Annotated in this window: 47 protein-coding genes, 2 tRNA genes and 1 riboswitch (2 of these 50 cut by a window edge); of the genes, 18 read left to right on the forward strand and 31 right to left on the reverse strand. The window is 64.9% G+C overall.

What is annotated here, in order from left to right:
- The 3 genes from OU999_06565 to OU999_06575 all read left to right on the forward strand — a co-directional run.
- Positions 1 to 1,437, forward strand: the 3' portion of a protein-coding gene (locus OU999_06565; protein ID WAC24843.1) for a sodium-translocating pyrophosphatase. Its footprint begins 696 nt before the window's first position; 1,437 of the gene's 2,133 nt are visible here — the last part of the coding sequence; its start codon lies beyond the left edge, outside the window; it ends in the stop codon at positions 1,435 to 1,437.
- Positions 1,438 to 1,636: 199 nt separating this feature from the next.
- A complete protein-coding gene (locus OU999_06570) occupies positions 1,637 to 2,839 on the forward strand; it encodes a GNAT family N-acetyltransferase (GenBank protein WAC24844.1) in 1,203 nt (400 codons plus the stop codon).
- Positions 2,832 to 3,719, forward strand: a complete 888-nt coding sequence (locus OU999_06575; protein WAC25369.1) for a cupin-like domain-containing protein — start codon at positions 2,832 to 2,834, stop codon at positions 3,717 to 3,719. The genes OU999_06570 and OU999_06575 overlap by 8 nt, the downstream gene beginning before the upstream one ends.
- A 6-nt stretch (positions 3,720 to 3,725) precedes the next feature.
- Here the strand turns inward: OU999_06575 and OU999_06580 are convergent, their stop codons facing one another.
- The 5 genes from OU999_06580 to OU999_06600 all read right to left on the reverse strand — a co-directional run bounded on the left by OU999_06580 (position 3,726) and on the right by OU999_06600 (position 9,939).
- Positions 3,726 to 4,499 (reverse strand): ABC transporter ATP-binding protein, encoded by a 774-nt coding sequence (locus tag OU999_06580; protein WAC24845.1) that lies wholly within the window; start codon positions 4,497 to 4,499, stop codon positions 3,726 to 3,728.
- Positions 4,496 to 5,482: an iron ABC transporter permease gene (locus OU999_06585; GenBank protein ID WAC24846.1), complete on the reverse strand. Its 987-nt coding sequence runs from the start codon at positions 5,480 to 5,482 to the stop codon at positions 4,496 to 4,498. Before OU999_06585 ends, OU999_06580 begins: the two co-directional genes overlap by 4 nt.
- Positions 5,479 to 6,339 (reverse strand): ABC transporter substrate-binding protein, encoded by an 861-nt coding sequence (locus OU999_06590; protein ID WAC24847.1) that lies wholly within the window; start codon positions 6,337 to 6,339, stop codon positions 5,479 to 5,481. The genes OU999_06585 and OU999_06590 overlap by 4 nt, the downstream gene beginning before the upstream one ends.
- Positions 6,340 to 6,434: 95 nt before the next feature.
- On the reverse strand, positions 6,435 to 8,324 hold the full coding sequence (locus OU999_06595) for a TonB-dependent receptor (GenBank protein ID WAC24848.1): 1,890 nt from the start codon (positions 8,322 to 8,324) through the stop codon (positions 6,435 to 6,437).
- A gap of 149 nt (positions 8,325 to 8,473) precedes the next feature.
- A riboswitch (cobalamin riboswitch) is annotated at positions 8,474 to 8,664 on the reverse strand.
- A gap of 78 nt (positions 8,665 to 8,742) precedes the next feature.
- Entirely contained in the window at positions 8,743 to 9,939 is a 1,197-nt protein-coding gene (locus tag OU999_06600) for an acetyl-CoA C-acyltransferase (GenBank protein WAC24849.1), read from the reverse strand.
- A 156-nt stretch (positions 9,940 to 10,095) separates the two neighbouring features.
- On the opposite strand from OU999_06600, the gene OU999_06605 reads away from it, so the two are divergent.
- A complete protein-coding gene (locus OU999_06605; GenBank protein ID WAC24850.1) occupies positions 10,096 to 10,860 on the forward strand; it encodes a prepilin peptidase in 765 nt (254 codons plus the stop codon).
- 3 nt (positions 10,861 to 10,863) lie between these two features.
- Here OU999_06605 and OU999_06610 read toward each other — a convergent pair whose 3' ends face one another.
- Both OU999_06610 and acs read right to left on the reverse strand, forming a co-directional pair.
- Entirely contained in the window at positions 10,864 to 11,088 is a 225-nt protein-coding gene (locus OU999_06610; GenBank protein WAC24851.1) for a hypothetical protein, read from the reverse strand.
- 105 nt (positions 11,089 to 11,193) lie between these two features.
- On the reverse strand, positions 11,194 to 13,152 hold the full coding sequence (acs, locus tag OU999_06615) for an acetate--CoA ligase (protein WAC24852.1): 1,959 nt from the start codon (positions 13,150 to 13,152) through the stop codon (positions 11,194 to 11,196).
- Positions 13,153 to 13,417: 265 nt separating this feature from the next.
- Here acs and OU999_06620 point away from each other — a divergent pair, with 265 nt between their 5' ends.
- Both OU999_06620 and OU999_06625 read left to right on the forward strand, forming a co-directional pair.
- On the forward strand, positions 13,418 to 15,556 hold the full coding sequence (locus OU999_06620) for a TonB-dependent receptor (GenBank protein ID WAC24853.1): 2,139 nt from the start codon (positions 13,418 to 13,420) through the stop codon (positions 15,554 to 15,556).
- A 204-nt stretch (positions 15,557 to 15,760) separates the two neighbouring features.
- A complete protein-coding gene (locus OU999_06625; protein WAC24854.1) occupies positions 15,761 to 16,540 on the forward strand; it encodes an SDR family oxidoreductase in 780 nt (259 codons plus the stop codon).
- 3 nt (positions 16,541 to 16,543) lie between these two features.
- On the opposite strand, the gene OU999_06630 is transcribed toward OU999_06625, so the two are convergent.
- From OU999_06630 to OU999_06655, 6 genes are all read right to left on the reverse strand, one after another.
- Complete coding sequence (locus OU999_06630) at positions 16,544 to 18,151, reverse strand: long-chain fatty acid--CoA ligase (GenBank protein WAC24855.1); 1,608 nt, start codon at positions 18,149 to 18,151, stop codon at positions 16,544 to 16,546.
- A 72-nt stretch (positions 18,152 to 18,223) separates the two neighbouring features.
- Positions 18,224 to 21,709, reverse strand: coding sequence for a DNA polymerase III subunit alpha (dnaE, locus tag OU999_06635; GenBank protein WAC24856.1), 3,486 nt, complete (start codon positions 21,707 to 21,709; stop codon positions 18,224 to 18,226).
- Positions 21,710 to 21,751: 42 nt separating this feature from the next.
- Entirely contained in the window at positions 21,752 to 22,090 is a 339-nt protein-coding gene (locus tag OU999_06640; protein ID WAC24857.1) for a hypothetical protein, read from the reverse strand.
- Between the two features lie 157 nt (positions 22,091 to 22,247).
- On the reverse strand, positions 22,248 to 22,724 hold the full coding sequence (locus OU999_06645; GenBank protein WAC24858.1) for a glutathione peroxidase: 477 nt from the start codon (positions 22,722 to 22,724) through the stop codon (positions 22,248 to 22,250).
- On the reverse strand, positions 22,721 to 23,395 hold the full coding sequence (locus OU999_06650) for an ABC transporter ATP-binding protein (GenBank protein ID WAC24859.1): 675 nt from the start codon (positions 23,393 to 23,395) through the stop codon (positions 22,721 to 22,723). The genes OU999_06645 and OU999_06650 overlap by 4 nt, the downstream gene beginning before the upstream one ends.
- Positions 23,388 to 24,626: a lipoprotein-releasing ABC transporter permease subunit gene (locus tag OU999_06655; protein ID WAC24860.1), complete on the reverse strand. Its 1,239-nt coding sequence runs from the start codon at positions 24,624 to 24,626 to the stop codon at positions 23,388 to 23,390. Before OU999_06655 ends, OU999_06650 begins: the two co-directional genes overlap by 8 nt.
- A gap of 562 nt (positions 24,627 to 25,188) precedes the next feature.
- Here OU999_06655 and OU999_06660 point away from each other — a divergent pair.
- Positions 25,189 to 25,671 (forward strand): Hsp20 family protein, encoded by a 483-nt coding sequence (locus OU999_06660; protein WAC24861.1) that lies wholly within the window; start codon positions 25,189 to 25,191, stop codon positions 25,669 to 25,671.
- A 413-nt stretch (positions 25,672 to 26,084) separates the two neighbouring features.
- On the opposite strand, the gene OU999_06665 is transcribed toward OU999_06660, so the two are convergent.
- The 4 genes from OU999_06665 to tpiA form a co-directional block, all read right to left on the reverse strand.
- Positions 26,085 to 26,768, reverse strand: a complete 684-nt coding sequence (locus OU999_06665) for a Crp/Fnr family transcriptional regulator (protein ID WAC24862.1) — start codon at positions 26,766 to 26,768, stop codon at positions 26,085 to 26,087.
- Positions 26,769 to 27,036: 268 nt separating this feature from the next.
- The gene (locus OU999_06670) at positions 27,037 to 28,674 is read right to left on the reverse strand and encodes a CTP synthase (GenBank protein WAC24863.1); all 1,638 of its coding nucleotides are present in this window, start codon (positions 28,672 to 28,674) and stop codon (positions 27,037 to 27,039) included.
- A gap of 103 nt (positions 28,675 to 28,777) precedes the next feature.
- Positions 28,778 to 29,206, reverse strand: a complete 429-nt coding sequence (gene secG / locus OU999_06675) for a preprotein translocase subunit SecG (protein ID WAC25370.1) — start codon at positions 29,204 to 29,206, stop codon at positions 28,778 to 28,780.
- Between the two features lie 118 nt (positions 29,207 to 29,324).
- Positions 29,325 to 30,071, reverse strand: a complete 747-nt coding sequence (gene tpiA, locus OU999_06680; protein WAC24864.1) for a triose-phosphate isomerase — start codon at positions 30,069 to 30,071, stop codon at positions 29,325 to 29,327.
- Positions 30,072 to 30,272: 201 nt separating this feature from the next.
- Here tpiA and OU999_06685 point away from each other — a divergent pair, with 201 nt between their 5' ends.
- From OU999_06685 to lexA, 8 genes are all read left to right on the forward strand, one after another.
- A complete protein-coding gene (locus OU999_06685) occupies positions 30,273 to 32,216 on the forward strand; it encodes a SurA N-terminal domain-containing protein (GenBank protein WAC24865.1) in 1,944 nt (647 codons plus the stop codon).
- Positions 32,216 to 33,751, forward strand: a complete 1,536-nt coding sequence (gene trpE, locus OU999_06690) for an anthranilate synthase component I (GenBank protein ID WAC24866.1) — start codon at positions 32,216 to 32,218, stop codon at positions 33,749 to 33,751. The genes OU999_06685 and trpE overlap by 1 nt, the downstream gene beginning before the upstream one ends.
- The gene (locus tag OU999_06695; protein WAC24867.1) at positions 33,748 to 34,368 is read left to right on the forward strand and encodes an aminodeoxychorismate/anthranilate synthase component II; all 621 of its coding nucleotides are present in this window, start codon (positions 33,748 to 33,750) and stop codon (positions 34,366 to 34,368) included. The genes trpE and OU999_06695 overlap by 4 nt, the downstream gene beginning before the upstream one ends.
- Entirely contained in the window at positions 34,365 to 35,366 is a 1,002-nt protein-coding gene (trpD, locus tag OU999_06700; GenBank protein ID WAC24868.1) for an anthranilate phosphoribosyltransferase, read from the forward strand. Before OU999_06695 ends, trpD begins: the two co-directional genes overlap by 4 nt.
- A complete protein-coding gene (gene trpC / locus OU999_06705) occupies positions 35,363 to 36,157 on the forward strand; it encodes an indole-3-glycerol phosphate synthase TrpC (protein ID WAC24869.1) in 795 nt (264 codons plus the stop codon). The genes trpD and trpC overlap by 4 nt, the downstream gene beginning before the upstream one ends.
- A complete protein-coding gene (moaC, locus tag OU999_06710; GenBank protein WAC24870.1) occupies positions 36,157 to 36,627 on the forward strand; it encodes a cyclic pyranopterin monophosphate synthase MoaC in 471 nt (156 codons plus the stop codon). The genes trpC and moaC overlap by 1 nt, the downstream gene beginning before the upstream one ends.
- Positions 36,627 to 37,820, forward strand: a complete 1,194-nt coding sequence (locus tag OU999_06715) for a molybdopterin molybdotransferase MoeA (protein WAC24871.1) — start codon at positions 36,627 to 36,629, stop codon at positions 37,818 to 37,820. The genes moaC and OU999_06715 overlap by 1 nt, the downstream gene beginning before the upstream one ends.
- 97 nt (positions 37,821 to 37,917) lie before the next feature.
- Complete coding sequence (lexA, locus tag OU999_06720; GenBank protein WAC24872.1) at positions 37,918 to 38,640, forward strand: transcriptional repressor LexA; 723 nt, start codon at positions 37,918 to 37,920, stop codon at positions 38,638 to 38,640.
- A gap of 24 nt (positions 38,641 to 38,664) precedes the next feature.
- Here lexA and OU999_06725 read toward each other — a convergent pair whose 3' ends face one another.
- From OU999_06725 to OU999_06735, 3 genes are all read right to left on the reverse strand, one after another.
- Positions 38,665 to 39,858 (reverse strand): DNA photolyase FAD-binding protein, encoded by a 1,194-nt coding sequence (locus OU999_06725; GenBank protein WAC24873.1) that lies wholly within the window; start codon positions 39,856 to 39,858, stop codon positions 38,665 to 38,667.
- Positions 39,859 to 39,860: 2 nt separating this feature from the next.
- The gene (locus OU999_06730; GenBank protein ID WAC24874.1) at positions 39,861 to 40,259 is read right to left on the reverse strand and encodes a DUF393 domain-containing protein; all 399 of its coding nucleotides are present in this window, start codon (positions 40,257 to 40,259) and stop codon (positions 39,861 to 39,863) included.
- A 389-nt stretch (positions 40,260 to 40,648) separates the two neighbouring features.
- Complete coding sequence (locus tag OU999_06735) at positions 40,649 to 40,930, reverse strand: hypothetical protein (GenBank protein WAC24875.1); 282 nt, start codon at positions 40,928 to 40,930, stop codon at positions 40,649 to 40,651.
- A 262-nt stretch (positions 40,931 to 41,192) separates the two neighbouring features.
- Between OU999_06735 and OU999_06740 the strand changes: the two genes are divergently transcribed.
- A complete protein-coding gene (locus OU999_06740) occupies positions 41,193 to 43,391 on the forward strand; it encodes a TonB-dependent receptor (GenBank protein WAC24876.1) in 2,199 nt (732 codons plus the stop codon).
- A 59-nt stretch (positions 43,392 to 43,450) separates the two neighbouring features.
- Here OU999_06740 and OU999_06745 read toward each other — a convergent pair whose 3' ends face one another.
- From OU999_06745 to OU999_06755, 3 genes are read right to left on the reverse strand one after another with little or no spacing between them, the layout of a single operon-like run.
- Entirely contained in the window at positions 43,451 to 44,851 is a 1,401-nt protein-coding gene (locus tag OU999_06745) for a mannitol dehydrogenase family protein (protein WAC24877.1), read from the reverse strand.
- Positions 44,848 to 46,269, reverse strand: coding sequence for a glucuronate isomerase (gene uxaC / locus OU999_06750; GenBank protein ID WAC24878.1), 1,422 nt, complete (start codon positions 46,267 to 46,269; stop codon positions 44,848 to 44,850). Before uxaC ends, OU999_06745 begins: the two co-directional genes overlap by 4 nt.
- Position 46,270: 1 nt before the next feature.
- Positions 46,271 to 47,056, reverse strand: a complete 786-nt coding sequence (locus OU999_06755) for a FadR/GntR family transcriptional regulator (GenBank protein ID WAC24879.1) — start codon at positions 47,054 to 47,056, stop codon at positions 46,271 to 46,273.
- Between the two features lie 348 nt (positions 47,057 to 47,404).
- Here OU999_06755 and manD point away from each other — a divergent pair, with 348 nt between their 5' ends.
- Together manD and OU999_06765 are read left to right on the forward strand one after the other, a co-directional pair.
- Complete coding sequence (gene manD / locus OU999_06760; protein ID WAC24880.1) at positions 47,405 to 48,613, forward strand: mannonate dehydratase; 1,209 nt, start codon at positions 47,405 to 47,407, stop codon at positions 48,611 to 48,613.
- Between the two features lie 4 nt (positions 48,614 to 48,617).
- Complete coding sequence (locus OU999_06765) at positions 48,618 to 49,502, forward strand: sugar kinase (GenBank protein WAC24881.1); 885 nt, start codon at positions 48,618 to 48,620, stop codon at positions 49,500 to 49,502.
- Here the strand turns inward: OU999_06765 and OU999_06770 are convergent.
- From OU999_06770 to OU999_06805, 8 genes are all read right to left on the reverse strand, one after another.
- A complete protein-coding gene (locus OU999_06770) occupies positions 49,465 to 50,730 on the reverse strand; it encodes an MFS transporter (protein ID WAC24882.1) in 1,266 nt (421 codons plus the stop codon). The genes OU999_06765 and OU999_06770 overlap by 38 nt on opposite strands.
- Positions 50,731 to 50,791: 61 nt before the next feature.
- Positions 50,792 to 52,690 carry a sulfatase gene (locus tag OU999_06775; protein WAC24883.1) on the reverse strand — a complete coding sequence of 633 codons (1,899 nt, stop codon included), beginning with the start codon at positions 52,688 to 52,690 and terminating at the stop codon, positions 50,792 to 50,794.
- A 16-nt stretch (positions 52,691 to 52,706) separates the two neighbouring features.
- Positions 52,707 to 55,433, reverse strand: a complete 2,727-nt coding sequence (locus OU999_06780) for a malectin domain-containing carbohydrate-binding protein (GenBank protein WAC24884.1) — start codon at positions 55,431 to 55,433, stop codon at positions 52,707 to 52,709.
- 73 nt (positions 55,434 to 55,506) lie between these two features.
- Positions 55,507 to 55,728 (reverse strand): hypothetical protein, encoded by a 222-nt coding sequence (locus OU999_06785; protein WAC24885.1) that lies wholly within the window; start codon positions 55,726 to 55,728, stop codon positions 55,507 to 55,509.
- Positions 55,729 to 55,911: 183 nt separating this feature from the next.
- Positions 55,912 to 55,988: transfer RNA gene (locus OU999_06790), tRNA-Pro, on the reverse strand.
- 51 nt (positions 55,989 to 56,039) lie between these two features.
- A tRNA-Ile gene (locus OU999_06795) sits at positions 56,040 to 56,116 on the reverse strand.
- A gap of 97 nt (positions 56,117 to 56,213) precedes the next feature.
- Entirely contained in the window at positions 56,214 to 57,203 is a 990-nt protein-coding gene (locus OU999_06800; protein WAC24886.1) for a polysaccharide deacetylase family protein, read from the reverse strand.
- Positions 57,204 to 57,278: 75 nt separating this feature from the next.
- On the reverse strand, positions 57,279 to 57,671 hold the 3' end of the coding sequence (locus tag OU999_06805; protein ID WAC24887.1) for a hypothetical protein. It continues 1,548 nt past the right edge of the window; only the last 393 of its 1,941 coding nucleotides appear in the window; the start codon falls outside the window, past its right edge — the gene reads right to left on this strand; it ends in the stop codon at positions 57,279 to 57,281.

A 57,671-nucleotide genomic window follows, 5' to 3' on the forward strand; every position in this document is an offset into this window, starting at 1 on the left:
GGCATGGCCGCCGACCTGTTCGAAACTTATGTCGTCACCATCGGCGTGACCATGGTCGCCATCGCGCTGCTCGTGGCGGGCGATGATGCCGCGCTGCTGCCGCTGGTCGGCCTGCCGCTGGGCATCTGCGGCCTGTGCATCATCACCTCGATCATCGGCACCTATTTCGTCCGGCTGGGATCGTCCAACTCGATCATGGGCGCGATGTACAAGGGCTTTGCGGTCACCGCCGGGCTGTCCGCCATCGGCCTGTATTTCGTCACCGATGCGGTGGTCGGCATGACCACAGCCTATTCGATGAAGACGGCGGATGCTGCTGGCCCTGCGACATTTACCGGCATGGACCTCTATCTCACCATGCTGATCGGGCTTGCGGTCACCGGCCTGATCATCTGGATCACCGAATATTACACTGGCACCAATTATCGCCCGGTCCGCTCGATCGCCAAGGCATCGGAAACCGGGCACGGCACCAACGTCATCCAGGGCCTTGCGATCAGCCTTGAGGCAACCGCGCTGCCCACCTTGCTGATCGTGGTGGCGGTGATCGTTGCCTATCAGCTGGCGGGCGTTGTCGGCATTGCCTTTGCAGCCACCGCGATGCTGGCGCTGGCCGGCATGGTCGTTGCGCTCGATGCCTATGGCCCGGTCACCGACAATGCCGGCGGTATCGCCGAAATGGCGGGGCTGGACGACAGCGTGCGCGAAAAGACCGATGCGCTGGACGCGGTGGGCAACACCACCAAGGCGGTGACCAAGGGCTATGCCATCGGTTCGGCGGGCCTGGCAGCCTTGGTGCTGTTCGGCGCGTACACGACCGACCTCAAGGAGTTCTTCCCTGACGTGCCGGTCGATTTCTCGCTGTCCAATCCGTACGTGATCGTCGGGCTGCTGCTGGGGGCGCTGCTGCCCTATCTGTTCGGCGCGATGGGGATGACCGCGGTCGGCCGCGCGGCAGGGTCGGTGGTGGAAGAGGTGCGCGAGCAGTTCCGCACCAATCCCGGCATCATGGCGGGCACGTCCAAGCCCGATTATGCCCGTACGGTCGATCTCGTCACCAAGGCTGCGATCAAGGAGATGATCATCCCCTCGCTGCTGCCGGTGCTCGCGCCGATCGTGGTCTATTTCGTCATCACCGCCGTGGCGGGCCAGGCCAATGGCTTTGCCGCGCTGGGTGCCTTGCTGCTGGGCGTCATCGTCTCGGGCCTATTTGTTGCCCTGTCGATGACCTCGGGCGGCGGCGCGTGGGACAATGCCAAGAAATATATCGAGGACGGCAACCATGGCGGCAAGGGATCCGAAGCGCACAAGGCGGCGGTGACCGGCGATACCGTGGGTGATCCGTACAAGGATACCGCAGGCCCTGCGGTCAATCCGATGATCAAGATCACCAACATTGTCGCGCTGCTGCTGCTCGCGGCGCTTGCCGCAGGCTAAGCTATGCGATAGCCTGTCAATCTGAACGACAACTCGCCCCGCCGGCCCCGTGCCTGGCGGGGCTTTTTCTGGGCATTAACCTCACCGCCCACGCTTAACGGGTTAACCATTCCACTTAAGCTGTTGTTTCGTATTCATCACCTATACGTTCCGGGGGGGCCGCGAATGTCGCGGACGGGTACAGGAACGCGAATACGGCATGGATCAGAGCCTCGCCTTGGCTGGATCACCCACCGCAGCAGCGGCTGGCGGTGCCGTGCGATTGTCGCTGCTCGACCCGGCGGCGCTGGACCCTGGCTTTGTCGCCGCGTGGCAAAGGCTGGCGGACCATTGCAGCGAACCCAATGTCTTCCACGCGCCTGACTATCTCGCACCCGCCATCGCCCATTGCGATACGCTGCGCCGCGCACGCATTGTCGCCTTGCACGACGAAGGCCAGCTCGTCGGGCTGATGCCGATGGCGCGTGAGACATATTACGGGCGCTGGCCGGTGCCGCACAGCCAGAACTGGCGGCACCCCAATTGCTTTCTGGGCACGCCGCTGATCCGGCCAGGCCATGAACGCAGCTTCTGGCAGGCGCTGCTGCTGCAGCTGGACCGCCAGCTTTCCGCCGGGCTGTTCCTGCACCTCTATGGCATCGCGACCGACGGGCCGGTCTTTGCCGCACTGCGCCAGCTGTGCAGCGATCAGCGCCGCAGCTGCGATGTGGTGCTGGCCGAGGAACGCGCGATGCTGGCCACCGACCAGCCGGGCCAGGCCTATTACGAACAGGTAGTGCGCAAGAAGAAGCGCAAGGAACTGGCGCGGCTGCGCAACCGGCTGGCAGAGATTGGCCAGATCGAGACGGTGCAGGGGCCAGGCGAAGCCGGGCTCGATGCCTGGCTGGCGGAGTTTCTGGCGCTCGAGCAATCGGGCTGGAAGGGCCGCAACGGCTCCGCGCTTGCCGACCTGCCCGGGACGCGTGCCCTCTTCCTCGAGGCGACACACCGGGCGCACGCCTCGGGCAAGCTGCACCTCATCGCCATGCGGCTTGATGGCAAGCCGATCGCGATGCTGGTCAATTTCCTCAGCCCGCCGGGTGGCTTCTCGTTCAAGACCGCGTTCGACGAGGCATTCGCCCGCTACTCGCCGGGCGTGCTGCTGCAGATCGACAATCTCGATATCCTGCGCAACCATGGCCTTGCCTGGATGGACAGCTGCGCAGCGGAAGGCCATCCGATGATCGACAGCCTCTGGGCCGAACGCCGCCATGTCGGCCGCGTTTCGGTCGGGCTCAAGGGCTTTGGCCGCCCCGCGCTGTTTGCCGCCTTCCGTCGGGGCGAACGCTTCATGGACCGCCGCCGCGCGGCGCAAGCCCCCACCCTTCCGCCTTCCGCTCCTTTGGAGACCGATGATGACTGACCAGCCGCACCCCGCAGGATTTGCCCGGACCATGACCGGCGGCGTGTTTACCGACGATGCCAAGGCGCGCTTTGCGCTCTGCTACCCGGAAACCGCGCATATCCTGACGCATGGCCTTTTGCAGCACCCACTGCTCGACTTGGAGGCGCTGGCGCAGCTGGGCGAAGCGCTGCCGGAAAAGTCGCTGGAATATAATCGCGGCGACCTGCCCATCGGCATCCGGCCCGAGGACGTGCCCAAGACCGGGCTCAGCATCGGCGAGACCATCCGCCGTATCGACAGCGCCAACAGCTGGTGCGTGCTCAAGAATATCGAGCAGGTGCCCGCCTATCGCGACCTGCTGATGAGCCTGCTGCACGAGCTGGACGACGTCACCGGCAAGACCACCGGTGCGATGCTGCGGCCCGAGGGGTTCATCTTCGTCTCGTCGCCGGGATCGATGACGCCCTATCATTTCGATCCCGAACACAACATCCTGCTGCAGCTGCGCGGATGGAAGACGATGACGGTGTTTCCGGCAGGCGATCCGCGCTTTGCCGCGCCCGAAGCGCACGAAGCCTATCATTCGGGCGGCGGGCCGCGCAATCTGCCCTGGGACGACGGCTTTGCGCTGCACGGCACCGATTACCGGCTTGAGCCGGGCCAGGCGATCTTCGTGCCGGTGATGGCGCCGCATTATGTCCGCAATGGCGATAAGCCTTCGATCTCGCTGTCGATCACCTGGCGATCGGAATGGAGCTATGCCGAAACCGATGCGCATGCGATGAACAGCGTGTTGCGCAAATACGGCTTCCGCCCCTCGCCGCCGCGCCGCTATCCGGTCAACAACCTGGTGAAATCGTACAGCTACCGCGCGCTGCGCAAGCTGGGGCTCGACTGAGCCGGGTCAACGCCCCACCAGCACGCGGATCGCGCCTTCGTTGTGCATGACGGTGGCGTGCACGCCATAGATCGCCTCGATCCAGTGCGCGGTCATGGTGTCGGCAACGCTGCCTTCGGCGACGGTGCGTCCCCCGGCCATCCAGACCAGCCGGTCGGCATGGAGCGCGGCGAGATCGAGATCGTGCAGCACGACCAGCGCGCCGCCGCCGCGATCGACAAAGCCGCGGATCAGCCGCATCACCTTGTGCTGATGGCGCGGATCGAGCGAGGCGACGGGCTCGTCCGCGACCATCATAGGCGCTTCCGAGGCAAGCGCGCGGGCGATGTGGACGCGCGCCAGCTCCCCGCCCGAAAGCGTATCGGTGGCGCGGTCGGCCAGATCGAGCAGGTCGCAGGCGGCCAGCGCATGCGCGACCGCAAGGCTGTCGGCTTCACCCAGCCGCTCAGGGGCTGCGCCATAGGCGAACCGGCCCAGCGCCACGACATCGCGCACCCGGATCGGCCAGGCCAGATCGCGCATCTGCGGCAGATAGGTCACCGCGCGGGCACGCTGCTGCGGGGTGAGCGCGGCAGGATCGGTGCCCCCCAGCGCCGCATGGCCGCTATCGGGCCGCACTAGCCCCAGCGCGGCGCGCAACAGGCTGGTCTTGCCCGCGCCATTGGGGCCCAGCAGCACGACCAGCTCGCCCGGCTGCAGCGATAGCGACGCACGATCGAGCAGTGTCGTGCCGCGCAGGGCCAGGCTGGCTTCGGTCACCTCAAGATGCGGCGTGCTCATTGCGCCGCTCCCCGCCGGATGGCGATCATCACGAAGACCGGCGCGCCGATCAGCGCAGCGACAACGCCCAGCTTCAGCTCGGTATCGCCGGGGATCACGCGCACGGTGATATCGGCCAGCACCAGGATCAGCCCGGCGAGCAGCGCGCTCGGAACCAGCACGCGTGCCGGATCATGCCCGACCCAGGGGCGCACCAGATGCGGCGCGACAATCCCGACAAAGCCGATTGCTCCCGCCAGTGCCACCGCACCGCCAGTGGCAAGGCCAGCGCCCAGCACCACCAGCATCCGCTGGCGCGCGACATCCAGCCCGACACCGGCGGCGGCTTCCTCGCCCAAGGCCAGCGCCGTCAGCCCGCGCCGTCCGGCGACCAGCAGCGCCGCGCCTGCCACGATGAACGGGCCGCTCAGCGCCAGGTCGCTCAGGCTGCGATTGGCGACCGATCCCATCATCCAGGTGACCATGTCGGCCAGCGTGAAGGGATTGGGGGCCAGGTTCATCAGCAGCGCCATGATCGCGCCGGAAAAGCTCGATATGCCAACGCCGACCAGGATCAGCGTCACCACCGACCGTGTGCGCGGCGCGGCCCAGGCGATGATCGCGGTCGCCATCAGCGCACCGGCAATCGCGGCCAGCGGCAGCGCAAAGGGGATGACCGCAGCCAGGCCGTAGAAGAGCGCGACCGTCGCGAACAGCGCCGACATGGCCGATACGCCCAGCACGCCAGGCTCTGCCAGCGGATTGCGCAGCAGGCCCTGCAGCGCCGCGCCGCTGATCCCCAGAGCAGCGCCCGCAACCAGTGCGGCCAGCGCGCGCGGCAGGCGGACGTGCCATACGACCAGCATATCCCCCGCCTCGCCCTGGCCCAGCAGCGCCGCTGCCATGCGTCCAGGCGGCAGCGGCACCGAGCCGAGCAGGCAGGCCGCAACCAGCGCGATCACGATCCCAGCCATCAGCGACGGTATCAGCAGCCGACCGGTCATGGCAGTTTGGCGCCCCGCGCTCGGGCCATCGCCTCGGCAGCATCCAGCACGAACCAGCCGCCGCATGCGGTCCAGGCGCCTTCCAGCCCGATCGCCGGATGCGCGCTCGCGGTGCGCATCAGCGGATGGCGCGCCGCGCTCCACTGATCGGGATTATAGTCGCGCCGCCCGAACCAGGCCATTGCGACGCGATCGGGCTTTTCATAAGCCAGCCGCTCGAGCGGCAGCGGCTGCCAGCCGGGTTGCTGCTGAAAATTGCGATACCCGGCGAGTTCGATCAGCTCATGGATCAGCGATCCCGGGCCGGACGTGACCCCGCCTGGGGTGGCGTAGAGCAGACTCGGTGCGCCCTCATGCGCGCCGGCGACCTTGGCGCGTGCCAGCATCGCGATGCGCCTGTCCATTTCCCGCGCGACCTGCTCTCCTTTCGCCCGCTCACCCAGTCCGTCAGCCGTCTCCAGCAACACCCGGCGCACACCTGTCAGATCCTCGGCATAGCCCAGCTGCAGCACCGGCACGCCTGCGCGCGCAAAAAATGCGCCCGCGTCCGCGCCACCGCCATAGCTGCGCACCACCAGATCGGGCTTCAGCACAAGCACGTCTTCGGCGCGCGGCGCAACCTTGGGCATGCCCTTTGCGGCAGCGCGCATGTACGAGAAATCGCGCGTGGCATCGGGCGAGAGCGCCAGGATGCGGTCGCGCCCGACCAGCTTGAGCACATATTGGTCGGCACAATAATCCAGGCTGACGATCCGCATCGCCCGCACCGGTGTCTCGACCGGTTGCGGGGTGGCGGCATTGCCTAGCGAGCATGCGGCAAGAGCAAGCGGAAGCACCATCGCGAGCCAGCGCGACATTCCCGTTACCCCGGCAAGGCCAGAGGTCCCGCTGGCCATTCGACCAGGACCGGGCTTCCCGCGCGTACGGGAAGGACGAGAAAAGCTGCCTGCCATCACATCTTCAACCTGACCCCCGCATAGCCGGCGCGTCCCGGCACGCCATAATTGAACGCGGTCTGGTACGCCTCGTCAAACAGGTTTTCGACGCGTCCATAGACTTCCAGATTGTCCGAGATGCTCCAGCTCGCGCGCAGGTCGACGCGGACATAGCTGTCGAGCCGGATGGTGTTGGCGACATCGTCAAACGTGTCGCCGACCATCAGGAAGGTCGCACCCAGCGCCGGACCCCAGGGCGACTGCCAGTCGGCCAGCAACGATGCGCTGTCCCTGGCGCGCCGGGCCAGCCGGTTGCCGAAGTTCGAGCGGCCGAAGAAATCGGGCTCGGTCGAGCGGTTTTCGGTATCGACCAGGCTGTATTGCGCCTGCACGGTGAAATTGGGCACCGGCTGCATCCACAGCCCCAGCTCGACGCCTTGCGCGCGCGCCGCCGCGATATTCTCCAGGCTGAACGTCGCCGAGGAAAAGACGATCAGATCCTTGGTGTTGCGGCGGAACCAGGTCGCCTGCGCCCGCAGCTTGCCGTCGATCAGCGACTGTTCGATGCCCGCGTCATAGCTGCGCGCGGTCTCTGGCCTGAGATCGGGGTTGCCGAACGCGGCCAGCTGCTCGCTGAGCGCCGGTGCACGGAAGCCCTCGGCATAGGTGGCGCGGATCACGGTATCGCCGCCATTGGGGCTATAGGCGATATTGCCGCCCAGGCTGGTCTTGCTGCCGAACACCTGCTGATCGTCGACCCGCACGCCGCCGGTGACGGTCAGGCCGGTGAAGGGACGCACGATCGCCTGGCCGTAATAGCTGGTCATGTGCACATCGCTGACATCGGGCGCGGTGTTGAACGAGGGGAAGAAGGTGCTGGCCTCGCTCTGTTCGTGCTCCACGCCGAACACCAGGGTAAGCGCATCGGCAACATCGGCGACACCCTGATATTCGAACCGGTCGAGCGTGCCCTTGGCGCGCGCCGGGTTGAACGATCCGGGCGTGGGATCGGTGGTGATCCGCTTGATGTCGGTACGGGTATAGGCGAAGCGATTGCGCAGTCGCCCATCGAACAGCGCAACGTTGAGTCCCGCATAGCCCACGAACTGGCGGTTATCGGTTACCGGAAGCGTATCGCCGGGCGGGTTGTCGAATGCGGTCTCGCCATCGGTATAGAAGCCGCGCAGGTCCAGGCTGATCGCATCGCTGAACGCGACCCTGATCTTGCCATTGAGCGTCAGGTTTTCGAACCCGTCCTTTTCGGTTGCGCCTGAACGTTCGTCAGAAGCGCTGATGCCATCGGTGCGGAACCAGCTTCCGCCCAGGCTGCCCGAGACAATGCCCGACTTGACCGAGACGCTGGCGACCAGCTGGCTGGTATCGCGATAGCCATATTCGCCGCGGGCACTGGCCTGCAGCCCCTCGGTCGGTTCGATCGTGGTGATGTTGATGACGCCGCCGATCGCCTGGCTGCCCCAGATGACAGAATTGGGTCCCCGCAGCAGTTCGACCGAGCCGATATTGCCGGTCAGGATCGAGCTGAAATCGAACGCGCCCGAAGGTGCCGAGGGATCGTTGACGCGCACGCCATCGACCAGCACCAGCGTCTGCGAGCTGTCGCCGCCGCGGATGAAGACGCTGGTGGTGCCGCCGGGGCCGCCGTTGCGCGCGACGCTGACGCCGGGCAGCGTCTGCAGCACATCGCTGAGCACCTGGGTCTGGCGGCGGTCGAGTTCGGCCTTGTCAACGACAGTGATCGACTGGCCAGTTTCGCTGCGCTTCTGTTCGATGCGGCTGGCGGAGACGACGATATCATCGCCCTCATCCTGCGCGCTCTGGGCGTATAGCGGGGTCACCGCCGCAAGCGTGGCTGCGGAAACGGTTGCGATTCTGGCAAATTTGGACACGATTTTCCCTCGGCCCTTTCCGCCGCCGAAACGGGAAGGCAGATCAACGACATACAGGCCCGCCCGGATCACTCCGGGCGCGGCTTTGGCCTGTGGCATGTCGTTACGAAGGAAAAAACTTTCCCATCCGAACAGGCTGGACCCGGCCCCCGGATGAACGACGCGATGGCAGGTCTCCTGGCTGGTCGATCATCGCCTCGGGCCGTCTTCCCGGGATGGCTCCCAGTGACATGATTGGCCGTCGGCTCCCGACTGACAGTTGCGGGCACAGCGCCGGATTTGCACCGGCTTCCCTCTTCGCCCCCCGATTAAGGGAGGAACCATCTGGATGGGCAACTGATGGATTTGCCCGGTCTTGTCAATCCGGGCTGACATATTCCCCGGTCCGCCGCGCTGACGGACCGGGGCTGATGATGCGTCAGACGAGTTCGACGGCGACCGCCGTGGCCTCGCCGCCACCGATGCAGAGCGACGCCAGGCCGCGCTTGCCGCCATGCGTCTGCAGCGCGGAGACCAGGGTCGCGATGATCCGCGCGCCGCTCGCGCCGATCGGATGACCCAGAGCGGTCGCACCGCCATGCACGTTGACCTTTTCGTGCGGGATGCCGAGGTCGCGCATCGCGATCATCGAGACGCAGGCAAAGGCCTCGTTGACCTCGAACAGGTCGACGTCGTCGACGCTCCAGCCCGCCTTTTCAAGCGCCTTGCGGCTGGCATCGACGGGCGCGGTGGTGAAGCGCGCGGGCGCATGGGCGTGCGCGGCATGGGCGACGATCCGCGCAACCGGCTTAAGGCCCAGCTTGTCCGCCACGCTCTGCCGGGTCAGCACCAGCGCCGCCGCGCCATCCGAGATGGACGATGCATTGGCGGCGGTGATCGTGCCATCCTTGGCGAACGCCGGCTTCAGGCTCGGGATCTTGGAGGCATCGCCCTTGAGCGGCTGCTCATCCTTGTCGATGGTCTCGGTGCCCTTGCGGCCGGTGATCTCGACCGGAACGATCTCGCGATCGAACCCGCCCGATGCCTGCGCCTTTTGCGCGCGGGTCAACGATGCGATGGCATAATCGTCCTGGGCTTCGCGCGTGAACTGATATTCGCCGGCGGTCTCTTCGGCAAAGCTGCCCATCGCCCGGCCAGGCTCATAGGCATCTTCCAGCCCGTCGAGGAACATGTGATCCATCACCCGGTCATGGCCAATGCGCGCGCCGCCGCGATGCTTGGTCAGCAGATAGGGCGCGTTGGTCATGCTCTCCATGCCGCCGGCCACCAGCAGATCGACCGATCCCGAGGCGAGCGCTTCGGCGGCCATGATGGTCGCCTGCATGCCGCTGCCGCACATCTTGTTGACGGTGGTCGCCTCGACCGATTGCGGCAGGCCCGCCTTCAGCGCTGCCTGGCGCGCCGGGGCCTGGCCCAGGCCCGCCGGCAGCACGCAGCCCATATAGATGCGCTCGATCGCATCGCCCGAAACGCCTGCCCGCTCGACCGCCGCCTTGACCGCCGTAGCGCCCAGATCGGTCGCGCTCGCGCCCGAAAGCGAACCCTGAAAGCTGCCCATCGGCGTGCGCGCATAGGAGACGATAACGATGGGATCGGCGGCGGAAAATGCGGTCATGGCATGAGTCCTTCTCAGCAGTTGTGCGCCCGCCTTCCCCTAGAGCAACCGCGAATGCAAGAGGCTAGGCGACAAAGCGCTTTGCCTGGGCCAGTGCGAACCGCTATGCGGTGGCGCGCTGCCGATCCCCGGCAAGGGGCCTTTTTTCCGCTGTCCATGTTCGCGCCTTTGCTCCAGCATCCGATCATCGGCCCGGTCGCTGCCGCGATGCTGGGCGCGATCTTCGGCAGCTTCATCGGCGCGCTGGTCGTGCGCTGGCCCGCGGGCCGCTCCATCCTGTCGGGGCGCTCGCAATGCGACAGCTGCGGCACGGTGCTGCAGCCCTGGCAGCTCATACCCGTGCTATCGCACCTTATGCTGCGCGGCAGATGTGCAGCATGCGGAGCACGGATCGGCCTGCAAAGCCTGGCAACAGAGCTGGCGGCGGCGCTGATCGGCGCGGGCTCGCTGGCGCTCCATCCGGGGCCTGAGGGGCTTGCGATCGCGGCCTTTGGCTGGCTGCTGCTGCCACTCGCACTACTGGACCTGAAGCATTACTGGCTGCCCCATCCGCTGACCGCAGCGCTGGCGCTGGGCGGGCTGGCGAGCGCAGCGACTGGCCTGCCGCCCGACTGGACGAGCCGCCTGATCGGCGCGGGCGCCGGCTTTGGCGGGCTGTGGCTGATCGCGCTGGCCTATCGCGCCGCGCGCGGGCGCGAGGGATTGGGCGGGGGTGATCCGCTGCTGCTCGGCGCGATCGGGCTCTGGCTCGGCTGGCAGATGCTGCCGCTGGTGCTGATGTGCGCCAGCGGTCTGGGCCTGGCCGCCGCGCTGGTCATGCAGCGGCGCGGAACAACGCTCGACAGCGCGACCCGCTTTCCGCTCGGCACCTTGCTGGCGCTGGCGGCCTGGCCGGTCGCGCTGATGGGGTTTAACCCCTGAAGATCAGCTGCGGCGGGTGAGCTTGCGCATGTTGTCGCCCAGAAATGCCTGGCCGCGCTGCGACACGGCGATCGCACAGCTGGCCAGCAGCGCCATGAAGCCCAGACCGATCACCAGACCCGACGATGCGCCTATGGCGAGCAGGACCAGCATCACCCCGACAAAGGGCAAGGCGACAAGGCCGAACAGGCCGGCGACCACGAGCGTGGCCTGAAGGTGATGCAACATGCTGGAGAACTTTCGGACAAAGCTGCGTTCGCGCAGAAATCGAACGACACAATAGCCAAGCCGATGCCTCAATATGTCAAAATTTCAGTCGTTTGACCAGCAGTTTCATCCCGCTTCACGCCCGGCGATCAGCGCATCGACCACCGATGGATCCGCCAGCGTGCTGGTATCGCCGAGCGAACCGAAATCATTTTCCGCGATCTTGCGCAGGATGCGGCGCATGATCTTGCCGCTGCGCGTCTTGGGCAGCGCCGGCGTGAAGTGCAGATGGTCGGGCGTCGCGATCGGGCCGATCTCCTTGCGGACCAGCGCCTTGAGCTCGCCCGCCAGCGCGTCATCGGCATTTTCGCCGACGTTCAGCGTCACATAGCAATAGATGCCCTGCCCCTTGATATCGTGCGGAAAGCCGACGACTGCCGCCTCGGCGACGCGCGGGTGCAGAACCAGCGCACTTTCGACCTCTGCCGTGCCCATGCGATGGCCCGAGACGTTGATCACGTCATCGACCCGGCCCGTGATGCGGTAATAGCCATCCTCGTCGCGCTTGCAGCCATCACCGGTGAAATATTTGCCGCGATAGGTGCTGAAATAGGTCTGCACGAAGCGCTCGTGATCGCCATAGACGGTACGCGCCTGGCCCGGCCAGGAGCCTGCAATGCACAGATTGCCCTCGGTCGCGCCGTCCAGGATGTTGCCATCGGCATCGACCAGCTCGGGCCGGATGCCGAAGAACGGCAGGCCTGCGCTGCCCGGTCGCATGGCATGCGCATATGGCAGGGTGGTGATCATGATCCCGCCGGTCTCGGTCTGCCACCATGTGTCGATCACGGGCACGGCGTCCTTGCCCACGGTGCGGCGGTACCAGCGCCAGGCCTCGGGATTGATCGGCTCGCCCACCGATCCGATCAGGCGCAGCGCGGACAGGTCATGCCTGGCGATCGGCCCCTCGCCCTCGCGCATCAGCGCGCGGATCGCGGTGGGGGCGGTGTAGAAGATGTTGACCCGGTGCCGCTCGCACATATCCCAGAAGCGGCTATGATCGGGATGGTTGGGCACGCCTTCGAACAACAGGCTGGTGGCCCGGTTGAGCAGCGGGCCATAAACCGAATAGCTGTGCCCCGTCACCCAGCCGATGTCGGCGGTGCACCAATAGACCTCGCCGGGGCGATAATCGAAGGCATAGTGAAACGTGGTGGCGACCCAGACCGCATAGCCGCCGGTCGTATGCAACACGCCCTTGGGCTTGCCAGTCGATCCCGAGGTATAGAGGATGAACAGCGGGTCTTCGGCCCCGATCGGCTCGCAAGGGCAGATCGCGGGCACGGTGGCAGCAAGTTCGTGATACCAGTGGTCGCGGCCCTTGGTCATCGCGACATCGCCGCCGCCATGGCGCACCACCAGCACCGCATCGACGCTGATGCCATGCTGTTCCAGCGCCGCATCGACATTGGCCTTGAGCGGCACGGTCTTGCCCCCGCGCATTCCGGCATCGGCGGTGATGATGAAGCGGCTGGCGCAATCCTCGATCCGCCCGGCCAGCGCTTCGGGCGAGAAGCCGCCGAACACGACCGAGTGGATCGCACCGATCCGTGCGCAGGCGAGCATCGCGATCGCGCCTTCGAGCACCATCGGCATGTAGATCGTCACGCGGTCGCCCCTGGCGACGCCCAGCGCGGTCAGGGTGCTGGCGAAGCGCTGCACCTCGGCGAGCAGCGCGTCATAGCTGAGCGCGCGGACATCGCCCGGCGCATCGCCTTCCCAGATCAAGGCCGTGTCCGCGCCGTGTCCGGCCAGCACGTGCCGGTCGACGCAATTGTAGCACAGGTTCAGCTCGCCATCGTCATACCAGCGGATGTTGACCGGATCGAAGCTCGAGCGGTTGATATGCGCGGGCTTGACCATCCAGTCGATCCGGTCTGCCTGCAGCGCCCAGAAGCCATCGGGATCGCGCAGCGATGCAGCGTAAAGCTCGGCATACTGGGCCGGCGTGCACCAGGTTTCGGCATCCTCGGGCGGGGCGATCAGCGGCTCGGCATGCGCGTCGGCGGTGGTGGCGGTGCTCATCGATCAGGTCCTCGCATGCCGGCAGGTTGGTCTGCCGTTCTTGCTGCCTGTTGTGCCGCAGAGGCGCAGGCCGAGCAACCCGTCGCAAACCGTCGCATGTTGGTCAAAACGATATTGATATAACATCACACCAGTGCTAGCCGACCAGCCGCAACCCGCCCGTGCCGGAGCGCGCTTCCCAGGAATGCGCCCGCCCGGGCGGACAGACTGCCGGACAGCGGCAGCTCATTCCTTCACGAAACGCCCCCAGGGAGCATCATATAACATGCGTCGCACGCTTCTTCCGCTATCCTCCACGCTTTCGCTCGCAACCGCCTTGCTGGCCCCCCTGCCCGCGCTCGCGCAGCAGGCAGACCAGGCCGAACAGCCTGTGGCGGAAGACGACGATTTTCATCGCAATGGCGGCATCATCGTCACCGCACCGTTCGTGCGCGACCTCAGCATTCTGGCCGGTACGTCCGAAATCTCGGGTGACACGCTGGCGCGCGAGGCCCGCGCCCAGATCGGCGATGCGCTGACCAAGCTTCCCGGCGTTTCAGCCACCAGCTTCTCGCCCGGTGCCTCGCGCCCGGTGCTGCGCGGCTTCCAGGGTGAACGCATTCGCGTGCTGACCGATGGCATCGGCACCATCGACGTGTCGAACACCTCGCCCGACCATGGCGTCACCGTCGAGCCGATCATCCTCGACCGGATCGAGGTGCTGCGGGGTCCTGCGGTGCTGCTGTTCGGCGGACAGGCCGTGGGCGGCGCGGTCAATGCGATCGACAAGCGCATCCCGCGCGAGGTGCCCGAAGAGCCGTTCCATCTCGACGCGTTGGCGACTTATGGATCGGCGGCGGACGAGCGCAGCATCGGCGCAAGCCTGGATGTGCCGCTGACCTCGAAGCTGGTGCTGCACCTCGACGGCAGCTACCGCAAGTCCGACGATCTGGAAGTCGGCGGCTTCGTGCTGTCGCCCGGCCTGCGCGCCCAGCAGCGCGAGATTGCGGCTGAAGAGCGCGCCGAGGGCAATCTGGAAGAGGCCGCAGAGGCCGAGGAACTGGCGGGCCTGCGCGGCCGCATCCCCAATACCGGCACCGAAACCTACAGCTTTGGCGGTGGCCTGGCCTATATCGGCGAAGGCGGCAGCTTCGGCATTTCGGGCAGCTATTACAACAGCCTTTATGGCGTGCCCGAGCGCCCCGGCGCAGGCCATGCGCATGGTGAGGAGGAAGGCGCCGGCGGCGAGGAGGAAGAAGGCCCCGTCACCATCGGGCTCGACCAGATCAAGGTCGATTTCCGTGGCCAGGTGAACCTGCCCGGATTCTTCGAGGCACTGCGCCTGCGCGCGGCCTATGCCGATTTCAAGCAGACCGAATTCGAGGGTGACGAGGTCGGCACCGTCTTCCGCAACAACGGTATCGAGTCGCGGCTGGAGCTGGTGCAGCGCGAGCGCGGCGGCTGGCGCGGTGCAAGCGGCGTGCAATATGTCCATCGTGATTTTAGCGCGATCGGCGCGGAAGCCTTTGTGCCGCCCAACACCACCGACCAGGTCGGCATCTTCACGCTGCAGGAAGTGCGCTTCGGCAATATCGAGCTGGAAGGCGCAGGCCGCTTTGACCGTGTCGTTGTGAAGTCGCAGGATGTGGGCGTGGAGCGGCGCTTCAACTCCTATTCCTTCGCCGCTGGCCTGGCCTATATCCCGACCGAAAAGCTGCGGATAGGCATCAACCTCAACCGCGCCCAGCGCGCGCCTGCAGCCGAAGAACTGTTCTCCAACGGCCCGCATATCGCAACGCAGGCGTTCGAGATCGGCAATCCCGATTTCACCACCGAAAAGAGCTGGGGCGGCGAAGCCTATATCCGCTATTCGACCCCGGACGTGAACCTGTCGCTCACCGGCTTCTACAACCGCTTCGATGACTTCATCATCGATGTGCCCACCGGGCTGGAAGAAGACGAGCTGCCGGTGTTCCAGTTCATCCAGAACGACGCCAAATATTATGGCGTGGAAGCCGAAGCTTCGGTGGTGTTTGCGCGGGCTGGAAACTTCAAGTTCGTCGCCGATGGCGTGGCCGACTATGTCCATGCCTCGCTCGACGGCCTGGGTCCGGTGCCGCGCATCCCGCCGCTGCGCCTGCTTGGCGGCCTGGAGGCGCAGAGCGATGCGCTGAACCTGCGCGCCGAAGTCGAATGGTTCGACGACCAGCAGCGCAATGCCAATTTCGAAACGCCGACCGAGGGCTTTACCCTGGTCAATGCCAGCGCGTCGTGGAAGCCGTTCGGCCCCTCGCGCGGGGTGACGCTGATCGCATCGGCCAACAACATCTTCGATGTGGTCGGTCGCCGCGCCTCCAGCTTCACCAAGGATTTCGCACCGCTGGGCGGCCGCGATTTCCGCATCTCGGCACGGTTCAGCTTCTGATGCCACGGCCCCTCCCGGCAAGCGGGAGGGGCCGTCAAGCCGCGCATGATCCGGACAGGCCCTGCGATTGCGCACCCGCAATAGGGGTGCTACACGTCAAGGCCTGACGGGAGACATCGACATGGTCAAGCAGCGCTACTGAAACAGCCCTGACATCGGCGACGGAAGCATTCCCTCGCCATCCAAGACCGTATCGGACCCATTATGCAAAGACTTGAGAACAAGGTCTGCGTCGTCACCGGCGCAGCCCGCGGCATTGGTGCCGCCATTGCCCGCCGCTTCCATGATGAAGGCGGCATCGTCATCCTCACCGATATCGACAGCGCTGCCGGCCAGGCCATGGCCGACAGCATCGGCAGCCGCTTCATCCCGCTCGACGTGACGCGCGAGGCCGATTGGGCCGGGCTGCAGGCAGAGGTGCCCGTCGCCGATGTCGTCGTCAACAATGCCGGCGTGACCGGTTTCGAGCATGGCGCCGCCGCGCACGATCCGGAACATGCCAGCCTGGCCGATTGGCGTGCCGTGCATGCCGTCAATCTGGACGGCACCTTTCTGGGTTGCCGTTATGCCATTGCGGCGATGAAGGCCCGGGGCACAGGATCGATCATCAATATCTCGTCGCGATCCGGACTGGTCGGCATCCCGCTGGCAGCAGCCTATGCCTCATCCAAGGCGGCGATCCGCAACCACAGCAAGAGTGTCGCGCTCTATTGCGCGCAGCAGGGCTGGCAGATCCGCTGCAACTCGATCCACCCCGCCGCCATCCTCACCCCGATGTGGGAGGCGATGCTGGGCACCGGGCCGGACCGCGAGGCGCGCATGGCCGCGATGGTCGCCGATACGCCGCTCAGGCGCTTCGGTACCGTCGAGGAGGTGGCGGCCATTGCCGCGATGCTCGCCGCCGATGAATCAGCCTATGTCACCGGCAGCGAGTTCAACATTGACGGCGGCCTGCTGGCAGGCTCGGCCGCCTCTCCCGGATAGCCCTCACACCGTCGGCAGCACGTGATCCCTGAACTGGTCGCGCAGCGCGGTCTTGAGCAGCTTGCCGGTCGCGCTGTGCGGTAGCTGGTCGACGAACACGATATCGTCGGGCAGCCACCATTTGGCCACGTGCTGCGCCAGGTGCGCGAGAATCGCTTCCTTCGACGGGCTGGTGCCCGGCTTGGGCACCACCAGCAGCAGCGGGCGTTCATCCCATTTCGGGTGCGGCAAGCCGATCGCGGCGGCTTCGGCGACATCGGGCATGCCGACCGCCGCATTTTCCAGATCGACCGAGCTGATCCATTCACCGCCCGATTTGATCACGTCCTTGGCGCGGTCGGTAATCTGCATCACGCCATCGGGATGGATGACCGAAACGTCGCCGGTATCGAACCAGCCATCCTCGGTCAGCGCATCGGCTTCGGCCTTGAAATAGCGCTTGATAATCCAGGGCCCCTTGATCTGCAGGCGGCCGCTGGACTTGCCGTCGCGTGGCTGGACATGGCCTTCATCATCGACGACGCGCAGTTCGACGCCGAACGGCACGCGGCCCTGCTTGGTGACCAGATCCAGCTGCGCCTCGAAGTCCATATCGTCCCAATCGGGCGACGGCGCGCCCATGGTGCCGATGGGCGAGGTCTCGGTCATGCCCCAGGCATGGTTCATCCGCGCGCCCATCTTCATGATCCGCTCGCACATCGCGCGCGGCGCGGCCGAGCCGCCGATGGTGACGACCTGCAGATATTCGGGCTTCCTGCCGGTGCTGTCGATATGCTGGAACATCGCCAGCCACACGGTCGGAACACCGGCCGAATGGGTGACCTTCTCCTCGTTCATTAGGTCGCACAGCACCGAAGGTTCGTTCACGGCCGAAAAGACGAACTTGATCCCCGCAGCCGCGCCCGCAAAGGGAAGGCCCCAGGCAGCGGCGTGGAACATCGGGACCACCGGCAGCGCCACCGATTGCGGCGACAGGCTGAACACCGCAGGCTGCATTTCTGCCATCGCATGGATCACGGTCGAGCGATGCTCGTACAGCACGCCCTTGGGGTTGCCCGTCGTGCCCGAAGTGTAGCACAGCATGCACGGATCGCGCTCCGACCCTTCGTGCCAGCGATAGCCTTCATCGCCGGTTTCGAGCAGCGCCTCGAAACTTAGCGCTGCCGACCCGGCGGGCGGATCGAAACAGACATAATGCTCGATCGTGGTCCAGCGCGGCTTCATCTTGTCGATGATCGGCTGGAACGCCGCATCATAGCACAGCACCCTGTCTTCGGCATGATTGGCGATATATTCGAGCTGCTCCTCGAACAGGCGCGGGTTGATGGTGTGGATCACCCCGCCCATGCCGATCGCGCCATACCAGGTGGCGAGATGGCGGCTGTGGTTCATCGCCAGTGTGGCGACCCTGTCGCCGGGCTGGAGCCCCAGCCTGGTGAGCGCGCTCGCCAGCCGCCGCGCATCGCGGGCAATGCCTGCCCAGTTGGTGCGGGTCTGGCTGCCATCAGCCCAGCGGGACACGATCTCGCGCTTGCCGCTTTCCCGCTCGGCATGGTCGAGCAGCCGCATCACGCGCAATTCATAATCCTGCATGCCGCCAACGATCATCATTCTCTCCCGATCCATGGGCTCTCGCAGGGAGCCGGTTGAAACGGGATCAGAAAGCCCGAAGCCGCGCGCAAGTCAACTGACGAGGCGAAGTTCCGGGCGGGATGCAGCATGTGATTCCACATCGCGCACGCTGATTCCCTCGATCGACCGCAACGCCTCCTGCGTTTCGGGGTCGAGACGGAAGCGATTGCCCAGGCAAACCGGCATGATCCGGCCCTCGCCCAGCATCAGCCGGGCGTGCACCTCGTCCTGCCCGCTGCCGCCCTGGCCCACCAGATCGGCGAGCCGGGCGAGCCCATCGGGATGGTGCACGTCGATGCTGGCCTTGTGCCGCAGCACGACCTTGATCTGGTCAAGCGGCTTGGCGCGGCGGATGGTGGCGCGCGGGGCCTGTTCCTCGCTCGACCGGTCGAATTCCAGCTCGATCAGCAGGCACGCCGACTGGCTGGCCCATTCAGGCATGGCGGCGACCATCTCGTCATCGAACGAGCTCGCCGAAAACTGGCCGGATTCGTCCGACAGGTCGACCATGACAAAGGTGCTGCCGCGCTTGCTCTGGCGGCGGTTGCACCCTTCGACCAGCGCGGCGACCTTGGCCGTCTTGCGCTCGCCGACGCGGACATCGAGCGTATCGACGAGCAGCTGATAGGGCCGCGCCCCTTGCGCCTTGGCGGTCGCGGCAAATTCGGTGACCGGGTGCGCGGAGAAGAAAAACCCGAACGCCTCGCGTTCATAGGTCATCTTCTCGCCCATCGACCAGGGCTTGGCCGATGTGAGGCGCAGCGACTGGCCGGGCTGCTGGACATCGCCGAACAGACCGCCCTGCCCGCTGCTGCGCTGGCGCTGCGCCTCGGCAGAGACCGCCATCACCGTATCGGCAGAGGCATGAACGACCGAGCGTTCCAGCTCCAGCCCGTCGAACGCGCCGGCTGCGGCAAGGCTTTCGATCTGCCGCTTGTTGACCTGGCCGGCATCGATGCGATCGGCCAGATCGCCGAGCGACGTGAACGGTCCGCCCGCCTGACGCGTCGCGACCACGCCCTCCATCGCCTTTTCGCCAACATTCTTGAGACCCGCGAGCGCATAGCGCACCGCAAGGCCCTCCTGCGTCTGCTCGACCGAAAACTCGGCTTCGCTGGCGTTGATGCACGGCGGCAGGCAGGCAATGCCCAGACGCCGCATATCGTCGACAAAGATGTTGAGCTTGTCGCTCTGGTGCATGTCGAAGCACATCGAGGCGGCGTAGAATTCGTGCGGGTAATGCGCCTTCAACCATGCGGTCTGGTAGGCGAGCAGCGCATAGGCCGCGGCGTGCGACTTGTTGAAGCCATAGCCTGCGAACTTGTCGATCAAGTCGAACAGCTCGTTCGCCTTCTTGGCATCGATGTCGTTCTTCGCGGCGCCCTCGACAAAGCGGCCGCGCTGCTTGTCCATCTCCGCCTTGATCTTCTTGCCCATGGCGCGGCGCAAAAGGTCTGCATCGCCGAGCGAATAGCCCGCGAGCACCTGCGCCGCCTGCATCACCTGTTCCTGATAGACGATGATGCCATAGGTTTCCTTGAGGATATCCTCGAGCAGCGGGTGCGGATAGGTGATCGGCTCGCGCCCGTTCTTGCGCGCGCCGAAGCTCGGGATATTGTCCATCGGGCCCGGGCGGTAGAGCGAGACCAGTGCGATAATGTCACCGAACGCGGTCGGCTTCACCTGTGCCAGCGTGCGGCGCATGCCTTCGGATTCCAGCTGGAACACGCCTACCGTATCGCCGCGCTTGAGCAGCTCATAGGTCTTGGCATCATCCCAGGCCAGGCTCGACAAATCGACCTCGACGCCCCGTTTCGCGAGCATCTCGACCGCCTTGTGCAGCACCGACAGCGTCTTGAGGCCCAGAAAGTCGAACTTCACCAGCCCTGCGGTCTCGACATATTTCATGTCGAACTGCGTCACCGGCATGTCGGATCGCGGATCGCGGTACAGCGGCACCAGCTGCGCCAGCGGACGGTCGCCGATCACCACGCCCGCCGCATGGGTGGAGCTGTGGCGCGGCAAGCCTTCGAGCTGCATCGCCAGATCGAACAGGCGCTTGACCTCGTTGTCGTCGCGATATTGCTGGCGCAGCTCGTCAACGCCTGCCAGCGCGCGATCGAGCTTCCACGGATCGGTCGGGTGGTTGGGCACGAGCTTGCACAGGCCATCGATGCGGCCATAGCCCATCTGCAGCACGCGGCCTGTATCGCGCAGCACCGCGCGCGCCTTGAGTTTTCCGAAGGTGATGATCTGTGCGACATGATCGCGGCCATATTTGGCCTGCACATAGCGGATCACCTCGCCGCGCCGCGTTTCGCAGAAGTCGATATCGAAGTCGGGCATCGAGACGCGCTCGGGATTGAGGAAGCGTTCGAACAGCAGGCCCAGCTTGATCGGATCAAGATCGGTGATGGTCAGCGCCCAGGCAACCGCCGAGCCTGCGCCCGATCCACGGCCCGGCCCCACCGGGATGTTGTGATCCTTGGCCCATTTGATGAAGTCGGCCACGATCAGGAAATAGCCCGGAAAGCCCATGCCGACGATGACGTTGACCTCGAACTCGAGCCGCTCGAAATAGCCCTTGCGCTCTTCTTCGGTCAAATCGGTATAGGCCGCGAGCCGCATTTCCAGACCCGCGAACGCATCGGCGCGCAGCTGTGCCGCCTCGCCTTCCAGATCGCCCGCCAGGCTGGGCAGGATCGGCTTGCGCTTGGGCGGCGCATAAGCACAGCGCTGCGCAACGACGAGCGTGTTGACCAGAGCCTCGGGCAGATCGCTGAACAGCTCGCGCATCATCGGCGCGGACTTGATCCACGCCTCGGGCGAGCTGCGGTCGCGATTAGCGGCCCCGACATATTCCCCGCGCGCAATGCACAGCATCGCATCGTGCGCGGCGTGGAAGCCGGGGTCGGAATAGCAGGCCGGGTTGGTCGCCACGAGCGGCAGGCCCCGCGCATAGGCCAGATCGAGCAAAGCGGTCTCGGCCAGCGTCTCGATTTCCTCGCCGCGGCGGCACAGCTCGACATAGAGCCGGTCGCCGAACAGCGCCTGGAGCTGGTCGCAATAGCTTTCGGCCTCAGCCTGCTGCCCGGCGGCGAGCAGCTTCACCAGCGCTCCGTCGCCCGCACCAGTGAGCGCGATCACCCCGTCGGTGCGCCCCTCCAGCCGTTCGAACGGCACGTGCGCGGGCAGTTCCAGCGGTCGGTCCAGATGCGCGTGCGAGACCAGATCGCACAGATTGTCATAGCCCTTCTCGTTCTGGGCATAGAGCGCCAGCCAGTCGAGCACCGGAGAGGCCGCGTTGCTGCCGGGCCGCGCGACGCACAGCAGCGTGCCGACGATCGGCTGGATGCCGGCATCGAAGCAACCATCGGCAAAGGCCATGCCCGCATAGAGCCCGTTGCGATCCGCCAGCGCGATGGCCGGAAAGCCGCGATCATGCGCGGTCTTGGCGATCGCCTTGGGCTCGATCGCGCCTTCCAGCATCGTATAGGCGCTGAACACGCGCAACGGGACGAAGGGTTCGTAAGGCATGGTCTATTGCTATCGCTTTTCCCGCGATTCAGGAAAGCGCCTTCACTCCCCGGTGGATAAATCCCTCGCCGCGATCTTGCGCCGGACATCGCGCACCGTCGACCAGATGCCGTAGAGGATCAGCACCGCCAGGAAGATCCACACCCAGACCGGAATGTTGCGTCCGGCAATCGCCAGATAGACATAGGCCGAGACGAAACACGCGCCTGCGCACATCACCGGCAGCACCGTCGGCTTGCCCGCACGCGCGTTGCGCACCAGCCAGGCGATGCTGGCGAGGAACAGCGGAATCGCGCCGATATAGATGGTCGCGAAGATCACCGGATTGACGCCATATTGCGCGCCCAGTCCGCTGGCCCAGGTGCTGATGGCGTCGATCATGGGTGCGATGTCCTTGCTGTCCGGTCGCTGTTTCCACGTCACCCCCGCGAAGGCGGGGGTCCCGCTTGTGCTCAACATTGGCAGAGAAGCGGGATTCCCGCTTTCGCGGGAATGACGGGAGACTAGCGTTGAAAATTCGCGTGTCGAGCGCTGCGCGTTACAGCAGCTTGTCGATATCCGCCTTGAGCTGGTCGGGCTTTACCATCGACCCATAGCGCGCGACGACATTGCCCTTGCGATCGACCAGGAACTTGGTGAAATTCCACTTGATGGCGCGGCTGCCCATCAACCCGGCCTGCTGGCTTTTCAGGTATTTCCACAAGGGATCGGCTTCCTCGCCATTCACCGCGATCTTGGCGGACAGGGGGAAGGTCACGTCATAGGTCAGCGAGCAGAAATTCCTGATCTCTTCGGCATCGCCCGGTTCCTGCGCGCCGAACTGGTTGCAGGGATAGCCCAGCACCTCGAACCCGCGATCCTTGTATTCGCGATACAGCGCCTCAAGCCCCTCATATTGCGGCGTAAACCCGCATTTGGAGGCGGTGTTGACGATCAGCAGCACAGTGCCCTGATAATCGGATAGCGGCTTGGCGCTGCCATCGGGCAGCGGCATCGTGTAATCGAAAACGGTCATGCGATCCTTCCATCGTGCAGGCGGACAACCCGGTCCATGCGCGTGGCCAGTCTTTCGTTATGGGTGGCCACCAATGCCGCGCTGCCTTCCTCTCTTACAAGATGGAGGAACTCGTCGAACACTCTGTCAGCGGTCGCCTCGTCCAGATTTCCGGTCGGTTCGTCGGCGAGAACGACCTTGGGCCGGTTGGCGAGCGCACGGGCGACCGCAACACGCTGCTGCTCGCCACCCGAGAGCTGGCTGGGCCGATGGTCGAGCCGCTGGCCAAGGCCAAGCCGCGAAAGCAGTTCGGCCGCGCGATCGGATGCTTCCTCGCGCGTGCGGCCCATGATCAGCTGCGGCAGCACGACATTCTCGCGCGCGGTGAAATCGGGCAGCAGGTGGTGGAACTGATAGACAAAACCGAGCGCCGTCTTGCGCAACCGGGTGCGGCCGTTGCTGTTGAGCTGCGCCGCCTCTTCGCCTGCAATCCGGATCGATCCGGTAAAGCCGCCTTCGAGCAGGCCAACCGCCTGCAGCATGGTAGACTTGCCCGATCCCGAAGGGCCCAGCAGCCCGACAATCTCGCCCGGCTCGACCGCCAGGTTGACGCCCTTGAGCACATCGATGGTGACCCCGCCCTGCGCAAAGCTGCGGCGGACATCACTCAGCAGGATGACGGCATCACTCATAGCGGAGCACCTGAACAGGATCGGTCGAGGACGCTTTCAGCGCCGGATAGAGGGTCGCCAGGAAGCTGAACAGCAGCGCCATCGCGGCAATGCCTGCCACCTCGAACGGGTCGGTGCGGCTGGGCAGTTCGGTCAGGAAGCGGATCGACGGATCCCACAGCTGCTGGCCGGTGACGAACTGGACGAACAGCACGATGCTCTGCCGGAAATAGAGGAAGACAAAGCCCAGCCCCAGGCCCGTGACCGTGCCGAGCGACCCGATGATCAGCCCGACAGTGATGAAGATCTTGAGCAGCGAATTGCGGCTGGCCCCCATCGTCCGCAGGATCGCGATGTCGCGCGTCTTGGCGCGCACCAGCATGATCAGCGACGACAATATGTTGAACACCGCAACCAGGATGATGATCGACAGCACGATGAACATCGCGACGCGTTCCACGGCCAGGGCTTCGAACAGCGAGGCGTTGATCGTGCGCCAGTCGTTGACCACCGCCTGACCGCGCAGCCTCTGCTCGAGCGGCGCGAGGATCTCGCGCACCTGATCGGCATCGCGCGTCGTCACCTCGATCATGCCGACCTCATCGCCCAGCAGCAGCAGAAGCTGCGCGTCGCGGATCGGCATGATGACGAATGCCTTGTCATAATCATAGACGCCGATCTCGACGATCGCGGCGACCTCGTACAGGATCTCGCGCGGCACGGTGCCAAAGGGCGTGGAACGCCCCGCCGGGTTGATGATCGTGATCCTGTCGCCGATATTGACGCCCAGATTCTGCGCCAGCCGCGATCCCAGCGCCACCTTGGAGGCGCCGGCCTTCAGCTCGGCCACCGATCCCAGCACCGTCTTCTGCTTCAGAGCCGCGATATCGGGCGCATCGGTGCCGCGCACCAGCACCGCTTCCACCCGGCCCTCGAAATTGATCAGCAACGGCTGCTCGATCAGCGGCGATGCGGCGACAACGCCATCCATCTTGCGCGTTTCAGCCAGGACTTCCTGCCAGTTCTTCAACCGTCCGCCATAGCCCTGCACCACGGCATGACCGTTCAGCCCGACGATCTTGTCGAGCAGTTCGGCGCGAAAGCCGTTCATCACGCTCATCACGATGATCAGCGCGGCGACGCCCAGCGCCACCGCAACCAGGCTGATGCCTGCGACCAGGAATATGAACGCCTCGCCGCGTCCGGGCAGCAGATAGCGCTTGGCGATCGTCCATTCGAAGGTGGACAGCATGGAGGAAGATCGATCCTTTCGGAACCTGCGCCAGCTGGGGGATCAGCAGCGCGATTGGGCTATCGCATTAACCAGCGCATGCCGGGCTGACAATGGCTGATCCCTGAACAGGTGCGTGTTGCACATAAAACACAGAAAGGATCAAAAATGAGGGCAAGCCGCGAATTCCGCTAGCTTCAAGGGGCGCGTTACGGAATCATGACAACGCGGATCAAGCGGCTACGGCCATGGGTTCGGGGATAGTTTCCGTCGTTTTGGGGAAAGCGGCGGTTACCAGGGTCCATCACTTGCGAGCGAGGCGGCAACGCCATCAGCGCGCGAATTGGATCTGATAAAGAGCGTCCGGGTCTTGGGGGCCGGACGCTCTTTTTTCGTCTGCAATTCGCGCCGGGCCATGGTGCCGCTCGCGTGCGCAGCCCTTGCAAAAAATCCATCTTGAAACGCGATTTCGAGCGCCTAGATTTGTGTCGTGAGCCACGCCATCCGGGTGGCCCACAGGTACCGAAGCGCCGCAGATGCGGGCTTCAAACGCTTGAAATCGCTTTTGAAAAGGATTTTGCACATGAACCGTTTCGATTTCACCCCCTATCGTCGCACCACCGTTGGCTTTGACCGGCTGTTCGACCTGCTGGAAAACCAGGCCCGGGCTGCACAGGGCGATAACTACCCCCCTTTCAACATCGAACGCAGCAGCGATGACGCCTATCGCGTGACCATCGCGGTGGCCGGCTTCAAGCCCAACGAGCTGGACATCACCGCCCAGCAGAACTTGTTGGTCGTCGCCGGTCGCAAGGCTGCCGAGAGCGAATCGCGCGGCAACTTCCTGCACATGGGCATTGCCAACCGCAATTTCGAACGCCGGTTCGAACTCGCCGACTTCGTGCGGGTGAGCGACGCCAGCCTGGAAGATGGCCTGCTGACCATTGATCTGGTGCGCGAAGTGCCCGAGGCGATGAAGCCCAAGAAGATCGCGATCAACGGTACGCCCAAGCTGCAGGTCGTCGAAGCTTCGACCAAGGACGAAGGCGACAGCCAGGCGGCCTGACGCTCCGCTGATCGAGGGTAGAATGCAACGGGGTGGGTCGGCAACGGCCCACCCTTTTTTGCAGGTCTTCCCTTCTCCCGGACAGACGTCCCTCCACGTCGATCACATAGGTACCCGCTTCCGGGTTACCTTCTCCCCTCCCCTTGGGGAGGGGTGCCCGCAGGGTGGGGTGGGGAGAATATGGAAAAAAGAAGAGGGCGAACCCCTTCGGGCCCGCCCTCCGCGCCCGCTCAGGACGCTGCTTTCTCCGGGTCCGGATTGGCCGGGTCGCATTTACCGCACCGTCCACCGGAGAAAATCTGAATTAGGCCCCCGCGCCACAGGGCGCGGGGGTTTTTCCGGTGGCAGGACCAGGCCGGGTCGCAATAACCTGGCCCTGCCCCGGAAAACTGAAATGTGCACCTAACCAATCGTCAGGCGGCTTCGGAAATCTCCAGCAACGTATCGCGGTCGATAATCTTCACCCTGCCCTGTTCCAGCTCGATCAACCCGGCATCCGACCAGGCCGACAGTTGCCGGTTAATCTGTTCGCGTGACAATCCCGCGAAAGTGCCCAGCTCGCTCTGGCTCAGGTCCAGCTTGAGCTTGCCCTCTTTCGCACCCGACACCATCAGACGCAGCAGATAGCGCGCCAGCCTGGGTCCGGAGGTGAACGCACGGTCCGCCTCGATCACGTCATTGGCCTGGCGCAAGCGCTTGGCCATCACCCGCAGCATCCGCCGCGGCATCGCCACATGGCGCTCGGCAATCTCTTCAAAGGCCGGCCGCGACAGCGAAAGCGCCGTCAGTTCGGTCAGTGCCTCGATCGAGGCCGTGCGCGGCCCGCCATCCAGAAACGCAATCTCGCCGATGACATAGCCGGGCTCTGCATAATCGAGCACGATCTCGTGACCGTTGCTCGCCACCATGCTCACCCGGGCAAATCCCGTCAGGATGATCAGCAGGTTGTCGCCATCATCCCCCTGTCCCATCAGCTCCTGCCCCTTGCGGTAGCGGACGAAATGCCCGCGCAGGATGATGTCCGACAGTTCGTCATTGTCGCAATCGGCGAACAGGCTGTGGCTGGCCAATAGCTCGGCAAGCTCGTTCGCGTGCATGATCGCCCCTTGTCCCTTCCTTTCTGTCGGCTTCGTCCCTGGCTGCGCAACTTTGCTTCAGCCGTCCCTGTCGCCGCCGACAGATGTGTCTTCACCCGAATCGCTTTACGCCGCTGTGCGCCACCGCACAACACCGTCAAATAGAGTAAAATTTGTTTTGGGTGATGTGGTAAATTGGGGCATTCCGCCCGAAAACAGCGCCGGAAAGCCGCCGCAGTTAACGCCCGTCAACTGCAGCGGTCCAAGCCGTTAACCAGGGGTGAAATTGTCAGACGAGGCGGCTCTGCGCCACGGCGGCTTCGATGAAGCTGGCGAACAGCGGGTGCGGATCGAACGGCTTGCTCTTGAGCTCGGGGTGATACTGCACCCCGACGAACCAGCTGTGATCGGGCCGCTCGACGATTTCGGGCAGAACGCCATCGGGCGACATGCCGGAAAAGACCAGTCCGCCCTGCTCCAGCCTATCGTGATAGGCGGTGTTCACCTCATAGCGGTGGCGGTGGCGTTCGCTGATCTGGTCGCTGCCGTAAATGCCGCGTACCCGGCTGTTGCCCGAAAGCTTGGCCGGGAACGCACCCAGCCGCATCGTGCCGCCCAGATCGCCCTCGGCACTGCGCTTCTGCAGGCCGGATTCGCTCATCCATTCGGTGATCAGACCGACGATCGGCTCGTCAGTCTCACCGAACTCGGTGGTCGACGCTGCGGCAATGCCCGATGTGTTTCGCGCCGCCTCGATACAGGCCATCTGCATGCCCAGGCAGATGCCGAAGAACGGCACATTGCGTTCGCGCGCGAAGCGGACCGAGGAAATCTTGCCCTCGCTGCCGCGCTCGCCAAAGCCGCCGGGCACCAGGATGCCGTGCATCGGCTCCAGCACCGCTGCCAGTTCGTCATCGGGCAGCGTCTCGAACAGCTCTGCATCGAGCCATTTGACATGCACCTTGACCCGGTTGGCCAGCCCGCCATGGACCAGCGCCTCGTGCAGCGACTTGTACGCGTCCTGCAGGCCGACATATTTGCCAACCACGCCGATCGTCACTTCGCCCTCGGGATGCTCGTGGCGCTCCATGATATCGACCCAGCGCGCCAGATCGGGATCGCGTGCGTCGGTGATACCGAAAGCGCGCAGCACTTCGCTGTCCAGCCCCTCGCGGTGATACTGCATCGGCACCGCATAGATGCTCTTGGCGTCCAGCGCGGGGATGACCGCTTCCTTGCGGACGTTGCAGAACTGCGCGATCTTGGCGCGCTCGGATTCGGGCAGCGGATGTTCGCAGCGGCACAGCAGGATATCGGGCTGGATGCCGAGCGAGGTCAGTTCGCGCACGCTGTGCTGGGTGGGCTTGGTCTTCAGCTCACCCGCCGCCGCGATATAGGGCACCAGCGTCACATGAACGAACAGCGTGTTTTCGCGGCCGATCTCGTTGCGCAGCTGGCGGATCGCCTCGATGAACGGCAGGCTCTCGATATCGCCGACCGTGCCGCCGATTTCGCACAGCACGAAGTCGAGATCATCGGTTTCGGCCTGAGCGAATTCCTTGATCGCATCGGTCACGTGCGGGATCACCTGCACCGTCGCGCCCAGATAATCGCCGCGCCGTTCGCGCTGGATGATCGTCTGGTAGATCCGGCCCGAGGTCACGTTGTCGGACTGGCGCGCCGAAACGCCGGTGAAGCGCTCGTAATGGCCAAGGTCGAGGTCGGTTTCCGCCCCGTCGTCGGTCACATAGACCTCACCGTGCTGATAGGGCGACATCGTGCCCGGATCGACGTTGAGATAGGGGTCGAACTTGCGGATGCGCACGCGATAGCCGCGTGCCTGCAGGAGAGCCCCGAGGCTGGCGGCCATCAGGCCCTTGCCAAGAGACGAAACCACGCCGCCGGTGATGAAAATATAACGCGCCATGGGAGAAACCCGTTAGCGGTTCGCGCGCAAGACTGACAAGCGCGCGAATCCGCATGGAAAACAAAAAACTGTGAACAGCCCGGGATTTTACCCGAGCATGGCCTCAATTGGCGGGGGCATCACCCGTTGCAGGGGCGCTGCCGGTCGCCGGAGCGGCCGGGGCCGGTGCGGCAGGCTGTGCGCCAGCGGGCTGCGCGCCAGCTGCCGAAAGCGGATCGCCATTGGCCGGAGCGACCGGTGTCTGGGCCGGACCCGAGATCGGGGCTGCTGCGCCGCGCTGCAGCGAGGTGTCGATATCGCCCATTGAGTGCATATTGGCCGCCATCACCGCCAGCACGATGCTGAGCAGCACGAACAGCGTCGCCAGAACTGCTGTGGAGCGGGTGAGCAGATCGCCCGCGCCGCGCGCGGACATCAGGCCGTTGGGATTGCCGCCCACGCCCAAACCGCCCCCTTCGGAACGCTGCATCAGGATGACACCCACCATGACCGCCGCAATCAGCGTCTGGACGATGGTGATGAACAGGAAAATCGACGACATGAACGGTCAGACCCAGCAAATGAATATCAAGTTGCCGCGCACATAGCGATTGCGCCCCAAGAGCGCAACCGGCGCGGCGACCCGAGATGGGCTGTGTCGTTTCGGGCCGTCAGCGCGGCGCTGCGGCGATGATCGGCACGAAGGTTTCGGCCTTCAGGCTCGCCCCGCCGACCAGCGCACCGCCGACATCGGGAATCGCCAGGATTTCGGTGGCATTGCCAGGGTTGACCGATCCGCCATAAAGAATGCGCACGCCCTTGCCCGCTTCTCCCAGCTTTTCGACCAGCGTCGCCCGCAGCGCGGCATGCATCGCGGCGATATCGTCCGAAACGGGCACCCGCCCGGTGCCGATCGCCCAGACCGGCTCGTAAGCGACCGAAAGCCAGTCGCCGCTCGCCGATGCAGGCAGTGAGGCGGCCAGCTGCGCGGTGACGATGGCAATAGCATGGCCGGAATCGCGTTCCTCCAGTGTCTCGCCGACGCATAGGATCGCGCCCATGCCGGCGGTGTGCAAGGCTTCGGCCTTGGCGGCGACATCGGCATCGGTCTCGCCCTGATCGGCGCGGCGTTCGGAATGGCCGACAATCGCATAGGCCGCGCCAGCCTCCTGCAGCATTGCGGCAGACAGGTTGCCGGTATGCGCGCCCGAGGCCTTGGCGTGGCAATCCTGCGCGCCGATCTGCACCTGGCCCGCGTGTGCAGCAAAACCGGCGATCAGCGTGGCGGGCGGGCAGATGCCGGTATCAACATGCGGGTGCGCTTCGGCGGCCTGGGCAATGGCCTGGAGCACGGCGACATCGGCGGCGCTGCCGTTCATCTTCCAGTTTCCGACGATATAGGATGGTAGCTTGGCCACGATGCTGTCTTCCCCTTGTCACGTATCGGTCTTGTCGACCTTGTGGGGGCGGCGGCTAGCAAATCGCGATGCGCTTGACCAGCCATGGCCGCGTCGCGCTTTGTCAGGGTTGAAGCGGGCGGCAAAGCCCCCTAAAGCCTGCCCGCGTTTTCACGAGTGCAGTGCCTCTCTTGCGGCCCGACCTCCAATGCGGACTTACCGATGATCACCTTTTTGCGTTCCTTCTTCCAGTCCAGGATCGGCGTTGCCATCAGCCTTGTCTTTCTGGCGCTGATCGCGGTTGCCTTTGCCGCATCGGATGTCACCGGCGGTGCGACCTTTGGCGGAGTCGGCAGCGAAAGCGTCGCCCAGATCGACGGCGAAGAAATCGGCACCGGCGAGTTTTCGTCCACCGTGTCCAATGCCTTCGACCAGTTCCGTCAGCAGAACCCCCAGCTCGACATGGCAGCCTTCGATGCGCAGGGCGGGATTGACGGCATATTCGAGCAGATGATCGGCAGCTATGCCGCCGCCAGCTTTGCCGACAGCATCGGCCTGGGCGCGAGCAAGCGGCTGGTCGATAGCGAGATCGCCGGGATCCAGGCGTTCAAGGGGGCCGATGGCCGGTTTGACGAAACGCTGTTCCGCAATGCGCTCGCCCAGCAGGGCCTCACCGAAGCGCGGGTGCGCGAGGATATCCGTCGCGGCCTGCTCAACGACCAGCTGCTGGTGCCTGCGACCTTTGGTGCCAAGCTCTCGCAGCAGATGGCGCTGCCTTATGCGGGCCTGATCCTCGAAGGCCGCGAGGGGCAGATCGCATTCGTGCCCTCGGCCGCCTTTGCGCCCAAGACCGCGCCCACTGATGCGCAGCTGCAGACCTTCTACACCCGCAATGCCGCGCGCTATCGCATTCCCGAACGCCGCGTGCTGCGCTTTGCGACTTTCATCACCGATCGCTTCCGCGATCAGGTCAAGGTCAGCGATGCGGAGATTGCCGCGCTGTACAAGAAGCGCTCGGCAGAGTTTGCCGCGACCGAAAAGCGCGATGTCGAACAGCTGATCGTGCCGACTGAAGCGGCTGCCAAGGCGATCGCCGCCAAGATCAACGGCGGCGCCAGCATGGCCGCCGCTGCAAAGGACGCCGGGCTGGAGCCCGTCGATCTGGGTCTGCAGTCGAAGGAAGATATCACCAAGGTCGCCTCGCCTGCCGTGGCCAATGCCGTGTTCGCCACCGGCGCAGGCAAGGTTGCGACACCGGCACGCTCGCCGCTCGGCTGGCATGTGGTCCGCGTCGACAGCGTCTCCGCGATTGCCGGACGCAGCCTGGCGCAGGTCCGCGCGGTGCTGGAGAACGAGATCGCGCAGGAGAAGCTGCGCCAGACCGTGTCCGATTTCACCGCCGATCTGGAAGACCGCATCGCCGATGGCGCATCGCTGGCCGATATCGCCAAGGACGAAAAGCTGGAGCTGCAGGTCAGCCCCGAGCTGCTCGCCAATGGCCAGGCACCCGGCAAGCCCGATTTCGCGCCTATCGGCGCCTATCAGGCCATGCTGCCGGTCGCCTTCGGGCTTGAGGAGGATTCAGGTCCGCAGCTCGTCGAGGTTCAGCAGGGCAAGGAATTTGCCGTGTTCGAGGTGCAGGAGATCAAGCGCGCTGCCCCGCCGCCGCTCGCCAGCGTCCGCCAGCGCGTCGCGACCGATTGGGCTCTGGCGCAGGGCCTGGCCTCTGCCCGCAAGCTTGCCGATGGCATCGCCAAGACCTCGCGCACGCCCGCTGCCCTGGCCAAGGCGGTCAGCGGTGCCGGCGTGCCGCTGCCCGGGATCGAGCAGATCGCGACCAACCGCCAGACGATCATGCAGCAGCAGGGCCGCGTGCCGCCGCCGGTCGCCTTGCTGTTCAGCATGGCCGAAGGCACCACCAAGGTGCTCGAAGGCCCGAACCGCTCGGGCTGGTTCATCGTGCATCTCAGCAAGATCAACCGCGGCGATGCCAGCAAGGTGCCCGAGCTGATGGCCGCCACACGGCAGCAGCTGGGCCAGGTGATGGCCGATGAATATGGCCAGCAGCTGCTTGCCGCGATGAAGGCCGAGACCAAGGTGAAGCGCAATCCGGAAGCCCTGAAGCGCGTGAAGGACCAGCTCACCGGCCGTAACCGGGAAAATTGATGTCCGGCGGCCAGAGCCAGAACCGGGCTGAGGCGGCGCGCGCGCTGGCGGCGGGTCAGTCCTCGCTGATCTGGCGGCGGCGCATTGCCGATACCGAAACGCCGGTCTCGGCTGCGCTCAAGCTGATCGAGCCCGAGCGCGGCGATTTCCTGCTCGAATCGGTCGAGGGTGGCGAGACCCGCGCGCGGCACAGCTTTGTCGGGCTCAGCCCCGATCTCGTGTTCCGTGCATCGGGCGGTGCCGCTGAAATCAACGCGCACTGGACCAGCGATCGCAGCGCATTTGCGCCCTGCGAACAAGGCTCGCTCGATGCGCTGCGCGCGCTTGCCGAGCGCTGCCGGATGGAGGTTCCGCCCGAGCTGCCCCGCGCGCTGGCTTTTCTGGTCGGCTATTTCGGTTACGAGACGATCGGCCTGGTCGAAAAGCTGCCGCGCGCGCCGCAATCCGAACTGGCGCTGCCCGACATGCTGTTCGTGCGCCCGACGGTGCTGCTGATCTTCGACCGGCTGAAGGACGAGCTGTTCCTGATCGCGCCGATCTGGGCAGGCAGCAGCGATGCGGACGGAGACAATAGGGAAAGGGCCATCGCCGCTGCCGAAGAGCGACTGGACGCGGCCGAGCGCGCGCTGCATGCGCCTTTGCCCGCTGCATCGCGCGATCCCTCGCTTGATCCTGAAACGCTCAAGCCGCAATCGGTGCTGCCGCAGGGCCGCTATGGCGAGATGGTGCTCAAGGCCAAGGACTATATCGAGGCGGGCGACATCTTTCAGGTCGTCCTCGCCCAGCGCTTCACCGCGCCGTTCACCCTGCCGCCGATCGAGCTTTACCGTGCCTTGCGCCGGGTAAATCCTTCGCCCTTCCTCTATTTCCTCGACCTGCCCGGCCTGGCGCTGATCGGATCGAGCCCGGAAATCCTGGTGCGGGTGCGCGATGGCGAGGTGACCATTCGCCCGATCGCCGGAACACGCCCGCGCGGCAAGACCCCGGCAGAGGACATCGAGAACCGGACGAGCCTGCTCGCCGATCCCAAGGAACTGGCCGAGCATCAGATGCTGCTCGACCTTGGGCGCAACGATGTCGGCCGCGTCGCGGCGGCGGGCACGGTGCGCGTCACCGACAGCTTCACGGTCGAACAGTACAGCCATGTGATGCACATCGTCAGCAACGTGGTCGGCGCGCTCGATCCTGGCCATGACGCCATCGATGCGTTGTTCGCGGGCTTTCCAGCAGGGACGGTGAGCGGCGCACCCAAGGTGCGCGCGTGCGAGATCATCGCTTCGCTCGAGCCCGAGACACGCGGGGCCTATGCCGGCGGCGTCGGCTATTTCGCGCCGGACGGATCGGTCGACAGTTGCATCGTCCTGCGCACCGCGATCGTCCGCGATAGCACGATGCACGTTCAGGCGGGCGCAGGCATCGTCGCCGACAGCGTGCCCGAATATGAACAGCGCGAATGCGAAGCCAAGGCCGGCGCCCTGTTCGCCGCAGCGCGCGAGGCTGTGCGCCTCGCCAGCGAACCGGGATATGGCCAATGATCCTCGTCATCGATAATTACGACAGCTTCACCTACAACCTCGTCCATTACCTGATGGAACTGGGGGCGGATGTGCGGGTGGAGCGCAACGATGCGCTCACCGCGCGCGAGGCGCTGGCCACCAACGCACAGGCGTTCCTGATTTCGCCAGGCCCCTGCACGCCCAATGAAGCCGGTATCTCGCTCGATCTGGTCGCGGCCTGCGCCGATGCCAACAAGCCGCTGCTCGGCGTGTGCCTGGGGCACCAGTCGATCGGCCAGCATTTCGGCGGAGAGGTCATTCGCGGCGGGCTGATGCACGGCAAGACCTCCCCCGTGGTGCATGACGATAGCGGTCTGTTCGCCGGCCTGCCCTCGCCTTTCGTCGCCACGCGCTATCATTCGCTGGTGGTGCCCGAAGCGAGCCTGCCGCCGGAGATGATCGTCAACGCGCGCGTCGCGGCGGCCGAGGGTGAAACCGCGCATATCATGGGCTTCCGCCACGCGACCCTGCCGATCCACGGCGTGCAGTTCCACCCGGAAAGCATTGCGACCGAGCATGGCCACCGGATGCTCGCCAATTTCATGGAATTGGCAGGGCTTGAGGTGAAGCCGATGCGCGAAGGGCTGCTGGCATGACCCGCCTGCCCGATACCGCGCACCCACTCAGCCGCGATGCCGCTGCCGATGCCTTTGCCGCGATCCTGGATGGCACAGTCAGCGACGAGGCGATTGCCGAATTCCTGATCGCGCTGTCAGACCGGGGCGAGACCGCAATCGAGATCGCCGCTGCCGCGCAAGCCCTGCGCGACCGGATGATCCCGATCAGCGCCCCTGCCCATGCCATCGATGTCTGCGGCACCGGCGGCGACGGTCACCATACGCTCAACGTATCGACCGCCGTATCGTTGGTGGTCGCGGCCTGCGATGTGCCGGTGGCCAAGCATGGCAACCGCGCCGCTTCGTCCAAGGCTGGCGCGGCCGATACGCTCGAGGCGCTGGGCATGGACATGGCCGCCGCAGGCGCCTCGGCGGAACAGTCGCTCGCCGAGATCGGCATCTGCTTCCTGTTCGCGGTCAACCATCACCCGGCGATGCGCCGCATCCAGCCGATCCGCCAGAAGATCGGCAAGCGCACCATCTTCAACCTGATGGGCCCACTCGCCAATCCGGCACGGGTGAAGCGCCAGCTGATCGGCATCGCGCGGCCAGGCTATGTGCATGTCTATGCCGAGGCGCTGGACATGCTGGGCACCGACCATTCGCTGATCGTCTCGGGCGACGAGGGGCTGGACGAGCTGTCGCTCGCCGGCGGCAACGAGGTGGCAGATATCGGGGCGGACGGCGTCATCATGAAACGCTGGCTGGCGAGCGATGCGGGCCTGCCCACGCATCCGATCGAAGCGATCCGGGGCGGCGATGCGGCGCATAACGCGGCCGCGCTGCGCCGCCTGTTGCAGGGCGAGACGGGCCCCTATCGCGATGCGGTGCTGCTCAACGCGGCTGCCGCGCTGCTGATCGCCGGTGAGGTGGAGAGCCTGACCGACGGCGCAGAGGAAGCCGCCGAAGCCATCGACAAGGGCCTGGCCAACGCACTGCTCAACTGCTGGATCGAATTCACGAAGGCCGCCGCATGAACAAGCTGGAAGAAATCTGTCAGGTCAAGGCGATCGAGGTCGAGCGGCGCAAGGCCCTGGCCACATTTGTCGAGCTGGAAAAGCGCGCGGCAGCGGCGTCTGCACCGCGCGGATTTGCCCGCGCGCTCGCCGACAAGGCGCAGAGCGGCTTCGGCCTGATCGCCGAGATCAAGCGCGCCAGCCCGTCCAAGGGCCTGATCCGCGCCGATTTTGATCCCGCAGCGCATGCCGCTGCCTATCAGGCGGGTGGCGCGGCCTGTCTTTCGGTGCTCACCGATGTCCCCTATTTTCAGGGTCATGACGATTTCCTCGTCGCCGCGCGCGCGGCCTGCGACCTGCCCTGCCTGCGCAAGGACTTCATGGTCGATGTCTGGCAAGTCGCCGAAAGCCGGGCCCTGGGCGCGGATGCCATCCTGATCATCGTCGCAGCACTCGACGATGCGACCATGATGGATATCGAAAGCGCGGCGCTCGATCTGGGCATGGACGTGCTGATCGAAGTGCATGACGAGGCGGAGATGGAGCGCGCGCTGAAGCTGCGTTCACCGCTGATCGGCATCAACAACCGCGACCTGCGCAGCTTCGTCACCGACATCGCCACCACCGAGCGGCTGGTCGGCATGATCCCCGAAGGCTATGTCGCGGTATCGGAAAGCGGCATCAACAGCCATGCCGATTGCCAGCGGTTGAGCGGCCACGGCGTGCGCTGCTTCCTGGTCGGGGAATCGCTGATGCGGCAGAGCGACGTCACCATTGCCACGCGCGCGCTGCTCACCGGAGCGGACGCCTGATGAGCGACCTCACCCATCTCGACGCCAGCGGCGCGGCGCATATGGTCGATGTCTCGGCCAAGCCGGATACGGTGCGCGAAGCGGTGGCCGAGGGGGTGATCACCATGGCACCTCAAGTGATCGCCGCGATCCGCGCTGGCGATATCAAGAAAGGCGACGTGCTGGGCACCGCGCGCATCGCGGGCATCATGGCGGCCAAGCAGACCAGCAGCCTCATTCCGCTCTGCCACCCGCTGCCGATCAGCAGCGTCTCGGTCGATTTCGATTATCTGGATACCGGCGTGCGGGTGGAAACGCGGGTGCGCACCTCGGGCAAGACCGGGGTCGAAATGGAAGCGCTGACCGCCGCCAGCGTTGCTCTGCTGACCATCTACGACATGGCCAAGGCGATGGACAAAGGCATGGTCATCGGCCCGGTCAGGCTGCTTGCCAAGAGCGGCGGCAAATCGGGCGACTGGACCGCCGACTGATGGCGGGCGGGCTGATCGCGCTCGACGACGCCCGCGACCGGCTGCTCGCACTTGCCCGGCCCTGCCCTGCCGAAAATCTGCCGCTGCACCTCACCACCGGGCTGACCCTGGCCGAAACGCTGATTGCCCGGCGCAACCAGCCGGCGGCGGATCTGTCGGCGATGGACGGCTATGCCGTGCGCAGCGCCGACCTTCCCGGCCCCTGGCGCGTGATCGGTGAAAGCGCCGCGGGACGGCCCTTTGCAGGCGTCATCGGCACCGGCGAGGCGGCACGCATCTCCACCGGCGCCATGGTGCCGGACGGCGCGGATTGCGTCGTGGTGCAGGAGGATGTGGCGCGTGAAGGCGAGCAATTGACGCTCACCGGCGACGGTCCTGCTGTCCGGGCCGCGCATATCCGCCGTGCCGGCCATGATTTCGCCGCCGGTGCAGCGCTTGCCGCAACGGGCACCACCATCGATGCGCGGCTGATCGCGCTGGCCGCCATGGCGGGCCATGGCGCGCTCAGCGTGCATCGGCGCCCGCGCCTCACCATCATCAGCACTGGCGACGAGCTGGTGATGCCCGGGCTGTCGCTGCCATCGCCCGCGCATATCCCGGCGAGCAATGGCGTGATGCTGGCTGCGATGCTGTCCGCGCTGCCGGTCGACTGTACTGTGCCGCCGCTGCTGCCCGATGATCGCGCCACCATCGCCGCCGCGCTCGATCAGCACAGCGGGGCCGATATCATCGTCACCACCGGCGGCGCATCGGTCGGCGATCATGATCTCATCCAGCCGGCGCTGGCCGACAGTGGTGGAACTGTCGATTTCTGGCGGATCGCGATGCGACCGGGCAAGCCGGTGATGGTGGGGCGATTGGGCGATGCCATCGTGCTCGGGCTGCCCGGCAACCCGGTCTCCGCCTATGTCACGGCAACGCTGCTGCTGCTGCCACTGGTGCGCAAGATGCTGGGCTATCAAGCGCTTGTCCCCCGGACCTCGCACGCCATGGCAGGCGAAGCCTTTCCCGCCAATGGCCCGCGGCAGGACTTCGTGCGAGCCGTATGGCGCAATGGCGCGCTGGTGCGGCTTTCCAACCAGGATAGCGGCGCGCTGTCCGCGCTGCATCAGGCCGATGCACTCGTGGTCCGGGCCGCGCATGCACCCGCAGCGAATATTGGCGAGCCGATCGATTATATCGCGCTTGAATGAGCCGCTTGACACAAGGTCTTGACCTGACCGCCTTTGTTTCGTAATTGTTCCTTATTCGTTCGAACGCCGGTTTCGGCGCAGATAAGGACCATCGGCGATGCTGACCCGCAAGCAACATGACCTGATCCGCTTCATCCAGGAACGCCTGGAGGAGAACGGCATCTCTCCCTCGTTCGAGGAGATGAAGGAGGCGCTCGACCTCAAGTCCAAGTCCGGCGTCCATCGGCTGGTTAGCGCGCTCGAAGAACGCGGCTTTATCCGCCGCCTGCCCAATCGTGCCCGCGCACTCGAGATTCTGAAGCTGCCCGAGGCGAGCGTGAAGCCGCGCGAGAAGGAACTGGCTGCGGCATCGGCCGCGCGAGCGAGCGCTGCAAAGAGCAATGTCGTCAGCATGGACACGGTGCGCAAGGCGGCCTTGCCCGAACCGGCCAACAACAATGTTCTCGAAATCCCTCTGCACGGCCGCATTGCGGCGGGCGCACCGATCGAAGCGTTCGAAGGCACCGAAATCCTGCCCGTTCCGGCAGCGCTGCTCGGCTCTGGCGAGCATTATGCGCTGGAAGTGTCGGGGGACTCGATGATCGAGGCAGGCATTCTCGATGGCGATTTCGCACTGATCAAGCGCACGGAATCTGCGCGCGATGGCGAAATCGTGGTGGCGCTGGTGCGCGGCGAGGAAGCGACGCTGAAATATCTGCGCCGCGAAAATGGCCGCATCCGGCTCGATCCCGCCAACGCCTCCTACGCACCGCAATATTATGCGCCGCATGAAGTGCAGGTGCAGGGCAAGCTGGCAGGCCTGCTGCGCCGCTATCATTGAGGGTGCTGGGCGGGCCTGACCGGGTCAGGTCCGCGTCAGCCCCAGTTCCTCGAGCAGCCGCCCCATATGCTGCTTGAACGGAAAGAAGCCCTTGCGCGCGTGCGGCCAGAAGCTGTCGTCCCAGTGTCGGCGCTGCTGGACAAGGTTGATCCCTTCGGCGGCCAGCACCGGGGCGATCTCCGCCAGGCGCGAGCCGACCGGACCGACTGGCGCATAGGGCGTCACGATCGTCCGGACCGACGCTGCACGCGCCGCCGCTATAAGCGCGTCGGCATCGAGCCGCCCGCCCTGCTCCACTTCTAGGCCATGCTCTGCCCTTAGTCGGCTTGCGGCATCGTCCGCCGCTATGGTCACGAAGGTGCGCGCCTTGTCGCCCCAGAGCAGCTCCGCATCCGCCACCACCAGTGCCGCGCCTGTTTCCCCTGAACGCCAAATCGCGGCATCCGGAGACAAGTCCTCGCTGGTCACAAGCAGCAAAGCACGCCCGCTCCACGCGCCGTCCCCGGCTGGCGGCAGAGGCGCGGGCGACGGCAGCGGCGGCTCGGTCAGCGGTTCGGCGATCTCGGCCAGGCCCTTGGGGGCAAAACGCCCGTCGGTGTAGCGCGCGATATTGTCGGCCGTCGCCAGATAGGTCTTGCCCGCAGTCTGCAGCCCCGCGACCCAGCGCCACGACAAGGTGTTGCTCGCCGGATCGGCATCGATCAGGTGCCGCAGGAAGAAATCCGCGCCCAGCGCCCAGGGCAGCTTGAGCGTGAAGATCCAGATGGAAGCAAACCACATGCGCGCATGATTGTGGAGCCAGCCGGTCTCGACCAGTTCGCGCGCCCAGTCGTCAAAGCCCTCGATCCCGGTGCGGCCCTGTTCCGCCGCCGCCAGCGCCGCATCGTCGCGACAGGCCTCGCGCTGTTGGTCGCGCTCGTCCAGAAACCTGTTCCAGACTCCAGGCCGCATCTCCAGCCAGCCCTTCCAATAGGTGCGCCACAGCACCTCCTGGACATATTTCTCTGCCGCCGCGAGCGAGTGCCGCTCCAGCACCGCCGCGCACACCTCCTCCTCGCTGACGAGCCGATAGCGCAGCCAGGGCGAAAGCTGCGACACCGCACTCGGCCTGCCCGGCCCGAAATCGGTATTGCGCCCCTCGGCATAGGTGCGCCCGGCCCTGGGCACGAACCCTGCCAGGCGCTCCAGACCGGCGGCGCGGCTCGGTTCGAACGCCACGCTTATGCCTCGCGCGCGCGAAACAGGTGCTGCAATTGCGGGCGCACCTTCAGGAATTGGAGGTAGAGCGCCTCCAGCAGCTTGAGGACCACGCGATTCCGCGCCAGCAGGCCGAGCGGCCGCAGCACGGGGATCGCGCGCCACATCGCGGCAAAGGCCGCCGCGCCCGAAAGCATGACGCCATTCTCGCGTGCATGGAAGCGTTCGAGCAAAGCCCTGCGGTCGATCGGGCACTGGCTGTCGGGGCCCGCCACATCGATGAACCGGATCGCGCGGCCACGGTCGAGCCTGCGCATCAGCGCGATCTCGCGCGTGCACAGCGGGCACCCGCCGTCAAACCACACTTCCAGCGTCTCGTTCGCCACATTGCCACCCTGATCGCGCCTTGCCATGAGGCGCATATAGGGTGCCGCTGCGGCTGCACCATGCCCCAGGGCGCCCGCAATCGACCCGGCGCGCACATTTCTCATGGCGCAACAAAAACCCGATCCTGATGAATGGGAAATTTTCCCAATTGTCAGCATTCGTTCATCTGCGACGTAGGGGTGAAATCAGCTATCCCTCTGTAAAACATCGATAATCGCAAACTGGCACGGCCTGTGCAGTGTATCTGGCATCTCCGGACAAACGGTCCGGACCCAAGACAAACACTCGAAAGGACAATGCCATGACCCTCTTCTCGAACGTCCAGAGCCAGATCGTTGCTGCCGCTCTCGCCATCCTGACCTCCAGCGTCTTCCTGGCTGCCAGCGTCGGCCCCGGCACGATCGTCTGATCATCCTCCCACCATTCAACCCATAATCGAAAGGACCACCATCATGAACATTCTCGCAACCGCTCTCGCAACCGTCTGCTCGGTCATCCTGATCGCCACCAGCGTCGGCCCCGGCATGATCGTCTGATCACCACCCCCTGACCTCAGCCCATTTCGAACAAGGATCAAAACCATGAACTTCGCAGCTTCCGCCCTCGCCGCCATCTCGTCGGCCATCTTCATTGCCGCCAGCGTCCTGCCCGGCGTCATCGTCTGATCGCTCTTCTCAACGGGATCAAAGCACCCATTCAACATCATTGGGCTTACCAATAGCAAAGGCCCCAACCCGATCTGGTCTGCATTCCGCCCAATTCACACCGCCCTACCGCGTGAAAACCAAGACGTTGCGTGCAACATAAACCGCAGTAATCATTCCCGATAAGTCGTATCGATTTGCATGGCCTAGCCAAATATGCAAACTGGCATGACCAATAAGCATAAGGGAGGATTTCTGATGTCCGCATCCAGGCCTTGGGCCACCTACGCATCCCGCACCGCCATTGCCCTAGCGTCCGCAGCCATGGCCTGTTCCGCAAACGCATATGCGCAGGATGCTGACGCCGAAGCCGAGGCAGGCGTCGAAGACAATGTCATCATCGTCAGTGCGCAGAAACGCGATCAGAACATCCTGGACGTTCCGGCGGCCATTTCGGCCGTGGGCCAGGATGTGCTGCAGGCCGCCCAGGTCGACCGGTTCACGGAGCTGACCGCCATTTCGCCGTCGCTGACCATCACGACCAGCGGCAACCGCAACCAGAACCCCATCTTCCTGCGTGGCATCGGGACGTTCAGCTTTTCGACCGCAGCCGAACCTGCCGTGCTGGTCATGATCGACGATGTTCCGCTGCTGTTGCCGGGACAGGCACTCAGCAACTTCGCCGACGTCGCCCGGATTGAAGTGCTGCGTGGTCCGCAGGGCACGCTGTTCGGCAAGAGCGCATCGGCCGGCGTGATCAGCATTGTCTCGCAGGCACCGGCAAACGAGTTGACCGGTTTTGTAGAGGCATCGCTCACGGATGACGAGGAATTCCGCGTCCAGGGTGTCATCTCAGGCCCAGTGGACGAGAATGGCGGCTTCCGGATCTCCAGCTTTTACAACAACTTCAACGGCTTTCTGCGCAACACCTTCACCGGCAACATGGTTGGTCAGGAAGAATCCTGGGGCTTGCGTGGCCGGTTCGACTATGAAGTCGGCAATGCCCAAATTCAGCTGACCGCTGACTATAGCGAGTTCTTTGACAATGGCGGAGACAATACCTATCGTCAGGTCACACGTACGCGCCCCGATGGCACACCTGCCAACCGCCAGCTGGACCTTACCGGGATCACGCCGGGTCCCAACAATCGCAACCTCCGGATCAACGATGAGGCAGTGAACGATTCCAAGCAGTTGCTGCTCTCCAGCCGCTTCAGCCTTGATCTGGACTTTGCAACCCTGACCTCCATTACCAGCTATCAAACCTGGGAATATGAGGCGGAAAATGATCAGGATCTTCAGCCGATCCGCGACAGCTTCCAGACTACGGTGTATGACACCCGCACCGTCACCCAGGAGCTTCGGCTGACCTCACCTACCGATGGCGACTTCGATTACATTTTAGGTGTCTATATTGCGGATGGAGATACGGACAGGAGCTTTGTCCGCATCGCGCCGAACAACCCGCCGCTCCGCCAGAACTGGGATTCAAACGCTTCGGTTCGCAACTATGCTGCCTTCGCACAGCTGGGATATGATCTGACGCCCAAGACTCTGGTCTCCTTGGGCGCACGCCTCAACTACGAAAAGATCGACGTCTTCTTCCAGGATAACCGAACGGCGGTACCAGGCATCTTCCGGGGATCGGATTCGGACACGGCTTTCACCGGAAAGCTCTCGCTCCAGCACTTTTTTGACAGCGGCATCATGGCCTTTGCCTCGGTCGCCACTGGCTATAAGGGGCAGGCCTATGACATTTCGTCAGGCTTCAACCAGCGACGCGCCGACAACCCGATCCGGTCGGAAAGCAGCTTGGCCTATGAAATCGGCCTCAAGGGCGATGCACTTGACGGCATGGCTCAGTTCCAGCTGGTCGGGTTTTGGGTCGATTATGACAATTTCCAGGCGCAGGGCATCAACAGCGAGCTGATCGCTCCGCAATTCGAACTGCTCAATGTCGGCAAGCTACGGACGCGCGGTATTGAGCTTGAAACCTCGATAAGGCCAACCGATGGGCTGACCGTTTTTGCTTCGGGTGCTTATGTCGATGCGCAAATTACCGAATTTGCCAACGCGCAATGCTATTTCGGCCAGACGGCGGCGCAGGGATGCGTCCGGAACGCGACGACCGGGCTATCTTCGCAGGATCTGGCCGGGAAGCAGCTCAACAACTCACCCGACTTCAAGTTCAACATCGGCCTGATCTACGAAAAGCCGATCTTCTCGGACGTCGAATTGGTCATCAATGGCAACTATACATGGCAGAGCGGCGTCAACTTCGACATTTTGAACAATCCGCGCACGACCCAGCCCGCCTACGGTCTGGCCAATGCCTCGATCGGTTTGCAGGGCGATGACAAGAACTGGCAGGTCAGCCTGTTCGTCAACAACCTGTTCGATCAGGATTATGTCACCCAGATTATCGACGACACATCGACCCGCGTCGATCCGTTCATCCTGCTGCAGCAGATTCCGCGCAACGCCAACCGCTTCTTCGGTGTCCGCGCCCGCTTCGGTTTCTGAGCCATCACGCAAGAAAGGGCCGCCAGCCTGGGAACGGTTGGCGGCCTTTTTCTTTCGGTTCAGAGAAGCAGTTCGCTGATCTGGCCGCGACTGGCCTTGTCGGCAGTCCAGGTGGCCCCGAACATGCCCTGCGCGCCGAACAGCGCCTCGACGATTCCCGCCGCGCCATGCACCTTCCAAAGCTCAGCCAGCCTGGCGGCTTCGGGATCATCCACCGGACGCAGATCGCCGCGCACATGGCGGCACCAGGCGGCGAGTGCCGTGAGCGTGGCAGGACTCGCCCGTCCTGCTGCCTGGTTGATTGCCAGCGGCTCCAGCCAGCGCTGCGGGATCTTCTGCGATCCGTCCATCGCGATCTGCATCAGGCGGTGCTGCAGCGCGCTGTTGGCGAACCGCTCAAGCAGCATATCGGCATAAGCGGCGGTATCGATGCCGCTGTCAGGGTCCAGTGTGGCCGCCGCTTCCTCGCGCATGATCGTCTCGATCAAAGGGCGGATGGCCGGATCGGCGACCGCCTCGTGCACGAAGTCATGGCGCGCATCGAGCCCGAGATAGGCCAGCGCCGAATGCGCGCCGTTGAGCATGCGCAGCTTCGCCGCCTCATAGGGGCGGACATCGCCGACCAGCTGTGCGCCCACTACGTCCCAGCGCGGACGGGGCCCGGCAAAGTCATTCTCGATCACCCATTGGCAGAAGCGTTCGGTGATGATCGCGCCTTCATCCGCCAGGCCGATCTGCTCTGCCACCCAGGCGCGATCATCAGCCGTCATCGCCGGAACGATGCGGTCGACCATCGTGCCGGGGCAGCGGCAATGCCGGGCGAACCAGTCGGCCAACGCCGGGTCGACCGCCTGAAGGTAGCTTTGCACCAGGCCGTTCAACTGGCGGCCGTTATCCGCCAGATTGTCGCAGCTGAGCAGCGTGATGCCGGTCAAGCCTGATGCCTGACGCTGCGCCAGGCCGGCGGCGAGAAAGCCATAGATCGTGCGCGGTGCGCCCTGCCCGGCCATGTCGGCTGCGATCGCCGGATTGTCGGTATCGAGCGTCCCGTCGGCGCGGCGGACATAGCCCTTTTCGGTCACGGTGAAGCTGACGATATGCGTGTCAGGGCTGGCGATCGCGGCGATGACCTCGCCCGGCGCATCGGGTGCCACGATCACCCTGGCGACCGCACCGATCGACCGCATGGCAAACGCATCGGACGTCCGTTCGACCAGCGTGTACAGACCATCTTGCGGGTTCAATTGCTGCGCAACATCGGGCGAGCGCAGCGACACGCCGATGATCCGCCAATCGCGGTCACCGGCCGCCATCGCATCATCGGTATAGACCGCCTGGTGCGCACGGTGGAACGCGCCAATGCCGAAATGCACGATGCCGCACGCCTGCGCTGCCGGGTCGTATCCCGGGCGCTCGACACTGGCGGAGAGCTGCGCAGCCGTCTCGTGGTTCAGCCTCAAAGCTTGTACGCCTTTTTCGCGAGGTTGTAGCTGAGCTCCTGCGCCAGCTCTGCCGCTTCCCATTCCTCGATCCGGTGTTCCGCGACAAGCTGCGCCAGAAAGCCGCAATCGATCCGCCGCGCGACATCGTGCCGCGCCGGGATGGAGAGGAAAGCGCGGGTATCGTCGTTGAAGCCCACGGTGTTGTAGAAGCCCGCCGTCTCGGTCATCGCGTGGCGGAAGCGGCGCATGCCTTCGGGACTGTCGTGGAACCACCAGGCCGGACCCAGCTTCAGCGCGGGATAATGGCCCGCCAGCGGTGCCAGTTCGCGCGCATAGACCGATTCGTCGAGCGTAAACAGAATGATGGTGAGGTCCGGATTATTGCCATGCCGCGCCAGAAGCGGGCGCAGCGCGGTCACATAATCGGTGCGGCTGGGCATGTCCGCGCCCTTGTCGCGTCCGAAGCGCGCGAACACTGCCGGGTTGTGGTTGCGGAAGGCCCCGGGGTGAATCTGCATCACCAGCCCGTCCTCGGCGCTCATCGTCGCCATCTCGGTCAGCATCTGCGCGCGGAACAGTTCGGCGTCCTGCGGCGAGACATCGGCGCGCATCACGCGCGCGAACAGCGCTTCGGCTTCATCGCGTGACAGGTCCGCCGTCTGCGCGGTCGGGTGGCCATGGTCGGTCGATGTCGCGCCATGCTGCGCAAAAAACGCACGGCGTTTGCGATGCGCTGCAAGATAGCCGGACCAGCTGAACACGTCCTCGCCGGTCAGCTCGCCGAACCGGGCGAGATTGCCGAGAAAGCCCTCGAACTCGGGATCGATCACCGGATCGGGGCGATAGGCGGTGAGCACCCTGCCCTGCCAGCCGCTCGCCGCAATCGCCTGATGATGTTCCAGCGTATCGAGCGGCGATTCGGTGGTGGTGATCACCTCGATGCCGAACCGGTCGAACAGCGCGCGCGGGCGGAATGCGGGCGTCGCCAGCTGCGCGGTGATATGGTCGTAATAATGGTCCGCCGTTGCCGCATCGAGCTGCACGTCGATGCCAAAGGCTTCCGCGAACACCCAGTCGAGCCACATGCGCGAAGGCGTGCCACGGAACAGATGGTAGTTGCTGGCCAGGATGCGCCATGCCTCGCGCGGATCGACCGCCGGAGCGGCAGCGCCAGACACCGGTGTCAGCCCAAGAGATTCGAGCGAAATTCCCTGGCTGTACAGCATGCGGAAGACATAATGGTCGGGCTGCAACAGCAGCGCGGTCGCATTTTCGAACGGCGCATCGCTGGCGAACCATTCCGGGTCGGTATGGCCGTGCGGGCTGATGATCGGGAGTGTCGCGACCTGATCGTACAGCCGGCGCGTGATCGCGCGGACATCGCTGTCGACGGGGAAGAGACGGTCGGGGTGAAGCAGAAGCGGTCGGGTCGTCATGTCAGAGTTGCGCTGCCCTTGCATAGCGTTCGCGGGTGGAGGCGACATTGCGCCGGGCGGCTTCAATAGCCTCTTCTTCGGTGGCGAACAGCAAATGATTGATCACCGAAGACATATGGTTGCGCATCGCCGCGCGCGCTGCGGAAGGATCGCGCGCACGCAGGGCATCGAGAACAGCCTTGTGCTCTTCCACCACTGGCTGGACATTGGCGGTGCGCGCCTTTTCGAGCAGCAAAGCACAGTTGGGCGAGGCCGAGCGCAGCCGCCACATCTCTTCCACCTGGCTGCGGATCACGGCGTTGCGCGTGGCGGTGGCGATCAGCATGTGAAAGGCGTGGTCGGCATGGGTGCTGCCGCCCGACAGGCGATTTTCATGTTCGATTTCGTTGACCAGCCGCTCGAGCTCGTCGAGCTCTTCCGCGCGGATATGCACTGCGGCCAGCGCTGCAGCCTCACCCTCGATCAGCAACCGCGCTTCCATCAGCTCGAACGCGGTGACGGTAAAGCCCGGCGCATCGGCCTCACCCGGTAGCGCGCGCACATAGGCGCCCGATCCGATGCGCACCTCGATAAAGCCCTGCACTTCCAGCGCGATCATCGCCTCGCGCACGGCGGGGCGAGAGACATTATACTGGATCGAAAGCTCGCGCTCTGCCGGCAGGCGGTCGCCGATCGCATAGCGTCCCGCCGCAAGATCGGAAAACAGGTCACGCGCCAGCTTCTGGTAAAGCCGCTCGGTCGGCAGGGCATTGTCGGGTGCGGATGCGCTTTTCTTCTGTCGCGCCATGCGATGTTGCTCCTGATCGAAAGGCCTGACCAATTGGGGGCGTAGCGGCCTTATGGACTCTTGCCACAGCGCAGGCGGGATGGACAAGGCCAAAAGCGCCTCGCGCTTGTCATCGCTTACCCGCCTTGCAAGCCGGATAGCGTTTGCGCTGCGCGATGACCTGGCTTGCCCAGCACGGTCCACCCGCGAGGACAGCTCGCTCCGGCTGGGCACGGCCCGGTTGGCCCACGCCTCTAGAGCCCGCGTTCCATTTCGGCGAAATAGGTATTACCAATTTTATTGTATTTGGTGCAGCAGGCGTTATCACTGGTGCACCAGATGACATTCAGGAGAGGGGAAGCGTATCTCATGAAGATACAATCGGCCAAGGTGATCGTGACGTGTCCCGGGCGCAATTTTGTAACGCTCAAGATCGAGACCGATCAGGGCGTCCATGGCATCGGCGACGCAACGCTGAATGGCCGCGAGCTTTCTGTCGTCTCCTATCTGGAAGACCATGTGATCCCCTGCCTGATCGGCATGGATCCGCAGCGGATCGAGGATATCTGGCAATATCTCTATCGCGGTGCCTATTGGCGGCGCGGCCCGGTGACGATGCGCGCGATCGCTGCGGTCGACATGGCGTTGTGGGACATCAAGGCCAAGATGGCGGGCATGCCGCTCTACCAGCTTCTGGGCGGGCGCAGCCGCGATGGCGTGATGGTCTATGGCCATGCCAATGGCAGCGACATTGCCGAAACGGTCGAGGCCGTGGGCCATTATATCGACATGGGATACAAGGCGATCCGCGCGCAGACCGGCGTTCCCGGCATCAAGGACGCCTATGGGGTCGGGCGCGGCAAGCTTTACTATGAACCCGCAGACGCCAGCCTGCCCTCGGTCACCGGATGGGATACGCGCAAGGCGCTGAACTATGTGCCCAGGCTGTTCGAGGAACTGCGCAAGACCTATGGTTTCGACCATCATCTGCTGCACGATGGCCATCACCGCTACACCCCGCAGGAAGCAGCGAATCTGGGCAAGATGCTGGAGCCCTATCAGCTGTTCTGGCTGGAGGATTGCACGCCTGCCGAAAACCAGGAAGCCTTCAAGCTGGTGCGCCAGCACACGGTGACCCCGCTCGCGGTAGGCGAAATCTTCAACACCATCTGGGACTGCAAGGACCTGATCCAGAACCAGCTGATCGACTATATCCGCGCGACCGTGGTCGGTGCGGGCGGACTGACGCATCTGCGCCGCATTGCCGATCTCGCGAGCCTGTATCAGGTGCGCACCGGCTGCCACGGCGCGACCGACCTGTCGCCCGTCACCATGGGCTGCGCGCTGCATTTCGATACCTGGGTGCCCAATTTCGGCATTCAGGAATATATGCGCCACACCGAAGAGACCGACGCGGTCTTCCCGCATGATTACCGCTTCGACGCAGCGATGATGTATTGCGGCGAAACGCCCGGCCATGGCGTCGATATCGACGAGGCGCTGGCGGCGAAATACCCCTATAAGCCGGCCTATCTGCCGGTCGCGCGGCTCGAAGACGGGACGATGTGGAACTGGTGAGCGCATGCGCATCGTCCTGATCGGCGAGGCCATGCTGGAGCTGAGCCGGCGTGGCGAGGCGTGGCGGCTTGGCCATGGCGGAGACACGCTCAACACCGCGCTGCATCTGGCGCGGGCGGGGCATGATGTCGCGTACATGACCGCGCTGGGCAGCGATCCGTTCAGCGCCGATCTCGTCAAGGCGTGGCGCGGCGAAGGGCTGGATACCGGCCTGGTGCTGCGCCATCCCGACCGCGCGACCGGGCTCTATGCGATCAGCACCGACCCGCATGGCGAGCGCAGCTTTGCCTATTGGCGCGACACCAGCGCCGCACGTGCAATGTTCACGCTGCCCGGCGCAGAGCGCGCGCTCGAACAGGCGGCGCAGGCGGACATGATCGCGTTTTCGCTGATCACCCTAGCGGTCCTGCCGCGCGAGGGCCGCGAGGCGCTCCATGCGCTGGCCCGTTCGGTTCGGCAGCGCGGCGGCCAAGTGGCGTTCGACGGCAATTACCGCCCCCGGCTCTGGTCCGATCCCGGCGAGGCACGGGCAGAGCGCGACCACGCGATTGCGCTGGCGACAATCGGCCTGCCGACGCTCGACGACGAGCGCCTGCTGTCAGGCGAAGCCGAGGCGGCTCAGGTCGCCGCGCACTGGCAGCGGCTCGGCTGCGGCGAGACCGTGGTGAAGCTGGGCGAACAGGGTTGCCGTCTTGGCGATGGCACGATCATCCCGCCGCCTCAGGTGCTGCAGCCGGTGGATACCAGCGGCGCAGGCGATGCCTTCAATGCCGGCTATCTGGGCGCGAGGATCAGCGGAGCGCTCCCGTTGGACGCGGCCCGGGCCGGGCACGCGCTCGCCGGCTGGACGGTCATGCGGCCTGGCGCGATCCCCGACCGGGATCCCTGAGCAGGCCCCACAGCACGATCGCTGCCATCAGGTCCAGCCCGGCCAGCGCGACGAACAGCGGGTTGTAGCCGAACGTATCCGCGCTCTGCCCGATCAGCAGCGTGAACAGCATGCCGCCGATCCAGGCCGACGTGCCCGCCATGCCGCTTGCCGTGCCCACCGTCTTCTTGTCGAACACATCGGCGCACAGCGTGATCAGCGCGCCGTTGAGCATCTGGTGCGCAAAACCGCCGACACAGAACAGCGCGATCGCCATGCCGGGCGATGTCGCCAGCCCAATGCATGCCGGGCCGACCATGCACAGCGCGCCGATGGTCATCGTGATCTTGCGGCTGGCGAGCAGCCCTGCCCCGCGCTTCATCAACCAGCCGGGCAGCAGGCCGGCGGCAAGACTGCCGAAATCCGCCGCCAGAAACGGCAGCCAGGCCCAGAGCGCTATCGCCTTCAGGTCGAGATTCCACGCCGATACCAGGTAGAGCGGGATGAAGAAGTTAAACGTCTGCCACGCCGGTTCGGACAGGAAGCGCGGCGTCGCGATCGCCCAGAACGACCGGCTGCGCAGCACGTCGCGCTTGGTCGCGGGCTTCGCGCCGACATCGTCGGCCCGCCCCGCCTCGATCAGGTCACGCTCGGCCTGCGACAGCCTGGGATGGTCGGCAGGGTCGCGATAGCCGAACCACCATAGCCCAGCCCAGACCAGGCTGAGCACGCCGGTGACGATGAACGCTGCCTCCCAGTTCCAGGCGAGGATGCAGAAGGCGACCAGCGGCGGCGCGATCATGTTGCCGACGCTGGTGCCCATCTGGAACAGGCTGGTCGCCAGCGACCGTTCGCGCGGCGGAAACCAGGTCGCCACCGTCTTGGCCCCGGCAGGGATCGCCGCTGCCTCGGTCGCGCCCAACAAGGTGCGGAAAAAGGCCAGGCTCTGCCAGCCGGTCGCCAGCGCATGCGCCATATTGGCAAAGGCCCAGCCGATCGCGAACAGGAAGAACCCCAGCCGCGTGCCCAGCGCATCCAGCACCGTGCCCGCCACCGTCTGCATCACCGTATAGCTGGCCTGAAAAGCCAGCACGACCCAGCTATACTGCTCGGTCGACATGGCAAATTCGCTCTTCAGCGTCGGCGCCGCGACCGACAGCGTCGAGCGCGCAAGGTAGTTCAGGATCGTACCCACGGTGACGAGCCCGATAATCCACCAGCGCAAGCGTCCGACACGAACTGGGCTCATCCGATCATGCTTTCATGAAAAAGCGGCCGGGCACCGGGCCCGGCCAAGGGGAGTAAAACTGTCAGGCCGCGCCTGCCGGAGCCCCGGCGGCGCGAGGCCGCCCGGTCGGCATGGCGGGGCGGAATTTTCCTTCGAGCACTGCAACGAGATAGCGCGCGGCGCGGATGACATAGTCATTCTCGTCATCGACAATCGCCTTGATCGCGGGCAGCACCGGACGCGCGCGCTCATCGAGCGCATCGAGCGCGTTCAGCGCCATCAGCCGCTCGGGGATCGGCCTGCCGGGGGCAATCGCCTGCTCCAGCACCGGCAGAGCGGTGGCAGCATCGCCGATAGCAGCCAGCGCTTCGGCAGCGGCGATGCGCACCGCTTCCGATTTCTCGCGCGCGACGGCCTCGGCCAGTGCGCCCCTGGCGGGCAGCGCTGCCTCGCCGAGGATGACGAGCCCGGTTGCCGCCCAGTAGCGGATCACGGCTTGCCTGTGCGCCAGAAGTGCCGCTAATCGCCGAACGTTGGAGGCCTCGCAGCGGGCGGCCATCGACGCCACCGTCATGATCCGGCGGAGCGGATAAGCGGCATCGCTGCGGGTCGCGGCAAAGCCCTCGCCCGGCTCGCCTTCCGGAATGAAGCCGTTGTCGCGGATCGCCAGCATATGCGCATCGAGCGCCTTGCGGAACCGCGCGAGCGTCGCTGCCTGCCCGGCATCCCCTGCAAGATTGGTCAACTGAAACGGATCGGCCCGAAGGTCGTAGAGTTCCTCATAAGGCTTTCGCCCGAAGAAGCGCGACTGCGCCGGCGTCAGCGTTCCCGCGATCCGCGCCTCGTCCCACGACTGATAGCCCTTGGCGATCCATTCGAACGACGAATAGACGCCCCAGGGCCGGTGCGGCATGTAGTTGCGGATATAGCGAAAGCGCCCGTCGCAGGCCGTGCGCACCAGATCATAGCGCTCGTCCATGCGATCGCGCATGCCAAAAGCGAGCCCTGTGCGCTTGCCGGTCTCGCTGCCGAGAAACGCGGTACCGTGCATCTGCGCGGGTCTGGGCACCCCTGCCAGCGACAGCAATGTGGGGGCCAGATCGACCAGGCTCACCGGCTCGCCGACCTCGCTTCCCATCGGCATCGGGCACAAATGTTGCCATTTGGGTGGCACATGCACGATCAGCGCGACGCGCAGGCCTTCCTCATAGCAATAGCGCTTGCTGCGCGGCAGCACCCCGCCATGATCGGAATAATAGAAGATGATCGTGTCCTCGGAGAGGCCGTCCGCCTCCAGTTCCTTCACCCGCGCGCCGATCTCGCCATCCATGCGCGCGATCAGGTTGTAATAGCTGGCAAAATCGGTCCGCATCGCCGGAGTGTCGGGCAGATAGGGCGGAATGCGCACCTGGTCGGGCGTCACCGGACCCTCGACGGGCTTCGGCCCGAACAACCGCGATTCATGCGTCGTCATGTGGTTGAACACCGCCATGAACGGTGCGCCTTCGGGCCGACCCCGCCAATGCGCGCTGGCGCTGGATTCGTTCCAGATCCGCTCGGGCTCGACATTGCAATTGTAATCGGTCTTGTCGTTGTTGGTGCAGTAATAGCCCAGGCTGCGCAGATATTCAGGGTAGGTGCGCATCACCATCGGCAGGTTCGCCATCGCGCGCATGTGCTGGGCGGGTGCGTTGCTCTCCGGATGGCAGCCGGTCAGGATGCCGAAGCGCGATGGCGCGCAGACTGGGGCGTTGGCATAGGCATGGGTATAAAGAATGCCCTTCGCGGCAAGGGCATCGATATTGGGTGTGTGCGCGATCGGATCGCCGTAACAGCCGAGAAACGGACTGTGATCCTCGCTCACCAGCCAGAGGATGTTGGGCAGCGCACGGCCCCCATCTTTGGCGCGGATGACCGTCGGAGCAGACGCGACCGCACCACTCGCCGCCAGCGCCTTGATCAGGCTGCGCCTCGAAACCATCGCGCCGCTCCGCCTGTCAGCGCGCCGGGCTGACGGAAATGGCGGAAACCACCGCGCCGCCCTCGCCCCCGCTGAAATCGAGCTTGAGCGCGCCGCCGGTCGACGGCACGTCGAAGCTGCGCGTCACCGCTTTCAGCGATCCGCCTGCCGCCTTGGCCGGGTTGAAACCGGTCAGCACCGGCTTGCCATTGGCGAGCACGGTGATGCTGCGCGTGGCGGCCTTGGCGGCGTCGGCTTGCGGCTCGAACATGTGCAGCGTCACCGTCCAGCGGCCATCGGGCAGCGGCAGGCCGTAGCCGAAACTGCCCTGGCGATAGGAGGCATAAAGCTCCGGATCGCTCGTCCCGGTGACGTTGCTGGGCGCAACCTTGCTGCGCCCGGCCATGCGCAGCTCGGACGCGCTGCCGCCGGTGAAGAAATTGTCCGATCCGAAACGCAGCCCGGTGGAGGTGGTGATGCCGGTCAGATGGCCCGCGCGCACATGCATCCCGTTCGCCGCATCGGGCGCGGTCCATTGCAGCGCGTCGGTGAGCGTCTTGCCCCCCTGCTGCGCGGTGGCGGTCACCGTGTTGTCGCCTGGCTGCAGCCGCACGCCGGGCCACACGCAGATGCGATCGGAACAGGCAACGGTGCCGACCGCCCGGCCATTGACCGACAGGCTTGCCGAAGCCGCGTTGCTATAGGCGCGCACATCGACCACCGGATAGGCGCGGTCGACATAGCGACGGCCGGTCAGATGCAGCACCGGCTGGTCGGACCATTGCGCCTTGTAGAAATAGAAGGCGTCCTTGCGGGTCTTGCGGTCATAGCTGACCAGCCCCTTGTCGTTGAGGTCATAGGCCTCGCCTTCCTCGCGGCTGGTCGAGGCGAAATCGAACATGTTCCAGATCCAGCTGGCAGACAGGAACCCGGCCTTGTTGAGCGCCTTCCAGTTTTCCTCGTGCACCCAGGCCTGGAATTCCTCGGGATGCGGACGGCCATTGGCATTGACCGGGCCGCCCTGCGGATTGTCGCTATGCTGGCTGAACGCGCCGCCCGCGCCATATTCGGTGACGGTCAAGGCGCGGCCCGGATAGCGGGCGCGCACCATGGCCAGCATGCGTGTCAGGTCGTCGGGCTGGCCGTAATACCAGCCGAAATAGCGGTTGAGCCCGATCACATCGGTGACATCGTTGAGCACCTGCGCGCCCGGACGCGCCAGCGGGGACGGCGTGCCCTCGCAGCAATCGGCATAGAGCGTCGGGCGGCTGGGATCTTCGCGCTTCGCGAGCGCGTTGAGCTCGACCAGCATGTCGCGCGACTTGGCAGGCGCACCCTTGCCGCCTTTCTGCAGCGCCATGATCGCCGCGCCGATATCGATCTCGTTGCCCACCGACCACAGCATGATCGAGGGATGGTTGTAATTCTGCCGGATCAGCTCGAGCAGTTGCTGGCGCGCATTGTCGACTAGGTCTGGCGCGGGCAGCGACTCATCAAAGGCAGACTGGTGGACGAAGGGCAGCTCCGCCTTCACCACCATGCCGTTGCGGTCGGCCAGATCGCTCCATTCCTGTGCGTGCTGGTAATGCGCGTGGCGGATGGTGTTGACGCCCATTTCGGCCATGATCGCCATATCGGTGGCATGGTCTTGCGCGCTCAAGGCCCAACCCTTGCCCTGCCAGTCCTGATGCCGTGACGCGCCGTGCAGGCGCATCGGCTTGCCGTTGAGGATGAAGCCCTTGTCGGCATCCCAGGCAAAGCTGCGCACGCCGAGCGGTTCGGTGACGCTGTCGATCACGCGCTTGCCGTCGCGCAGCTCGACCGTCACCGAATAGAGATAGGGGTCGCTGCGCCCCTGCCACAGCCGCGGGTTGGCGAGGCTCAGCGGCGTCGTCAGCGCGCTCGCCTGCCCCGCTGCGAGGCGCACCGGCATGGTCGCGGTCGCCACCGTCCGGCCATCGGCATCGGCGATGCGGGTAGTGACCCCCAGCTTGCGCGCCTTGCGTCCCGAATTGCGCAACCGCGCAAGCACCGCAATGTCAGCCTTGGCCTCGCTGACCTGCGGCGTCGAAACATAAATCCCCGGGCCGCCATGATCGAGCAGGTCGATCGATGCCTCATCCGCGACGATCAGCGACACACCGCGATACAGGCCGCCATGGATGAAGAAATCGCCGCCCAGGGGGATGACATGCTGGGTGCTGCTACCCGGCCCAGGCTTGCTGTTGTCCGCGCGGACGACAATCAGATTGGCCTGACCGGATGTCACCTGATCCGTGACATCGAAGCGGAAGCGGGAAAAGGCCCCCTTGTGCGCGCCGACATGCTGGCCGTTGACCCACAGATCGGCAACCGCGCCGACGCCATCGAACTGCAGGATCGCCCGCTTGCCCTTTGGCAGCACCGGCGCATCCATGCGCAGCCGGTACCAGCCGATGCCCTGGCGCACGTCCGATCCATCGGCGCGCTCGGGCGCGTAATTTCCCATGCGATTCCAGCTATGGGGCAGCTTTACCTGCTCCCAGCCGCTGTCATCAAAAGCCGCGCCGGTGACATCGGCAGGCGCATCGCCGAAGCGGAAGCGCCAGCCATCATGAAGTTGGGTTACCTGCCGCGAACCCGCAGCGGTCGTCGCGCCGGGCACCGCCTGTGCATCATCGGACCGGGCCTGAACCGGGACCGCCAGCGATGCCGTTGCCAGCCCCAAAGCGACTGCAGCACCCCAACGCAGCGCGCGCGACCGCGCCCCCACTCCCTGATCCATAGCACCACTCCCAGATTATTGGTCTGACCAGATACGATTGAACATCAACTGTCAATCGCATTTTGGAGCTGGATCACGGGTGCAGGCGGTCGCGACGGCCAGGCAGCCCACACCATTGGGGGCAGTCGATCGTCACGATCGTCCCAGGTGCTGGGCCCCTCACCTCGACAACCGCGATGAACTGGACGGCCTGCGCGAACAGCGACTGACCGACGATAACGACAGGATCCATCCCGAAACTGCGGCAGTACGGTCCGCTGGCGGCGAGCACCATCAGGTCCTGGTCGAGGAGCACCAGCGGCGTGCTCGACGACCTGACAAGCGCCCGCTGGAGGCTGCGGGATCAAGCTCGTCCTGCACCCAAGCACCAACGCGCAAACCAGGGGCGGATAGTTCGCATCACGCAAGCTGCGCTGTTCCCGATGGCAATGTTCGCCATGCGGCAGGAAAATGCACCGGAAAGCCACGGCAAACAAAATGGTCGGGGAGACAGGATTCGAACCTGCGACCCTCTGCTCCCAAAGCAGATGCGCTACCAGGCTGCGCTACTCCCCGATCCGGCGCAAAGGCGCGGGCCGATTGCTGGTGGCCGTGTGCGGGACTGGCTGGTGGGCCCGGAGGGACTCGAACCCCCGACCTAGCCGTTATGAGCGGCCAGCTCTAACCAACTGAGCTACAGGCCCGTCCCGGCTGTGCCAGAGGCGCGGTTAGCCCAGCGGGGGGCGGCATGGCAAGCGCGAAAAGCGCCATCGGCACTTTGGCGGGGGATACTGCGCCCCATCAACGGACGATATTGGCGTCGATCTCGGAAATGTTGGTCGGCTTTACCCCGCGTTGCGCCAGATAGGACAGCACACGGTGCCACCAGTCATAAAAGGCGGTCACGTCCTCATCCTTGCGGACATAGGGGGTATAGCCCGGCTTCAGCGACGGCGAATGGAACGAGAAGTTGAGGATCGGCAGGCCATCATCGAGCGCGATGTCGATCCCGCGGATCACCTCGGCCACGCTGATCCCTTCGGGTGTCAGCGAAATCCGCTCGAGTAGCCGCCCGCGCGCCATCAGCGATTTGGTGACGCCCGCCATCTGCGCCAGCGGGAAGAACGCGCCCTGCCGCCGCAACAGCCCCCAATAGACCGACGTCACCGGCAGTTCGACAATCCCCAGCGACTTGTCCAGCCAGTAAGGCTCCAGCGGATATTGCGAGAAATCCGGACCTTCGGCCTTGCTGTAATCGAAATTTGCCCGGACGGAGGTGTCGAACCGCACCCCTGCCTCGCGCAGCAGGTTGAGCGTTTCGCCGCCAATGCCATAGCGCCCGGCGCGATAGGCGATAGGCTGCTTGCCGGTCACCTCGGTAATCGCATCGCGCAACGCATAGAATTTCGCCCGCTCCAGCGCCTTGGGCAGATTGCCGGCATAGGTGTTGCGCTGGGTGACTTCCTCCTCGAACGGCGGGTTGACCCAGGGGTGCAGCTGTATGCCCACCTCGGCGCGGCCTTCGCGCACCAGCTGTCCATAGATTTCGCGCCCGCGCGGGTCGGAAATGATCGGCCAGTCGACAAGGTACAGCGGCGTTACGCCATAGTCTTCGCACAGCTTCTGAAAGTCGGTGATCGCTTCGACCGCTTCAAGCGAATAGCCTTCGCGCTCGATGGGCCGGGTCCAGTCAAATTCTTCCTCGACATCCACCGTCACCAGATATCGCTGGCCGAAATCGGGTGAAAAGCGGACAAAGTCATCCTTGCCCGGCAATCTTGCAAAGGTCATTCGCTTGTGTCTCGCAGCGTCGCAAACGATCGGCGCAGCACCCCCGGTCACCGCCCCGCGCGCACCCCTCCCGCTTTATGAGCGCGCGACCTCTGCGCTAATCCCGCCATCGGGCAAGGTCAAGCGCAGACCTTGGTCGTCGATCCGCAGCTGTCCGCCATGGCTGGCGAGCAGGTTGCGCACCAGGCGCAGACAGAAGCCCAGGCCCAGCAGCGGCCCGCCATCACCTGGCGCTGCATCGGCGCGATCGACATCGAGCAACGCATCCTCATCCAGCCCGGCGAGTGACTGCGGGCGAATGAACGCCAGGCTGATGCCCTGCGCATCATGCCCCAGCGCGACGGCCAGCACCTCGCCCGGCTGACAGCTGCCGATCAGCGCGCCGGCGAGGCGCGGCACGATCCGATCGAGCGCCTGGGCCGACATGGCGACGATGGCACCATGCGGCACCGGGCCGATATCGAGCGC

The sequence above is a fragment of the Blastomonas sp. SL216 genome, assembly GCA_026625625.1.
Lineage (GTDB): Bacteria > Pseudomonadota > Alphaproteobacteria > Sphingomonadales > Sphingomonadaceae > Blastomonas.

What these genes read in the sequence shown, in the direction of transcription:
- OU999_06570 (WAC24844.1), top strand. Translation starts at nt 1,637, where the DNA reads ATGGATCAGAGCCTCGCCTTGGCTGGATCACCCACCGCAGCAGCGGCT.
- OU999_06575 (WAC25369.1), top strand. Translation starts at nt 2,832, where the DNA reads ATGACTGACCAGCCGCACCCCGCAGGATTTGCCCGGACCATGACCGGC.
- OU999_06580 (WAC24845.1), bottom strand. Translation starts at nt 4,499, where the DNA reads ATGAGCACGCCGCATCTTGAGGTGACCGAAGCCAGCCTGGCCCTGCGC.
- OU999_06585 (WAC24846.1), bottom strand. Translation starts at nt 5,482, where the DNA reads ATGACCGGTCGGCTGCTGATACCGTCGCTGATGGCTGGGATCGTGATC.
- OU999_06590 (WAC24847.1), bottom strand. Translation starts at nt 6,339, where the DNA reads ATGTCGCGCTGGCTCGCGATGGTGCTTCCGCTTGCTCTTGCCGCATGC.
- OU999_06600 (WAC24849.1), bottom strand. Translation starts at nt 9,939, where the DNA reads ATGACCGCATTTTCCGCCGCCGATCCCATCGTTATCGTCTCCTATGCG.
- OU999_06605 (WAC24850.1), top strand. Translation starts at nt 10,096, where the DNA reads ATGTTCGCGCCTTTGCTCCAGCATCCGATCATCGGCCCGGTCGCTGCC.
- OU999_06610 (WAC24851.1), bottom strand. Translation starts at nt 11,088, where the DNA reads ATGTTGCATCACCTTCAGGCCACGCTCGTGGTCGCCGGCCTGTTCGGC.
- acs (WAC24852.1), bottom strand. Translation starts at nt 13,152, where the DNA reads ATGAGCACCGCCACCACCGCCGACGCGCATGCCGAGCCGCTGATCGCC.
- OU999_06620 (WAC24853.1), top strand. Translation starts at nt 13,418, where the DNA reads ATGCGTCGCACGCTTCTTCCGCTATCCTCCACGCTTTCGCTCGCAACC.
- OU999_06625 (WAC24854.1), top strand. Translation starts at nt 15,761, where the DNA reads ATGCAAAGACTTGAGAACAAGGTCTGCGTCGTCACCGGCGCAGCCCGC.
- OU999_06630 (WAC24855.1), bottom strand. Translation starts at nt 18,151, where the DNA reads ATGATGATCGTTGGCGGCATGCAGGATTATGAATTGCGCGTGATGCGG.
- dnaE (WAC24856.1), bottom strand. Translation starts at nt 21,709, where the DNA reads ATGCCTTACGAACCCTTCGTCCCGTTGCGCGTGTTCAGCGCCTATACG.
- OU999_06640 (WAC24857.1), bottom strand. Translation starts at nt 22,090, where the DNA reads ATGATCGACGCCATCAGCACCTGGGCCAGCGGACTGGGCGCGCAATAT.
- OU999_06645 (WAC24858.1), bottom strand. Translation starts at nt 22,724, where the DNA reads ATGACCGTTTTCGATTACACGATGCCGCTGCCCGATGGCAGCGCCAAG.
- OU999_06650 (WAC24859.1), bottom strand. Translation starts at nt 23,395, where the DNA reads ATGAGTGATGCCGTCATCCTGCTGAGTGATGTCCGCCGCAGCTTTGCG.
- OU999_06655 (WAC24860.1), bottom strand. Translation starts at nt 24,626, where the DNA reads ATGCTGTCCACCTTCGAATGGACGATCGCCAAGCGCTATCTGCTGCCC.
- OU999_06660 (WAC24861.1), top strand. Translation starts at nt 25,189, where the DNA reads ATGAACCGTTTCGATTTCACCCCCTATCGTCGCACCACCGTTGGCTTT.
- OU999_06665 (WAC24862.1), bottom strand. Translation starts at nt 26,768, where the DNA reads ATGCACGCGAACGAGCTTGCCGAGCTATTGGCCAGCCACAGCCTGTTC.
- OU999_06670 (WAC24863.1), bottom strand. Translation starts at nt 28,674, where the DNA reads ATGGCGCGTTATATTTTCATCACCGGCGGCGTGGTTTCGTCTCTTGGC.
- OU999_06685 (WAC24865.1), top strand. Translation starts at nt 30,273, where the DNA reads ATGATCACCTTTTTGCGTTCCTTCTTCCAGTCCAGGATCGGCGTTGCC.
- trpE (WAC24866.1), top strand. Translation starts at nt 32,216, where the DNA reads ATGTCCGGCGGCCAGAGCCAGAACCGGGCTGAGGCGGCGCGCGCGCTG.
- OU999_06695 (WAC24867.1), top strand. Translation starts at nt 33,748, where the DNA reads ATGATCCTCGTCATCGATAATTACGACAGCTTCACCTACAACCTCGTC.
- trpD (WAC24868.1), top strand. Translation starts at nt 34,365, where the DNA reads ATGACCCGCCTGCCCGATACCGCGCACCCACTCAGCCGCGATGCCGCT.
- trpC (WAC24869.1), top strand. Translation starts at nt 35,363, where the DNA reads ATGAACAAGCTGGAAGAAATCTGTCAGGTCAAGGCGATCGAGGTCGAG.
- moaC (WAC24870.1), top strand. Translation starts at nt 36,157, where the DNA reads ATGAGCGACCTCACCCATCTCGACGCCAGCGGCGCGGCGCATATGGTC.
- OU999_06715 (WAC24871.1), top strand. Translation starts at nt 36,627, where the DNA reads ATGGCGGGCGGGCTGATCGCGCTCGACGACGCCCGCGACCGGCTGCTC.
- lexA (WAC24872.1), top strand. Translation starts at nt 37,918, where the DNA reads ATGCTGACCCGCAAGCAACATGACCTGATCCGCTTCATCCAGGAACGC.
- OU999_06730 (WAC24874.1), bottom strand. Translation starts at nt 40,259, where the DNA reads ATGCGCCTCATGGCAAGGCGCGATCAGGGTGGCAATGTGGCGAACGAG.
- OU999_06735 (WAC24875.1), bottom strand. Translation starts at nt 40,930, where the DNA reads ATGATGTTGAATGGGTGCTTTGATCCCGTTGAGAAGAGCGATCAGACG.
- OU999_06740 (WAC24876.1), top strand. Translation starts at nt 41,193, where the DNA reads ATGGCCTGTTCCGCAAACGCATATGCGCAGGATGCTGACGCCGAAGCC.
- uxaC (WAC24878.1), bottom strand. Translation starts at nt 46,269, where the DNA reads ATGACGACCCGACCGCTTCTGCTTCACCCCGACCGTCTCTTCCCCGTC.
- OU999_06755 (WAC24879.1), bottom strand. Translation starts at nt 47,056, where the DNA reads ATGGCGCGACAGAAGAAAAGCGCATCCGCACCCGACAATGCCCTGCCG.
- manD (WAC24880.1), top strand. Translation starts at nt 47,405, where the DNA reads ATGAAGATACAATCGGCCAAGGTGATCGTGACGTGTCCCGGGCGCAAT.
- OU999_06765 (WAC24881.1), top strand. Translation starts at nt 48,618, where the DNA reads ATGCGCATCGTCCTGATCGGCGAGGCCATGCTGGAGCTGAGCCGGCGT.
- OU999_06770 (WAC24882.1), bottom strand. Translation starts at nt 50,730, where the DNA reads ATGAGCCCAGTTCGTGTCGGACGCTTGCGCTGGTGGATTATCGGGCTC.
- OU999_06775 (WAC24883.1), bottom strand. Translation starts at nt 52,690, where the DNA reads ATGGTTTCGAGGCGCAGCCTGATCAAGGCGCTGGCGGCGAGTGGTGCG.
- OU999_06780 (WAC24884.1), bottom strand. Translation starts at nt 55,433, where the DNA reads ATGGATCAGGGAGTGGGGGCGCGGTCGCGCGCGCTGCGTTGGGGTGCT.
- OU999_06800 (WAC24886.1), bottom strand. Translation starts at nt 57,203, where the DNA reads ATGACCTTTGCAAGATTGCCGGGCAAGGATGACTTTGTCCGCTTTTCA.